49 protein-coding genes (1 of these 49 running past the window's edge) are annotated in these 55991 nt (G+C 71.4%); 26 read left to right on the top strand and 23 right to left on the bottom strand.

Features of this window, described 5'->3' with window-relative positions; all coding sequences use genetic code 11:
- Positions 1-1140, bottom strand: the 5' portion of a protein-coding gene (locus FOF48_RS28220) for a formate--tetrahydrofolate ligase (protein WP_143906504.1). 513 nt of this gene lie to the left of the window's left edge; only the first 1140 of its 1653 coding nucleotides appear in the window; its start codon is at positions 1138-1140; its stop codon lies off the left edge, out of view.
- A gap of 177 nt (positions 1141-1317) precedes the next feature.
- On the opposite strand from FOF48_RS28220, the gene FOF48_RS28215 reads away from it, so the two are divergent.
- Complete coding sequence (locus FOF48_RS28215) at positions 1318-2109, top strand: hypothetical protein (protein WP_186002100.1); 792 nt, start codon at positions 1318-1320, stop codon at positions 2107-2109.
- A 3-nt stretch (positions 2110-2112) separates the two neighbouring features.
- On the opposite strand, the gene FOF48_RS28210 is transcribed toward FOF48_RS28215, so the two are convergent.
- The 4 genes from FOF48_RS28210 to FOF48_RS28195 all read right to left on the bottom strand — a co-directional run bounded on the left by FOF48_RS28210 (position 2113) and on the right by FOF48_RS28195 (position 7477).
- Complete coding sequence (locus FOF48_RS28210) at positions 2113-2868, bottom strand: hypothetical protein (protein WP_143906502.1); 756 nt, start codon at positions 2866-2868, stop codon at positions 2113-2115.
- 95 nt (positions 2869-2963) lie between these two features.
- Positions 2964-5678, bottom strand: coding sequence for an AsmA family protein (locus FOF48_RS28205; RefSeq protein ID WP_143906500.1), 2715 nt, complete (start codon positions 5676-5678; stop codon positions 2964-2966).
- 251 nt (positions 5679-5929) lie between these two features.
- Entirely contained in the window at positions 5930-6400 is a 471-nt protein-coding gene (locus tag FOF48_RS28200; protein WP_143906498.1) for a fibril protein, read from the bottom strand.
- 159 nt (positions 6401-6559) lie between these two features.
- Complete coding sequence (locus FOF48_RS28195; RefSeq protein ID WP_143906496.1) at positions 6560-7477, bottom strand: iron-containing redox enzyme family protein; 918 nt, start codon at positions 7475-7477, stop codon at positions 6560-6562.
- 62 nt (positions 7478-7539) lie between these two features.
- Here FOF48_RS28195 and FOF48_RS28190 point away from each other — a divergent pair, with 62 nt between their 5' ends.
- Complete coding sequence (locus FOF48_RS28190; RefSeq protein ID WP_143906494.1) at positions 7540-8478, top strand: dimethylarginine dimethylaminohydrolase family protein; 939 nt, start codon at positions 7540-7542, stop codon at positions 8476-8478.
- A gap of 68 nt (positions 8479-8546) precedes the next feature.
- On the opposite strand, the gene FOF48_RS28185 is transcribed toward FOF48_RS28190, so the two are convergent.
- Entirely contained in the window at positions 8547-9296 is a 750-nt protein-coding gene (locus tag FOF48_RS28185; RefSeq protein WP_143906632.1) for a sterol desaturase family protein, read from the bottom strand.
- Positions 9297-9670: 374 nt separating this feature from the next.
- Here FOF48_RS28185 and FOF48_RS37295 point away from each other — a divergent pair, with 374 nt between their 5' ends.
- Positions 9671-10009, top strand: coding sequence for a hypothetical protein (locus FOF48_RS37295; RefSeq protein WP_255442758.1), 339 nt, complete (start codon positions 9671-9673; stop codon positions 10007-10009).
- A gap of 124 nt (positions 10010-10133) precedes the next feature.
- On the opposite strand, the gene FOF48_RS28175 is transcribed toward FOF48_RS37295, so the two are convergent.
- From FOF48_RS28175 to FOF48_RS28165, 3 genes are all read right to left on the bottom strand, one after another.
- Positions 10134-11237 (bottom strand): hypothetical protein, encoded by a 1104-nt coding sequence (locus FOF48_RS28175; RefSeq protein ID WP_143906492.1) that lies wholly within the window; start codon positions 11235-11237, stop codon positions 10134-10136.
- A 28-nt stretch (positions 11238-11265) separates the two neighbouring features.
- Positions 11266-12801 carry a VWA domain-containing protein gene (locus tag FOF48_RS28170; RefSeq protein WP_143906490.1) on the bottom strand — a complete coding sequence of 512 codons (1536 nt, stop codon included), beginning with the start codon at positions 12799-12801 and terminating at the stop codon, positions 11266-11268.
- Between the two features lie 134 nt (positions 12802-12935).
- Entirely contained in the window at positions 12936-15782 is a 2847-nt protein-coding gene (locus FOF48_RS28165; protein WP_143906482.1) for a PAS domain S-box protein, read from the bottom strand.
- 277 nt (positions 15783-16059) lie between these two features.
- On the opposite strand from FOF48_RS28165, the gene FOF48_RS28160 reads away from it, so the two are divergent.
- A complete protein-coding gene (locus tag FOF48_RS28160; protein WP_235685560.1) occupies positions 16060-17775 on the top strand; it encodes a GAF domain-containing sensor histidine kinase in 1716 nt (571 codons plus the stop codon).
- A 9-nt stretch (positions 17776-17784) separates the two neighbouring features.
- Here the strand turns inward: FOF48_RS28160 and FOF48_RS28155 are convergent, their stop codons facing one another.
- Positions 17785-18300, bottom strand: a complete 516-nt coding sequence (locus FOF48_RS28155) for a GreA/GreB family elongation factor (protein ID WP_143906478.1) — start codon at positions 18298-18300, stop codon at positions 17785-17787.
- A gap of 88 nt (positions 18301-18388) precedes the next feature.
- Between FOF48_RS28155 and FOF48_RS28150 the strand changes: the two genes are divergently transcribed.
- Positions 18389-18670, top strand: a complete 282-nt coding sequence (locus tag FOF48_RS28150; protein ID WP_143906476.1) for a rhodanese-like domain-containing protein — start codon at positions 18389-18391, stop codon at positions 18668-18670.
- A gap of 68 nt (positions 18671-18738) precedes the next feature.
- A complete protein-coding gene (locus FOF48_RS28145; RefSeq protein WP_143906474.1) occupies positions 18739-19632 on the top strand; it encodes a DMT family transporter in 894 nt (297 codons plus the stop codon).
- A gap of 31 nt (positions 19633-19663) precedes the next feature.
- Here the strand turns inward: FOF48_RS28145 and FOF48_RS28140 are convergent, their stop codons facing one another.
- The 3 genes from FOF48_RS28140 to FOF48_RS28130 all read right to left on the bottom strand — a co-directional run bounded on the left by FOF48_RS28140 (position 19664) and on the right by FOF48_RS28130 (position 22163).
- Complete coding sequence (locus tag FOF48_RS28140) at positions 19664-20596, bottom strand: alpha/beta fold hydrolase (RefSeq protein ID WP_143906472.1); 933 nt, start codon at positions 20594-20596, stop codon at positions 19664-19666.
- A gap of 145 nt (positions 20597-20741) precedes the next feature.
- Entirely contained in the window at positions 20742-21314 is a 573-nt protein-coding gene (locus FOF48_RS28135; protein WP_255442757.1) for a class I SAM-dependent methyltransferase, read from the bottom strand.
- Between the two features lie 45 nt (positions 21315-21359).
- A complete protein-coding gene (locus FOF48_RS28130; RefSeq protein ID WP_143906471.1) occupies positions 21360-22163 on the bottom strand; it encodes a prolipoprotein diacylglyceryl transferase in 804 nt (267 codons plus the stop codon).
- A gap of 535 nt (positions 22164-22698) precedes the next feature.
- Between FOF48_RS28130 and FOF48_RS28125 the strand changes: the two genes are divergently transcribed.
- Positions 22699-24108 (top strand): S8 family serine peptidase, encoded by a 1410-nt coding sequence (locus FOF48_RS28125; RefSeq protein WP_143906469.1) that lies wholly within the window; start codon positions 22699-22701, stop codon positions 24106-24108.
- A gap of 110 nt (positions 24109-24218) precedes the next feature.
- Positions 24219-24599 carry a hypothetical protein gene (locus FOF48_RS28120; RefSeq protein WP_235685561.1) on the top strand — a complete coding sequence of 127 codons (381 nt, stop codon included), beginning with the start codon at positions 24219-24221 and terminating at the stop codon, positions 24597-24599.
- Between the two features lie 320 nt (positions 24600-24919).
- Here FOF48_RS28120 and FOF48_RS28115 read toward each other — a convergent pair whose 3' ends face one another.
- Positions 24920-25522, bottom strand: a complete 603-nt coding sequence (locus FOF48_RS28115; RefSeq protein ID WP_143906465.1) for a malonic semialdehyde reductase — start codon at positions 25520-25522, stop codon at positions 24920-24922.
- Positions 25523-25661: 139 nt separating this feature from the next.
- On the opposite strand from FOF48_RS28115, the gene FOF48_RS28110 reads away from it, so the two are divergent.
- Positions 25662-26051 carry a helix-turn-helix domain-containing protein gene (locus tag FOF48_RS28110; RefSeq protein WP_143906463.1) on the top strand — a complete coding sequence of 130 codons (390 nt, stop codon included), beginning with the start codon at positions 25662-25664 and terminating at the stop codon, positions 26049-26051.
- Between the two features lie 28 nt (positions 26052-26079).
- On the opposite strand, the gene FOF48_RS28105 is transcribed toward FOF48_RS28110, so the two are convergent.
- The 3 genes from FOF48_RS28105 to FOF48_RS28095 form a co-directional block, all read right to left on the bottom strand.
- Positions 26080-26826, bottom strand: a complete 747-nt coding sequence (locus tag FOF48_RS28105; RefSeq protein WP_143906461.1) for an SDR family oxidoreductase — start codon at positions 26824-26826, stop codon at positions 26080-26082.
- Between the two features lie 167 nt (positions 26827-26993).
- Entirely contained in the window at positions 26994-28211 is a 1218-nt protein-coding gene (locus FOF48_RS28100; RefSeq protein WP_143906459.1) for a PLP-dependent aminotransferase family protein, read from the bottom strand.
- A 2-nt stretch (positions 28212-28213) separates the two neighbouring features.
- Positions 28214-28684 carry an Lrp/AsnC family transcriptional regulator gene (locus FOF48_RS28095; RefSeq protein ID WP_143906457.1) on the bottom strand — a complete coding sequence of 157 codons (471 nt, stop codon included), beginning with the start codon at positions 28682-28684 and terminating at the stop codon, positions 28214-28216.
- Positions 28685-29070: 386 nt separating this feature from the next.
- Here FOF48_RS28095 and FOF48_RS28090 point away from each other — a divergent pair, with 386 nt between their 5' ends.
- The 12 genes from FOF48_RS28090 to FOF48_RS28035 all read left to right on the top strand — a co-directional run bounded on the left by FOF48_RS28090 (position 29071) and on the right by FOF48_RS28035 (position 44426).
- A complete protein-coding gene (locus FOF48_RS28090) occupies positions 29071-29799 on the top strand; it encodes a TetR/AcrR family transcriptional regulator (protein WP_143906455.1) in 729 nt (242 codons plus the stop codon).
- A gap of 9 nt (positions 29800-29808) precedes the next feature.
- A complete protein-coding gene (locus tag FOF48_RS28085) occupies positions 29809-30804 on the top strand; it encodes a 3-oxoacyl-ACP synthase III family protein (RefSeq protein ID WP_143906454.1) in 996 nt (331 codons plus the stop codon).
- Positions 30805-30841: 37 nt separating this feature from the next.
- Positions 30842-32398, top strand: coding sequence for a long-chain fatty acid--CoA ligase (locus FOF48_RS28080; protein WP_143906452.1), 1557 nt, complete (start codon positions 30842-30844; stop codon positions 32396-32398).
- A gap of 45 nt (positions 32399-32443) precedes the next feature.
- On the top strand, positions 32444-33499 hold the full coding sequence (locus FOF48_RS28075; RefSeq protein ID WP_143906450.1) for an alpha/beta hydrolase: 1056 nt from the start codon (positions 32444-32446) through the stop codon (positions 33497-33499).
- 132 nt (positions 33500-33631) lie between these two features.
- A complete protein-coding gene (locus FOF48_RS28070) occupies positions 33632-35617 on the top strand; it encodes a triacylglycerol lipase (RefSeq protein ID WP_143906448.1) in 1986 nt (661 codons plus the stop codon).
- A gap of 17 nt (positions 35618-35634) precedes the next feature.
- Positions 35635-37146: a long-chain fatty acid--CoA ligase gene (locus FOF48_RS28065; protein ID WP_143906446.1), complete on the top strand. Its 1512-nt coding sequence runs from the start codon at positions 35635-35637 to the stop codon at positions 37144-37146.
- Between the two features lie 233 nt (positions 37147-37379).
- Positions 37380-38117, top strand: coding sequence for a response regulator transcription factor (locus tag FOF48_RS28060; RefSeq protein ID WP_143906444.1), 738 nt, complete (start codon positions 37380-37382; stop codon positions 38115-38117).
- Positions 38114-39559 carry a HAMP domain-containing sensor histidine kinase gene (locus FOF48_RS28055; protein ID WP_255442753.1) on the top strand — a complete coding sequence of 482 codons (1446 nt, stop codon included), beginning with the start codon at positions 38114-38116 and terminating at the stop codon, positions 39557-39559. Before FOF48_RS28060 ends, FOF48_RS28055 begins: the two co-directional genes overlap by 4 nt.
- 45 nt (positions 39560-39604) lie before the next feature.
- Positions 39605-40939, top strand: coding sequence for an efflux RND transporter periplasmic adaptor subunit (locus tag FOF48_RS28050; protein WP_143906442.1), 1335 nt, complete (start codon positions 39605-39607; stop codon positions 40937-40939).
- A gap of 54 nt (positions 40940-40993) precedes the next feature.
- Entirely contained in the window at positions 40994-41740 is a 747-nt protein-coding gene (locus FOF48_RS28045; protein ID WP_143906439.1) for an ABC transporter ATP-binding protein, read from the top strand.
- Complete coding sequence (locus FOF48_RS28040; protein WP_143906437.1) at positions 41737-42969, top strand: ABC transporter permease; 1233 nt, start codon at positions 41737-41739, stop codon at positions 42967-42969. The genes FOF48_RS28045 and FOF48_RS28040 overlap by 4 nt, the downstream gene beginning before the upstream one ends.
- Positions 42969-44426, top strand: a complete 1458-nt coding sequence (locus FOF48_RS28035) for a TolC family protein (RefSeq protein ID WP_143906435.1) — start codon at positions 42969-42971, stop codon at positions 44424-44426. Before FOF48_RS28040 ends, FOF48_RS28035 begins: the two co-directional genes overlap by 1 nt.
- A 45-nt stretch (positions 44427-44471) precedes the next feature.
- On the opposite strand, the gene FOF48_RS28030 is transcribed toward FOF48_RS28035, so the two are convergent.
- Positions 44472-45077: a DUF2378 family protein gene (locus FOF48_RS28030; RefSeq protein ID WP_143906433.1), complete on the bottom strand. Its 606-nt coding sequence runs from the start codon at positions 45075-45077 to the stop codon at positions 44472-44474.
- Positions 45078-45257: 180 nt separating this feature from the next.
- Here FOF48_RS28030 and FOF48_RS28025 point away from each other — a divergent pair, with 180 nt between their 5' ends.
- Both FOF48_RS28025 and FOF48_RS28020 read left to right on the top strand, forming a co-directional pair.
- On the top strand, positions 45258-45677 hold the full coding sequence (locus FOF48_RS28025; RefSeq protein ID WP_143906430.1) for a hypothetical protein: 420 nt from the start codon (positions 45258-45260) through the stop codon (positions 45675-45677).
- 296 nt (positions 45678-45973) lie between these two features.
- Positions 45974-46339 carry a helix-turn-helix transcriptional regulator gene (locus FOF48_RS28020; RefSeq protein WP_143906428.1) on the top strand — a complete coding sequence of 122 codons (366 nt, stop codon included), beginning with the start codon at positions 45974-45976 and terminating at the stop codon, positions 46337-46339.
- A gap of 36 nt (positions 46340-46375) precedes the next feature.
- On the opposite strand, the gene FOF48_RS28015 is transcribed toward FOF48_RS28020, so the two are convergent.
- Genes FOF48_RS28015 through FOF48_RS37290 form a run of 4 tightly spaced genes read right to left on the bottom strand, consistent with a single transcriptional unit; the run spans position 46376 to position 51314 of the window.
- Positions 46376-47908, bottom strand: a complete 1533-nt coding sequence (locus FOF48_RS28015; RefSeq protein ID WP_143906426.1) for a response regulator — start codon at positions 47906-47908, stop codon at positions 46376-46378.
- Entirely contained in the window at positions 47901-49949 is a 2049-nt protein-coding gene (locus tag FOF48_RS28010; RefSeq protein ID WP_143906424.1) for a hybrid sensor histidine kinase/response regulator, read from the bottom strand. The genes FOF48_RS28015 and FOF48_RS28010 overlap by 8 nt, the downstream gene beginning before the upstream one ends.
- Positions 49946-50650, bottom strand: a complete 705-nt coding sequence (locus FOF48_RS28005) for a hypothetical protein (RefSeq protein ID WP_143906422.1) — start codon at positions 50648-50650, stop codon at positions 49946-49948. Before FOF48_RS28005 ends, FOF48_RS28010 begins: the two co-directional genes overlap by 4 nt.
- A 4-nt stretch (positions 50651-50654) precedes the next feature.
- Entirely contained in the window at positions 50655-51314 is a 660-nt protein-coding gene (locus FOF48_RS37290) for a B12-binding domain-containing protein (RefSeq protein ID WP_143906420.1), read from the bottom strand.
- A 294-nt stretch (positions 51315-51608) separates the two neighbouring features.
- On the opposite strand from FOF48_RS37290, the gene FOF48_RS27995 reads away from it, so the two are divergent.
- From FOF48_RS27995 to FOF48_RS27985, 3 genes are read left to right on the top strand one after another with little or no spacing between them, the layout of a single operon-like run.
- Positions 51609-52088, top strand: coding sequence for an RNA polymerase sigma factor (locus tag FOF48_RS27995; protein WP_143906418.1), 480 nt, complete (start codon positions 51609-51611; stop codon positions 52086-52088).
- A complete protein-coding gene (locus FOF48_RS27990) occupies positions 52085-52930 on the top strand; it encodes an ActD-like protein (RefSeq protein WP_143906416.1) in 846 nt (281 codons plus the stop codon). Before FOF48_RS27995 ends, FOF48_RS27990 begins: the two co-directional genes overlap by 4 nt.
- Entirely contained in the window at positions 52927-55188 is a 2262-nt protein-coding gene (locus tag FOF48_RS27985; RefSeq protein ID WP_143906414.1) for a caspase family protein, read from the top strand. The genes FOF48_RS27990 and FOF48_RS27985 overlap by 4 nt, the downstream gene beginning before the upstream one ends.
- A gap of 43 nt (positions 55189-55231) precedes the next feature.
- Here the strand turns inward: FOF48_RS27985 and FOF48_RS27980 are convergent, their stop codons facing one another.
- On the bottom strand, positions 55232-55732 hold the full coding sequence (locus FOF48_RS27980) for a DUF6748 domain-containing protein (RefSeq protein ID WP_143906412.1): 501 nt from the start codon (positions 55730-55732) through the stop codon (positions 55232-55234).
- Positions 55733-55991: the final 259 nt, after the last annotated feature.

The raw sequence follows: 55991 nt of genomic DNA, 5'->3' as shown, positions 1-55991 counted from the left end.
CAGCTCTTCCAGCTCCGACTCCGTGTCCTGCGGGAACTTGTTCACGCACAGCACCGCCGGCAGGCCGAACGCCGCCACCGACTCCAGGTGCTTCTCCAGGTGGTCGAAGCCCTTCAGCAGCGCCTCGCGGTTCGGATCCGCGACCTGCGCGGGACTCGCGCCGCCGTGGTGCTTGAGCGCTCGCAGCGTCACCACCAGCATCACGCCCCGGGGCCACACGCCCGCGCTCCGGCACTTGATGTCCAGGAACTTCTCCGCGCCCAGGTCGAAGCCGAAGCCCGCCTCCGTCACCACCTCGTCCGCGTACGCCAGCGCCAGCCGCGTGCCCATCACCGACGAGCACCCGTGCGCGATGTTGCCGAACGGCCCCGCGTGCACGATGGCCGGGCCCCCCTCGCGCGTCTGCGCCAGGTTGGGCATCAGCGCGTCCTTGAGCAGCGCCACCATGGACGCCGCCGCGTTCACGTCGTTCGCGCGCACCGGCGAGCCGTCCGGCGCCTGCCCCACCACGATGCGCCCCAGCCGCGCCTCCAGGTCCTGGAGGCTCTCCGCGAGCGCGAGGATGGCCATCACCTCGCTGGCGGCCGTGATGTCGAAGGACGTCTCGCGCGGAACGCCGTGCGCCTTGCCGCCCAGCCCCACGATGACGTTGCGCAGGAACCGGTCGTTCATGTCCAGCGCGCGTCGCCACCGCACCCGCGTGCCCTCCAGCGCCACCGGGTGGCCGTAGTACAGGGCGTTGTCCACCAGCGCCGCCAGCAGGTTGTGCGCGCTGGTGATGGCGTGCAGGTCCCCCGTGAAGTGCAGGTTGATGTCCGCCGCCGGCTCCAGGCTGGCCTGCCCGCCCCCCGTGCCGCCGCCCTTCACCCCGAAGACGGGCCCCAGGGACGGCTCGCGCAGCGCCGCCACCGCCTTGCGGCCCCGCTTGCGCAGGCCCATGGCCAGCGCCACCGACATGGTCGTCTTGCCCTCTCCCGGCGGCGTGGGGTTGATGGCCGAGACCAACACCATGCGGCCCTGGCCCGAGCGGCGGCCCAGGGCGTCCAGCGACACCTTGGCGCGGTCGCGGCCCCAGGGGAGGACATCTTCCGGCGCGAGGCCCAGCTCGGCGCCGACTTCTGCGATGGGACGGAGCGTCATGGCGGGGGACTCTCGGTGTCCCGACCGGAGAGGTCAACGCTCACGGCACGGGGAGCGGGCAGGCTCGCGCGCCAGGCCGTTTCCCCGTGAGGCGGGCGGGTGGGAGGATGCCGGCGCTGGACGAACCCCGGGGACGCGATGGAATAGGCGGCGGGGAGTTCCGTCAGGGAGAGCATCATGAATCGGATTCTCGGCATCGCATCGGTGGGGTTGGCTTCGCTGGCGCTCGGGGTGTCCCTGTGGGGGCCGGGGAAGTCGGAGGCTCCCGTGACGCAGGAGTCGCCCCGCGTGCAGGACTCGGCGGCGGACGTCCGGGCGCTCCAGACGCGCATGAAGGCCCTGGAGGAGACGGTGCAGCTCCTGTCCCGGCGGCTGATGGCCTTCGAGCAGCAGGGCGGCACGGTCGCGACCGGCACCGGCACGGGCCCCGCGCCCGCGGGCCTGGAGGCCGAGGTGGCGAGGCTCCGCGAGGAGGTGCGCGGCGTGATGGTGGGCGAAGCGCTGAACACCGACAGCGGGCGGCAGTCGCTGAAGGACATGATGCGCTCGGTGCAGGAGGAGCAGCGCAACGAGCAGCGCCAGCAGTGGCAGCAGCAGATCGACCAGATGCGGACGCAGGCGGTGGCCGAGCAGGCCGAGCGCGTCAAGGCGTTCGTCACCGACGCCCGGCTCAGCTACAGCCAGGAGCAGGAGCTGACGAAGCGCCTCCAGGCGGAGGAGGCGAAGCGCCAGGAGCTGATGGCGGGCCTGGCGGGCGCGGGCAACGGCCGGCCGGGGCGCGAGGTCCAGCGCGAGATGCGCGACCTGCGCGCGCAGAACGACCAGGAGATGCAGAAGGTCCTCAGCGCGGATCAGCAGGCCAAGTACCAGGAGATGCGCCGCCAGGAGATGAGCCCGCGAGGCGGCGGTCTCCGGGGCGGTCCGGTGGGCGCGGGCGGCTGGGAAGCGCGCGGTGGGCCCGGGCAGTAGCGCTCAGGGGGCGCCGGACTCCTTCCGGTCCAGCAGCGGCCGGAAGGAGGAGGTGCCGTCGGAGGTGCTCACGCGCAGGACGTCCTCGGGGTCGAAGGCGTCCGCCAGGGCCACCGACGGGGTGCACAGCAGCACGGGGACCCGTGAGGACGCCGCGCGAGCGGACTGGCTCCGGTCCCAGACGGCGTTCCCGGGCAGGGCTTCGTCGGGTTCCTCCAGGACGAGGAACGACACTCCCTCCACGTCGAAGCCGCTGGCGGGCTGGGCGCGGAAGCCACGCAGGAACCCGTTCGTGTCCCGCGACACCCGGTCCGCGACTTCTCCCAGCCACTCCGCCTCGCCTCCGCCCTCGCTGCTGGGGGTGGGCCCGGGTGGGAAGGTGGAGAGCCGGGCCTCCTCGCACGGGGGATGGGAAGGGGGCTCGACGAAGGGGAGCGACATTCCCGCGAGCAGGTGCAGCTCCTCGCGGAAGATGCGCCAGCCCTCCGGGAGGTGTCGCAGCTCCACCTGGTAGTCATCGTGGTGGACGCCAAGCCCCAGCTTCACGGGGCCGCGCAGGCCGGCCATCACGGCCGGCTGCGACAGGTGCTGCTGGAGCCGTCCGTGCGCCAGCTCCCGCAGCAGCGTGAAGAAGGCCACCAGGTCCCGGGTGGCCTCTCCGCGTGGATCCAGGACGACCTGCAACGGGCGGGGACGCAGCTCGACCTCGCGCAGGGAGCGGAAGCCGGCGGCCTCGATGCGCGTGAGCCGGAGGAGCATGGGCGGCGAGCCTATGCCACTCCGTGGAAGCGCGAACGCCGCGAGGCTCCCTGGGAACCCCGCGGCGCGCGCGTCACTCCCGGACCTTCGGGCGGCTACTTCCCGCCGAAGAGGCCCTTGAGCTTCTTCTTCGCTTCCTCGGACGCGCGCTGCTTCGCCTTCTCCTGCTCCGCGCGGGCCTGCTCCTCCAGCTTCTTGCGCTCCTCGTTGGCGCGCGCCTCCAGCTCCTGGCGCTTCGCCTCCGCTTCGGCCTTGGCCTTGTCCTGGCCGCCCGTGATGACGTCCTGGACGATCTTCCCCTTCTCACCCAGCAGGCTGCCCGCGAGCGCCGCGCCCGCCAGCTTCGCGAGGGTCGTCGCCGCCGGCTTCACGTCCACGCCCGTCACGTCCGGGCTCCACGCCTTGCCCGCGAGCTTCAGGCCCACCGGGATGGCCTCCGTCGTCGTCACCTTGCCCAGCGTCAGCGCGTGGATGGTCGCGGGCGTCAGCGACACGCCGCCCGTCAGGTCCAGCGTGCCGTCCAGCTTGATGCCGCCGTCGAAGCTCATCGCCGCTTCCGGCCGCGTCCAGGTGATGGGCTTGCTCAGCTGCGCCACGCCGTTCTTGATGGTCACGCTGAAGGGCAGGTCCCCGCCCAGGGACGTCACGTCGCCGCCCTTGAGCGCCTTCGACGCGAACGGCAGGGCCTTGGACAGCGGCCCCGTCACCGACGACACCAGGTCCTTGCCCAGGAACGTGCCCTCCAGCAGGTTGCCGCTGATGCCGCCCAGCAGCGTCTGCTGCAGCTTGTCCGGCGTGTAGCCCACGCCCTGCACGTCCACGTTGCCGTTGAACTTGCCCGTCAGCACCTGCTTCGGCGTGCGCGCCGCCAGGGCCTGCGCGACCTCCAGCCCCTGCACCTGCACCTTCGCGGAGAAGGGCCGCGCCTCCGGCACGGGGCCCAGGCGGATCGTCGTCCCGTCCGCAACCACCTTGCCGCCGTAGATGCCCGTCGAGAACTTCTCCACCGTGATGAGGTCGTCCACCATCTTCACCACGCCCGTCACGTTGGACAGGTCCATCGCCGTGTAGCGCAGCGACGCGATGGCGAACTGGATGTCACCCCGGTAGCCGTTGAAGCGCGCGGCGTCCACCGGCGGCTCCGGCGGCGGCTTGCCGCCCGTGCGCGCCAGCACCTGCTCCTCGCTCATCAACAACTTCTCCGCGTCCAGCCGGGCGCTCTTCACGTTCGCCTTGAACGTGGTCGTCGCCTTCTTGCCCGTGCCGGCCAGGGCCACCGTGGCGGTGCCCGTCATCGTGTCCTCCAGCGCGTTCAGGGTCATGCTGGTGACGTTCACCGTCATCCCGCTGCCCGTCTTCGCCGGCGCGTACGTGCCCGCCGCCGCGACCTCCAGCCGCTGCCCCGGCGCCTTGTTCACCAGCAGGCCCGGCCGCAGGTCCACGCCGTCCAGGTCCGCCTTCGCGTCGAAGCGCAGCGCGCCGCCGCTCGCCGCCGCGCCCGTCAGCTTCGCGTGCAGCTTCATCGCGCCGCCCGCGTCCTTCGTCAGCTGCTCCGGCACCCGCAGCCGCACCGGCGTCAGGTCCACCGCGATGTTCAGCGCCTGCTCCGCCTGCGTCCCGCTGCCGCGCACGTCCAGGCCAATGGGGCCGGCCACCATGCCGTTGAGCTGCTTGCGCAGGGGCGGGTAGTACTCGGCGAGCACCGCGGGATCCAGGTTGCGCCCCACCAACTCGAAGCCCTCCACCGCGGGCTTGTCCGTGAGCAGCCCCTTCACCTTGCCCTTGCCGGAGAGGGTCGCGGGGCCCAGGTCCAGCTTCAGCTTGTCCAGCGCCAGGTCGCCCGTGGCCAGGTCGCCCGTCACGTCCGTGTCGAGCACCACGTCCAGCGCCTTGCCGCCCTCCGAACCCGCGAACTTCATCCCCAGCGCCTTGATGACGCCCACGAGCTTCGTGGGGCCCTTGCCGCCGGGCACCGCGCCGCCCAGGTCCGCCTTCCAGTCCGCGTCCAGCGTGCCCGCCTGCAGACCCACGTCCGGCGGCAGGAACGGCCCCAGCGGGGACAGGTCGATGTGCTCCGCCTTCAGCGTCACCTGCTCCGGCGTGGGCACCAGCGTCGCCGGCAGCGGCGCCGCCTGGAGCGTCATCTTCAGGTTCTGCTTCTCCGCCAGCACCGCCGCCGCCAGGTCCACCTTCAGGGGCTGGCCCACGCGCAGGTCCTTCACCTCGATGTCCAGGTCGCGCACCGCCAGCTCGCGCGCCTGCTGCCCCGCCGCGCGGTCCACGAAGCGGATGGTGCCGTCGGTGAGCGCCGCGCGCTCCACGTGCACGCCCGACAGGTCCGTGGGCGGCGCCTCCTCCTCCGGCGCCTCCTCCTTCGGCTGCTGCTGGGCCAGCTTCTCCTGGAGGCGCTGCACGTTGGTGGTGCCATCCGCCAGCCGCAGGACGTTCACGGTGAGCCCGGACACCTCCGCGTTCTGGACCTGGATGTCCTTGCCCTTCGACGTGAGCAGCGGCATCGCCGCCACGCTCACGTCCACGGACTTCAGCTCCACGAGCGGCAGGTCCTCGCCCTCGGCGGCGCCGACGGTGACGTTCTCAATCTGCGCGCCCACGTGGGGGAAGAGCTTCGTGGAGATGTCGCCAATCTCGATGGGACGCCCGAGCTTCTGGGAGTACGTCGCCGCCTGGTCCCGCGCCGTCTTCAACAGGAGGGCGTCCAGGCGCGACAGCACCACCGCCACGATGGCGACCAGGAGGACGAGGACGCCTCCCACCACATAGGGCCAACGCTTCTTCTTCACAGCCGCCACGGTTCCTCCTCCGTCGGAGAGCGGTCGAACGCTTAGCGCAGCGCCGAGAGTGCCGCACCTCCCTTGGAGACAGGGAGGTTGCCAGCGTGACGCTCAACAGCCGGAGGAAGGTCATACTCCCGCGAGCTTCCGCGGCCATGCACGGCCGCCCTCCCACGGAAGGGGCGGCGCATGGGTCCTGAAAACCCATGGATTCTTGGAATTCAACCGGGCCTGGGCGGGGTTGGGCGGAGGCGAGGCCCTGGGAGCGCCTACAGGTCGATGACCTCCGGCTCCGTCCCTGTCGGGGGCGGCGCGTCCCCCTGGCCGTCCAGCAGGAAGCCCCAGGGCGCGTACACGCTGCCTCCGGTGAAGGCGTCCACGTAGAGGACCACCGGCGTATCCAGGCCTTCGTAGGTCACCTCGAAGATGGTCAGGCGGCCCTGCTCATGGGCCTGACCATCCACCTGGGTGAACTCGCAGCAGTCCCCCATGCGGCGCCACGCCACGGCCTGGCCCTGGGGCCCGCGCAGCAGCTTGAAGTACGCCATCACGCCCTTGTCCCCCCAGCCCACCCGCACCGGGTTCTCCGGCCGGGTGCCGTAGGTCAGCGGATCCGGCCGCGCCGGCGTCGGCAGCTGGGGCTTCGTGCGGCGCATCACGTCCTCGAAGGACGTGCCCGGGGAAGCGCACGCCGCCGTGAGGAGCAGCACCGCGGGACAGGTGAATCGGAACAGGGACATCGGGCCTCCAGCTTCTGCCTGGGAAAACCCCCCAAGCTGGCGTCCGCTCCGTTCCCGGCGCATCCCCTCCACCCGGAGGCACCGTCGTGCGGTAGACGCACCCCGGGGCCAGCGCACACGCGCAAGGGCCCAGGGGGAAGGACGGCCAGGCATGCGCTGTCAGCGGAGCGACTTCAGCTCCAGGCCCAGCTCCCGGCGGTAGCGCTCGAAGCACCGCGCCCCCGCGTCCAGCCGCAGCAGCGCGCCCTCCGCCAGGGGCCGCGCGCAGGCGGGGTTCGCGGCCACCAGCGGGTGGAGCACCTCCCGGTTCCACGTCGCGGAGTGCTTCACGTCCAGCGTCGAGTGCACCGCGTAGTAGCGCCGCACCCGCATGTCGAACCCCAGACGCTTCAGGCCCTCGTTGACGCAGGCCGTGCGGCCCGGCGCCGTCTCCTCCACGATGCCCAGCGCGCCCACCGCGTGGAACGCGTAGCGGCGGTTGAAGGCGAAGGCGCAGAGCAGGTTCGCCTGCGCGTGCGCTTCCCACACGGTGTCCGCGTCGGTGGGCTTCAGCCCCAGCCTCGCGGCCATCTCCGCGAGCATGGGCCCGTGCATCGCGTCCTCGCGCCCGCGGCCCATCTCGTCCCAGTAGTTGCGCGCCAGCTCCAGCTTCGCCCGCGTGGGGAGCTGAAGCTGGGTCAGCGCCACCAGGTCGTCGAAGCCCGCCTCGCCCGCGAGCTCCTGCGTGAGGAACCAGCGCAGCTGCTCCAGCGACGCCTGCGTCGCCAGCCAGGGGAACAGCGGATCCCTCTGGCCGGGTCCTGACACCCTCAGGTCCTCGAACCAGGCGAGGAACCCGTCCGCGTCCTCCGGCGCCTCGGCGGCCCAGGCGGCCACGCGCTGCCGCTCGGCCTCCACGTAGCCGCCTTCCAGCAGGCGCAGGCGCGCCTCCGCTTGCACGGTCACCTGCCAGCCGTCGGTGGGAAACCCCGGCGCCAGTCGGGACTGGTTGAAGCGCAAGAGGGCCCGGTGAAGGCGCTCAGACAGGCGTGCGTCCTCCGTCTCCGCGCCCTCCGCCACCTCGCCAAGCCCGCTCATGGTGCGCACCCTCTCCCCACGTCTTCGGAAGGCGGGAGTGCCTTCCGACCACATGTATGGGGATGACCTTGCACACAGGCCACATCGCTCCCGCCACCTTCGCCGTCAGTCAGGTGCGCTGCGAGAAAGACCATGTCCGCTCTCGCGACTGCGCGTATCAGGTCGCCTGGAACATCAACCCGCACATGAAGCCCGGCGCGGTCGCGTGGCGGCGCGCCTGCCGCCAGCACCGGGCCTTCCTGCGCGCGCTGCGCGACGCGGGGGCGGGCTTCTTCGAGCTGCCCTTCGTGCACGGCGCGTTCGACTCCGTCTTCGCCAAGGACAACGCGGTGCTCGTGTCGCAGGAAGGCGAGCTGCGCGCGCTGCTGGCCACCATGCGCCACGGACAGCGCCGGAGCGAGCAGTGCGCCCGCGCCCGGTGGCTGTCCGCGCGCGGCTTCGACGTCATCGAGCCGCCGCGCGCGCACATCGAAGGCGGGGACGTGGCCATGCTGCCCGCGGGCCGGGGCGCCCTGCTGGGCTTCGGCCCGCGCTCCACGCAGCGGGCCGCGGGCGTGCTGGAGGCCTTCCTCGCCGTGCCCGTCACGCCGCTGGAGCTGTGCGACCCGTACCTCTTCCACCTGGACACCGCGCTCACCGTCCTGTCCGACGGCACCGCGCTCGTGTGCCTCGAGGCCTTCACCCCCGAGGCGCTGCGCACGCTGTCGCGCACGGAGGGCATCCAGCAGCTGGTGCCCGTCCGCCGCGAGGACGCGCTCGCGTTCGGGCTCAACCTGGTGGAGGTGGGAGACACCGTCATCATCGGCGCGCGCTCGCCCCGCGTGGAGGCGCTGCTGCGCGGCCTGGGCCGCTGGCCCGTCTGCGTGCGGTTGGATCAATTCCACCTGGCCGGGGGCAGCGCGGCGTGTCTCGCGGCGCGCGTGCACCCCCTGCCGCCCCTGTCCGCCAGGCTCTTGCGCGAGGGGCGCGAGCGCGACCGGACCGGGTCGCTCTCCGCCTGACGCTGGACAAACGAAGACCTCCCCGGCGGCGGGCGCGCGGGGAGGTCCGGGTGAAGCGGGGCGGGGCGCTACGGCTGTTCGCCGGAGGCGTCCGGCGCGCTCAGCCCTTCGGCCTGCCAGAAGCGGCGCGGGTGTCCGTCCCCGCGGGTGCCGCCGGAGAGCTTGTCCACCCAGGGGTACTTCTGGGCCTCCTCGGCGGTGTAGCCCAGGTTGAAGACGGTGGCGCTCTTGGGCTTGTCCGCCGCCTTCTCGTACAGCGTGCCGAACACGCGGTCCCAGAAGTAGTTGGTGATGCCGTAGTTGCCCTGCTCGTTGTGGAAGTGGTGGGACATGTGCAGCCGCTTGATGTCCTTCAGCCACTTCTGCTGGGGCGCGTAGTTGAGGTGCTGGATGCAGTGGCAGAACTCATAGAAGCACGTCGTCACCATGCCCCAGCCCAGCGCCGCCGCCGCGCCCGAGCGCCCGCCGATGAGGTAGCCAATCGGCGTGAGCACCAGCGCGATGGTGGGCAGGGTGGTGTGCAGCGCGCCGAAGAGCACGCGCAGGTCGTGCGGGTCCTGGTGGTGGTCGAAGTGGATGCGCTTCCACGTCACCGCCGTCGCCGCGGACTTGTAGAGGAACCGGCCGTGCAGGATGTACCGGTGGATGAGGTACCAGCCGAACGGGTACGCCACCGTGGCCACCGCCACCGCCGCCGCCATGCGCGCCGGGTGGTCGAACCACTTCACCGACAGCACGATGCAGGTGATGCCGATGAGGATGTAGGCAACGACGGCGTAGTAGGTGAAGAACGAATAGACCAGGTCGCGCAGCGACATCCGGTCGAGGTTGTGCTTCCGGTTCAGGAAAGAGACCGCCACGGGTATCCCCTCACGATGGCTCCGGCGCGAAATCCCATCCGCCGGAGGTGCACAGGGCACGAAGGCTCGCTCGCATCCCGGCCCTGGGGCGATGCGGCGGTTCCTGAGCTATCAGCCCGGAGGGCCCTTGGCTCAAGAACGGCGAGGCACCTCTTAGCGTCTTCCTGGAAGCATTGAGAAGCCCCACTGCTGACGCAACCGTACTTTGTCGGGCGGTTCGGGCGTCTGGCAGGCCGGACTCCCTCCGACCCGGGGCCAGACTTCCGTGCCGGGAGCCCACACCCCACCTTTCCGCTCACAGACGCGAGCGATCGCACGAGGGGGCGGGACAGATGGCGCGCAAGGCACAGGAGCATCCGGGCGGTGGGACCCAGGCGGCGGGGCGCCCGGCGCGGCGCAAGAGCGCCCCCAGGAAGACGGCGAGCGCCCCGGCCCCCAACGAGGGCCGCCGCGTCGTGCGCCCGGACATCGCCGAGTACCGCGCCGCCGCGGAGGCCCAGGCCGAAATCGTGCGCGAGCGCATCAACGCCGCGCTGGAGGTCAGCCGGCGCACGCGCGAGGACATCGAGCAGCGCATCGCCGACCAACTGCACACGCCCCACGTCGCGAGGAAGGCCGCCGTCCCAGCGCGCAAGCGCACGCGCGCCTCCCCGCGCCCTCCCGCGAAGTGACCGGCGGCGCACCCGGGGGCGGGAGCGAAACCAGAGGTCGCGATTCCTGGACGTCCGGTCGGTCGCCGGGGCCGAGTTTTCGGCCTCGGACGCCACCTGCCGAGCGAGAACCGTGAGCCGTCGTCTAGGCCCGGCTCGCGGGGACGCGCGGGGCGGCCTGCGGCACCCCCTCCGCGCCGGAGGACTCCAGGTCCAGGGCGGAGAGCTTGTCGGCCAGGGCCTGCGCTGTGTCGCCCGCGCCCGGCAGGGACGTGGCCCGGGCCCCGATGAAGCACACGCGGGCCCGCTCCAGCAGGGCCACCTGGGCATGCAGCTGGGCGAAGAGGCGCTCCTGCCGCCGCGACAGCGCGTCCAGGTGGTTGAGCTCCTCTCCCAGGGAGGCGGCGGCGCGCTCCAGCTGGCGCCGGGCCACGCCGTCCTGGGCGTCCTGGGCGCGCTTCTTCAGCTCCTGCACCTGCGAATCCACGCTGCCCTGGGCCGCGGCGGACAGCTGGGCTTCCAGTTCGGCGTGGGACTCCGCGAGCGTGAAGGCGCCCCGGGCCAGCTTCCTCAGCACGGCCTGGAGCTTCGCGCCGCCCGGACCCGTGGCCAGCTTGCGCGACTCCGCCAGGCTCTGGCGGTAGAGGGTGAGCGCGCGGGTCACCAGGCCGCGCACCTCGCCGGTGAGCGTGGCCTCCAGGCGCATGCCCCACGTGGCCACCGGGTCCAGGTCGATGGCCAGGTTCACCGGCAGCGTGCCGATGCTCCAGAAGAGCGCCACCACGGCGTAGTCCACGAGCAGCGGGAAGTAGCCCAGGTTCGGGAGGAAGCGCGCGTTGAGCACGTCCTGGACGTACAGCCCCAGCACCGTGGTGACGGCGGCGGCCCCGGCGCCGAGCGCGAGCTGGGCGGGGGTGCCCACGCCGTCGCGCCCGTGGCCGCGCCACGCGAGCAGGCCCGCGGCGATGGCGCCCGCCGCCGCGTGCCGCCAGGGCGACGGCGCGCCCAGCACGTAGGGCAGGGCCGGCAGCAGCACCACCGCCGCGCGCACCAGGAAGCTGTACGCCGCCTGGGGCCTCACGGCGGTGACGGCCGCCGCCATCAGCGCGAAGTAGCCGGGCTCCACCGGGACGCGCAGCACCTGCCGCGCGACGCCGGCCACCAGGGCCATGGCCCCGGCCCCCACGAGCGCGTACAGGCAGCGCGACTCGAAGTCCTCCCGCCGGATGAGTTGGATGGAGAGCGACATGGCGCACCGTTCCGTACGGCTGGAGTGACTAGTAGGTGTTGTTCTGTCCGAAGTTCTTCATCGTCTTCTTCTTGAGGCTGAAGACCTCGCGCCGGACGTCATCGTCGCTCTGGGCGTTGCGATAGGCTGCCTGGGTCTGGTCCAGGTCCGCAAGCTCCCCCGCGAGCGCGTCCGCCGAGCTGCCGAAGAGTCGACGCGCGCTGCCCAGCAGGTCGAGCGCTCCGCTGCGGTTTCCACTCTTCATCGCCTCCGCGGCCGCGTGCAGTTGCTGCGTGCCCAGCGCGCGGATGGCGTGCACCCGAACGTCCCGGTCCAGGTTGGCGTGCACCACCTGGTCGTCGTTCGTCACCTTCGCGCCCAGCGCCAGCTTCACCTGGGCGGGCAGGTCCGCCGTCACGTCCACGTACGACAGCGCCGCGTCCAGCACGGTCAGGTCGGTCGCGTCCGAGGGCGCGGCCAGCGTCACCTTGGCCACCACGCGCGCGGACTGGCCGCCCGTCAGGTCGTACAGGGGCACGTGCACGGTGTTGCCCGTGCGCGTAGAGGGCAGGCCCATCACCTCCAGGCCGCTCACGCCCGGCGGCAGGGTCAGCGTGAGGCTCACGTCGCGGGCGACGGTGCTGGCGGCCTGGTCCAGCTCGCGCGTGAAGATGGCGGCCAGCTCCGCCGAATCGTTGATGAAGCCGGAGAAGCCGCCGCCGCGCTCGGCCATGCCGCGCATCAGCACGTCGTCGAAGCCCGCGCCCACGCCCAGCGCGCTCACGGTGATGCCCGCCTCGCGCATCTTGCCCACCACGGAGAAGAGGCCCTCGCGGGAGGTCACGCCGTCGGTGGGCTGGCCGTCGCTCAGCAGGATGGTGCGCGTCACCCGGTACTGCTTCGCGTACGGACGCAGCGCCTCCGCCGCCGCCGTCAGGCCGCCGCTCATGTGGGTGGAGCCGTTCACCTGGATGGCGTCGATGGTCTTCAGCAGCGTGGCGCGCGTGGCGTCGTTGATCTCCACGCTGGGCGCCACCGTCACGTCGGAGCCGAAGTGCACCAGGGCCAGCCGGTCCCCCGTCTTGAGCTGCTTCACCAGCGCCTGGGAGGCGCGCTTCGCGTCGGCCAGCTTGCCACCCTCCATGGAGCCGGAGCGGTCCACCACCAGCGCCAGGTTCACCGGCACGCGCTGGGGGTTCTCCGGAGAGCGCGCCGACAGCTCGAACCACGCGAACGCCTCACCCGGCCCCGCCTTCACGTACGCGCCGGACAGCTTGCCCGTGAGCTCCACCGGGCCGGCCCTGCCGGACGCCGGCTGGCCCACGGTCACGGGCAGCACCAACTGGATGGGCGCCTCGCCCGGCTGCACCACCGTGTGGGTCTGGTCCACCGGGGAGGTGGCCGCCGCTGGCGCGGGGGTCGTATAGCGCCGGCGCAGGTGCCCGTTGGGGAGCCGGTCGAATTCGTATCCGGAGTCCGTGGGCTGGGTCGCCGGGGCCTGCCGGAAGGTGGAGAACGCGTCGAGCGCCAGCGCGCCCACGAACAGCAAGCCAGCGAGGGACAGCAGCAGTTTGGTGCGGTTCATGCGCGGCACGACCTTGTGATGGGAGCGGGCGGACGAGCACACGCTCGCAGAGCCCCTCCCCCAGCGCATCGGTCAGCGGGAGGACCCTCCTCCCGATGACCGATGGAGCGGATCCGCGCCGCTTCGCCTCCGCGTCAGGCCGCGTCCGGCGGGCCGTGGCGCACGAGCTCCTCCACGGCGCCGCGCACGCGGGCCTCGTCGAAGGGCTTCTCCAGGAGCGGGTTGGGGATGCGCTCCAGGAACTCGCGCGCGCCCGCGGTGAAGGCCCCGCCGGACACGAAGACGAAGCGGCGCTCCAGCCCCGGGTGGTCGCGCCGCACGGCCTCGTACACGTCCCGGCCGGCCAGGTCCGGCATCATCACGTCGCACAGCACCGCGTCGAAGTCCGGCGCCCGCGCCATGCGCTCCAGGGCCTGCCGGCCGCTGGTGGCCACCTCCACGTCGTGGCCGCGCAAGAGCCGCTGCAGCACGCGGCCCACCGCGGGCTCGTCATCCACCACCAGCACGCGGCCCCGGGGCACCGCGGGCGTGGCCGGCGCGGGGGCCTCCGGTGCCTGGGGCGCGGGGGTGGGCGGCGGCGCGGGCAGCACCACGCGGAAGGTGCTGCCCTGGCCCACGGTGCTGTCCACGGCGATCTCCCCGCCCAGCCCGCTGATGATGCCGTGGCAGATGGACAGCCCCAGGCCGGTGCCCACGCCCACGGGCTTGGTGGTGAAGAACGGATCGAAGATGCGGCCCAGCACCTCCGGCGCGATGCCGCTGCCCGTGTCGCGCACCTCCACCACCACGTGTCCGCCCTCCGCGCGCGTGGCGAGCACCACCTCGTGCGCGTGCGCGGAGCCCTCCGGGATGGCCTGCGCCGCGTTCACCACCAGGTTGAGGAACACCTGGCACAGCCGGCCCTCGTTGGCCATCACCTGGGGCACCGTGCCGTAGTCGCGCCGCAGCCGCGCGCGGTGGCGGATCTCATTGGCGGCCATCATCACCACCGAGTCCAGCACCGCGTGCACGTCCACCGGCGTCATGCGCTCTTCGTCCGGCCGCGAGAACGTCTTCAGCTGGCGGACGATCTGCCGCACGCGCTCGGCGCCCTCGCACGCCTCGCCCAGCACCTCCTGCCACTCCGTCACGTCCGGCGGGCGCACCCCGCGCGAGGACGGGTGGGGCGACAGGTGGTGGCGGAACTCATCCGACAGGAAGGCCAGGTTGGAGAGCACGAACGCCAGCGGGTTGTTGATTTCGTGCGCGATGCCCGCCGCCAGCGTGCCCACCGACGCCAGCCGGTCCGCCAGCGTCAGCCTCGCCTGCATCTGGCGCTGCTCCGTCACGTCGCGCGCGATGGACACCACCGCCGGCTGACCGTCGAAGCGCAGGGGCAGCGACGCCAGCTCCACCACGCGCGTGCGCCCGTCGCGCAGCACCAGCCGGCGCTCGCTGGTGAGCGTCGGCGTGTCGGTGGAGGGCGTGCCCGGGCCCGGCACGTCCGCCAGGAACTCCGACAGCCGGCGGCCCACCAGCTCCTCCGCGCGCTCGAAGCCCAGCGTGGTGACGAGCACCGCGTTGGCGTAGACGATGTGGCCGTCGCGCTCGATGGCCGCGGGGTCGGGGAAGCCCTCCATCAGCGCGCGCAGGCTGGCCTCGGAGCGCTTCAGGGCCTCCTCCACCTGGCGCCGCTCGGTGATGTCGCGCGCCAGGCCCTCCACCGCCACCACCCGGCCCGACGCGTCCGTCACCGGCGCCACCACGTGCTCCAGCCACAACAGGCGCCCGTCGGGCCTGAGGAAGCGCAGCTCCACCGTCGCGCCGTCCACCGTCTGGGGCGACTCCAGCAGCCGCTCCAGCGCGCCACGGTCCTCCGGGTGCACCTGGCGGTACCACAGCTCTGGATCCGCGTAGTGCGCCTCCGGGCCCAGGCCCAGCTTGGCGTGCGCCACGCGGCTGACGTACGCGAAGCCGCGCGGCGGCTCGCGGCGGTAGAGGTACAGCACGTCGGACGCGTTCTCCGCGAGCTGGCGGAAGCGGTGCTCGTGCTCGCGCAGCGCCCGCTCCGACGCGCGCCGCTCCAGCGACACGGAGATGGCGCCGCTGGCCGCGGACAGGAGGTCCACCTCCAGCCGGTCCCACTCGCGCGCCTCGAAGCAGTTGTCGAACCCCACGAAGCCCACCAGCCGGCCCTGCATGCGCAGGGGCAGCACCAGCAGCGACAGCACGCCCTGTGGATCCAACAGCGCCCGTTCGCTGGCGGGGAAGGTGGCCACGCGGCCGGTGACGACCTCGCCGCGCTCCAGGATGGGCACCCAGCGCTCCAGGTCCGGCTTCACCGGCAGCTCCTGGAGGAGCGGGTTGTCGATTTCGGGCGTCACGCCGGGCGCGCACCACTCCGCGCGCTGGCTGCACACGAGCGTGCCCTGCGCGTTGGTGTGCGTCTCGAAGACGTAGACGCGGCTCGCGCCCGCGGCCTGTCCCAGCGGCGCCAGCGCGGTGGCGTACAGGTCCCCGCCCCCGGGCACCGACAGCAGGCGCTGCTGCATGTCCACCAGCGCGGTGAGGTAGCGCTCACGCCGGGCCAGCGCGTCGTCCGTGCGCTTGCGCTCGGTGATGTCGTTGAGGGTGCCCGCCATGCCCCGCAGCGTGCCGTCGTCGTCCACCGTCACCCGCGCGAACACCTCCACCCAGCGGAAGCCCCCGTCGCGCGTGAGGTAGCGCACCTCGTGCTGGACGTACTCGCGCTCGCGCGTGAACAGGGCCTGGCACACCGCCAGGGCGCGCTCCCGGTCATCCGGGTGCACGAAGTCCAGCGCGGGCCGGCCCAGGCACTCCTCCACGGGGAAGCCCGTCACCTCCGTCCACGCGGGATTGAGGAAGGCCCAGGTCCGCTCCGCGTCCGTCTGGAAGACGACCTCCTGGAGCGTGTCGATGACCTGCCGGAAGCGGCGCTCGGTGGGAGTGGTGCCGTCAGGCCGGGTGAACGGCGTCTGCATGCGGAGGGCTCGCGGTGGAAGAACTTGGCCGTGCGGACGGAACGTCCCGGGACGCGGACGTGGACAGGCGAACGATTGAGGATCGCCGCCATGCAGGCAAGGGGCCTATGGGAAGAGCGTGAGGATGCAAAGCATTCCCTGTGATTGAAGGTGAAGCGGGCTTTGGGATCCGTCTTCCTTCCCGGGAGGCGGAGATGACACCATGATGCGTGCGGAGAGCCTCGGCATGTCTTCTGGCGCCACGTCCAAAGCCTCCCGCCCGGAGTCGGATCCCCGCATGACGGACGCGGACGCACCCACCCTGTCGGCGCGCGTCATGGACGGAGGGAGCCCCGGGGGCTCCGACGAAGGCTTCGTCCTCGTGGACCGCACGGGCCGCGTCATGGCCTTCAACGCGCAAGCCACGGTGCACTTCGGCATTCCGGCGCCCCCGCACCTGGACCAGGCCCGTCTGCCTGGGTGCGAATGGGTGCGGGATGACGGCACACCGCTGCCGCCGCACGAAGCGCCGCTGGCGCGGGCCCTGGCGGGTGAGGCGGTGGCCGCGGCGGTGTGGCGGGTGCGCCGCCCGGACGGGGCGCACGCCCTGCTGAAGGCCGAGGCGGTGCCGGTGATGGGGGGAGATGGACAAGCCGCCGCGGCGCTCCTGCGCACCCGCGCGGTGGAGGTGCTGCCCGCTCCGATGCGGGACGCCTCGCGCCTGCTGGCGGAGGCGGGCGCGCTCCTGGGCGCGTCGGTGGACGCGGAGGCGCCGTTGGAGCCGCTGCTCCAGCTGCTGGTGCCCGCGCTGGGCGATGGTGCCGTGTTCATCCTGAGGGCTCCGGGCGCCACCCCGCTGGAGGAGGGCCTGCGCGTGGCGGCGTCGCTGCACCGGGACTCGGGCCGGCACGGGCTCTTGCGCGAGCTGCTCGGCCGCCATCTGCCGGATCCCTCCGTGTCGGGCGACCTGCCCGCGGTCTTCTCCTCCGGGGCGGTGGGGCGCCTGCCCATCCTCTCCGAGGAGCACGTGGCCGCCGCCGCGCGGGACGCGGAGCACGCGCGGCTGATGCGCGAGGTGGGCCCGCACGGATGCCTGAGCGTTCCTTTGGGCGCGCGCGGCGGCGTGCTGGGCGCGCTGCTGGTGCTGCGCTCGGACGTGCGGCATGCCTTCGGCGCGGACGAGGAGTCCTTCCTGGTGGAGCTGGCCCACCGCACCGCGCTCTTCCTGGAGAACGCGCGGCTGTTGCGCGAGGCGCGCGAGGCGGTGCGCCAGCGCGACGAGTTCCTGGGCATCGCGAGCCACGAACTCAAGACGCCGCTCACGCCGTTGAGCCTCAAGGTGCAGCTGCTCCAGAAGCAGGTGGTGGTGCTGGCGCGCGAGGGCAGGGAGGTGCCCACCGAGCGCGTCGCGGAGGCCCTGGACGTGGTGCAGCGTCAGGTGCGCCGGCTGTCGGGGCTGGTGGACAGCCTGCTGGACGTGTCGCGCATCACCGCGGGCCGGCTGCGGCTGGAGCTGGAGGAGCTGGACCTGGCGAGCGTGGCGGCGGAGATCCTCTACCGCTTCTCCGCCGCGGCGGCGCAGAGCGGTACGGAGCTGGGCCTGGAGGCGCCGGTGCCGGTGGTGGGCCGGTGGGACCGGCTGCGGCTGGAGCAGGTGGTGACGAACCTGGTGTCCAACGCGCTCAAGTACGGCGCGGGCCAGCCGGTGGTGGTGGGCGTGGAGGCGCGGGGCACGCTGGCGCGGCTCACCGTGAAGGACCACGGCATCGGCATCGCGCCGGACGACCTGACGCGCATCTTCGAGCGCTTCGAGCGCGCGGTGAGCGACCGGCACTACGGCGGTTTGGGGCTGGGGCTCTACATCACCCGCCAGATTGTCGAGGCGTTCGGCGGCACGGTGCGCGCCGCCAGCGCTCCCGGCGAGGGCTCCACGTTCACCCTGGAGCTGCCCCGGGGCGACATCCCGGAGGAGTGGCTCACCGCGCAGGCGGCGCCGGGGCCCACCGGGGAGTAGCGGGCGCCTTCAGGCGACCTCCAGCACGGTCCATTCGCGCACCTCTCCCGCGAGCGTCACCTCCACGGTGTCGCCCGCGCGGCGGCCCAGCAGGGCGCGGCCCACGGGAGAGCTGGGGGTGATGACGGAGAGGAAGCCGTCGCCGCCGGGGCCGGTGAGCTCCGTGCCCGCGCCGGCGGGGAGGACGAAGAAGGTGCGCTCGGCGAAGCCGTCCTCGTCCTCGGTGCTGACGTCCACCAGCGCGCCCAGGCCCACGGGTCCCTGGCGCGGGAAGCGGGGCAGCTCCTTCTGGCCGAAGGCGGTGAGCGCCTGAAGCTCCTCCTGGAGGCGGCGGGCGCGCTGGGCCTGCCCCGTGGCCAGGCTGCCGTACTCGATGGCGGCGCGGCCGTCCTCCTTCTTCTCGGACTCGGTGGCGAGGCTGCGCGCGGCCTCGCGGGCGTCGGCTTCCGCGCGGTGGGCCAGCCGGTCGCTCTGCTGAAGCCGGTCGGCCAGTTGGTGGAGCAGGGTGTGCTTGTCGAGTCGCATGGGTGTCGTTACAGGACTGTAGCGTCCAGGGAAGGGGGCTCCAGTTTTCGGCCCGGCCGGGCCGGGGGCTTGGGGTTACGATGAAGGCATGACGCCTCAGGAACGCTCGCAGAAGGCCCACGAACTGGTCGCCCACGGCGCCGTGCTGCTGGACGTGCGCACCCCGGAGGAGTTCCAGCAGGGACACCCGGACGCCGCCCGCAACATCCCCGTGCAGGTGCTGGCCCAGCGCCTGTCGGAGGTGGGCCCGGTGGGCACGCCCGTGGTGGTGTACTGCGCGGCGGGCGGCCGCAGCGCGGTGGCCGCGGAGCTCCTGCGCAAGGGCGGCTTCCCGGACGTGTTCGACCTCCAATCCGTGAAGAACTGGTAGCCAAGGGCCCTCGGCCGGGGCCCGCGTGACAGCGGGCCCGGTCTGGGTCAGCGTGCGCCCCGCGCGCCATGCAGACCCGCACCACTGGCTTCCTCCTCGTCGCTCTCTCCGGCGCCTCCTTTGGCGCGCTGGGGCTGTTCGCGCGGCTCGCCTACGCGGCGGGCGCGGACATGCCCACGCTGCTGTTCCTGCGCTTCACGCTGGCGGGCCTGGTGCTCGCCGGGGTGATGTTCGCCAGGGGCGGGCGCTGGCCCCGGGGCCGGGTGCTGGGCGGCCTGGTGCTGCTGGGCGCGCTGGGCTACTTCGCGGAAGGCAGCGCCTACTTCATCGCGCTCCAGCACGCGTCCGCGGGGCTGGTGGCGCTGCTGCTGTACCTGTTCCCCGCGCTGGTGGCGGTGCTCCAGGTGGCCCTGGGCCGCGAACACCTGAGCCGTCCGCGCTGGCTGGCGGTGGGGCTGGCCCTGTGCGGCACGGCGCTCACGGTGGATCCCGGCCCGGACGCGGAGCCGCTGGGCATCGCCCTGGGCGTGCTGTCGGCGGTCATCTACGCGCTCTACGTCCTGTCCAGCGCGCGCGTGGTGGGCCCGGCGGGGCCGCTCGCGGCGAGCACCGTCGTCCCGCTGTCGGCGGGGCTCGCGTTCGGCCTGCTGATGCTGGTGAAGGGCCCGTCCTTCCCCCGGACGCCCGGGGGATGGGGCGCGGTGATGGGCCTGTCGCTGCTGTCCACGGTGGTGGCCATGCTCACCTTCTTCGCGGGCCTCAAGCGCATCGGGCCGGTGAACACGTCGCTGCTCTCCACGCTGGAGCCGGTGATGGCCGTGGTGCTGGGCGCGCTCTTCCTGGGCGAGCGCCTGTCGCTCCGTCAGGGCCTGGGCGGCCTGCTCATCCTCGTGGCGGTGGCGGTGCTGGCCCGGTCCGACCCGGGCCCGCAGACCTCCGCGTCACAGGCAGCCGGGGCCTGAGCGCGGGGGTCGCCCTCCCGTCAGGCCGCGGCTACAGGCGCTCCAGGAAGTGGCGCACGTCGTCCACGAAGCGCCGCGGGCGCTCGGCGTGCGGGGCGTGGCCGGTGTCCGGATAGAGCAGGTACTTCGAGCCACGGATGGCGCGGGCCAGGGCGCGCTGCTCGTCCACGGAGAAGAAGCCGTCGTGGTCGCCGCTGATGATGAGCGTGGGCACGCGCAGGCGTCCCAGGCGCGCGGCGTGGTCCTCCGCGATGAGGCCGTCCAGCGCGTCCTGCCACACGCGCGCGGGCAGCTTGGAGCTCTCCGCCACCAGCGTGTCCAGGTAGGACGCCGGTACCGGCGCGTGGAAGGTGCTGGCCTGGAAGTCGCGGATGAACGCCGGGTCCACGGGGTCCGTCAGCGTGTCGACGAACTCCTTCAACCCCAGCGCCACTTCGTTGCCCGCCACCGTGGGCGCGGAGCCCACGAGCACCAGCGCCTTCACGCGGCCCGGGGAGTCCAGCGCCACCTGCTGCGCGATGAAGCTGCCCATGGAGTGGCCCACCAGCACGGCGCGCGAGAGGCGCTTCGCGTCCAGGAAGGCCACCACGTCCTTCGCGAACGCCTGCTGCGTGTAGCAACACGCCGGGCGGGACGAATCGCCGTGGCCCCGCTGGTCCAGCGCGTAGACGTGCACGTCGCGCGGGAAGTGGGGCAGGTCCAGGTCCCAGGTGTGGTGTGAATCCGTGTAGCCGTGCAGGAAGACGACGGCGGGCCCGTCGCCGCGGCCCTGCTCCACGTAGCGGAGCGTGACGCCGGTGGGCAGCCGCACGGAGCCCTCGCGCGGGGTGGTGCCTCCCTGGCGGTCGGAGTCCTCCAGGGCCTCGGAGGCTCTCGCGAGTCCAGGCTCGGCGCCCGGGGCCGCGTCGGGTCCACAGCCGGCGAGCAGCAGCAGTGCGAGGAGTGAGGGAAGGGTGCGCGTCATGCGTCAGGGCCTCGGGGATGGGACGCGGTGGGTCGGTCCACCGCGACGCACGCCATCCTAAAGTGACCTCTGACATCGCTTCCGGAAACCTGCCCTGGCAGGTCACTTCCGACCTGTCAGGACGGGTCGGTTCCACCCAGGGGCTTCAGGGCCGGCGCGCGAAGATGAACTCGCCCACGCCGCCCAGGCGCTGCTCGCGCTTGAGGATGCGGAAGCCCGCGCTCTCCACCAGCCGGAAGGTGTCGCGGTTGAGGCGGCAGCCGCCGGACAGCTTCCGCCACGCGGGCGTCAGCAGGTCCTGCGCGGTGGCCAGGGCCCCTTGGGGCGCGCGCACGTGCTCCAGCAGGCGCAGCTCGCCGCCCGGCCGCAGCACCCGCATCACCTCCGCGAGCGCGGTGGCCGGCGCGTCCACGCAACAGAACACCAGGCTGGACACCACCGCGTCGAAGGACGCCTCCGTGAACGGCAGCGCCTGCGCATCCGCCTGGAGCAGCGCGACGCCGCTCCTGCGCGCCCGCGCCCGCGCCAGCGCCCCCAGGTCCACGTCCACCGCCGTCACCGACGCCACCGTGGCCGGGTAGCCCGGGAGGGCCAGGCCCGTGCCCGCGCCCACCTCCAGCACCTTGCCGGCAAGCCCCTCCACCAGGTGCCGCCGGGCGGCGTTGAGCCCCACCCACCCCAGCGGCGCCATCAGCGCGTCGTACGCCAGTGCCTTCACGTGGAAACCCCCTCCGTCACGAAGCCAAACGCCAGACGCCCGGACCTAGCGCGCGGTCTCCACCCGTCCCTGCGGCGCCGGCGGCTTGTGCGAAGGCGCGCTCGCGGTCTGCTTGCGCAGCAGCCCCCACACGCCGTACGCCACCAGCAGCAGGCTGCCGTACTGCGCGGGCGTCAGGCCGAAGTAGCGCGCGTCCACGTACGACAGGTCCGTGGCCCGGAGGAAGTCCAGGCAGAAGCGGGACACCGCGTACAGCAGCGCCAGGAGCGGCAGCAGCCGCCCCTTCATCCGAGGCATGTCGCGCACCGCGTAGAGGATGCCGGTGAGGGTGAACAGCACGATGGCGTCGTAGAAGCCCAGGTCGTGCCGGTTTCCGTTGGGGAACTGCACGGCCAGGAAGAAGTCCGTCAGCTTGCCCGGATGGTCGTGCACCGCGAAGCACCCCAGCCGCGCCACCGCCCACCCCGGCGCCACGCCCAGCGCGAAGCTGTCCGCGTAGTCGCCGAAGCGCAGCTTCTTCATCCGGAAGAACACCACCGCCGCCAGGATGCCGCCCAACAGGCCGCCAAAGGACGACAGGCCATCCCAGAACTTCAGAATCTGGAACGGGCTCTTGGACAGCTCCTCCGGGTGGTAGAAGAACAGGTGCACCCAGTGGCCGAAGAGCATTCCGGCCGCCACCCCCCACATCGCGAAGTCCGCCAGCGGGTTGGGATCCAACCCCTCGCGCTCCGCCTGCTTCGTCAGCAGCTTCGCGGCCAGCAGGATGCCCGCCGCCACGAAGACGTTGAAGGGGTTCAGCTCCAGGGGCCCCAGCTTGAACGAGGGGGCATGCCAATAGGGAATCAAGGGGGCTCCAGAAAGGCCAGGGACCCGCCCGGGCAAAGGCCCGGAGGATGGAACGCGAACAATCGGCGCATCCCGGGCTTCCCTCCACCTCTTTTTCCACCCCACGCCCGCTGGATTCGCAAGCCCCACGCGAACGCCCCCTCGCGCCCACGCCCCTCCTGCCTGCCCCTTCCCCACATCCGCTGGCGGACAGACCCCCTGTGCGACCCCAGGCATTGCCCTCGTTCCACGGGGGGAATCCGTTGTCTTTCCGGAGGTTCAGGGAAGCCGAGTGAGGACCGAGACACCAGACAAGAGGTGTCTATTACGGAAATCCCGTGATTTTTTGTCAGGGGGCCGCGGTCAAATCACACGGTTGGGCCCCGCGAGCGGGGAGAGGGGAGGGCAGGCGATGACATGGCTCCGGGCGACGCCCGCGAGCCCAACCCACCGGAACCCGAAGGGGCTTGTCAGGGTCCCCAGGTGGGCGCGGTCTTCACGCGGGTGCTCCCCCTTCGGGGCCCTGCGCGGATTGGTGGTTCAAGGAGCACACCTCATGAAGTCTTTCTTGTTGGTACCCAAGGAGTCCATCGAGACGCAGGCCCGGGCCGGAGTGCGTGGCACGGCACGGGGCGAGCGCGTCCTCAGCCGCAGCACCGCGCTGCGCTTCAGCTCCGCCGAGAAGGCCCCCGAAGCCCTCACCGCCCTCGGTTTGAGGTCGGCCACGTTGCCGGGCGAGAAGCCCGCCAGCGGCGGCAAGGAGGCCCGCGGCCGCAAGCGCGCGAGCAGCAAGGTCGCGCGCGACGTCGACGCCACGCCCATGCCGGGCGCGCCCGTGACGGAGCCGACCGGCGCGGAAGCCGGCAGCTATCGCTTCATGCCGCTCATCGGCGCCACCATGGCGCACTTCTACTCCCAGGACGCGGAAGCGGCGGCCCGGGGAGAGCTGGCGAAGGAGTTCGAGTTCATCCCGGACGTGGTACCCCTGTCCTTCCCGGGCCCGGTGTCGGCCGGACAGACGGGGCCGCGCAACCGCGGCATGAGCTCGCTCGCGCAGCGCGAATGGCCCGACGAGTCCGGAGTCCCCCTGGCGCACGCCCAGGGCATCCGGGGCGCCGGCGTGATGCTGGGCATCCTGGACACCGGCGTGGACGCGGACCACCCGGAGCACGCGAGCAAGACCATCCAGTTCCGCTACGTCTCGCTCTTCCCCAACTCGCCGCACAACCCGGCGCGCGACGTGCGCGGGTTCGATCCGGACGGCCACGGCACCCACGTGTGCGGCATCGCCGCGGGCGTGCACCACGGCGTCGCCCCGGAAGTGGACCTGTACGCCGCGTCCGTCATCGAATCGGAGACCATCCGCACCAGCCTGGGCCGCGTGGCCGCCGGCATGGAGTGGCTGCTGCACCAGTTCAGCCGTCCGGAGAACGCCTCGCGTCCCGCCGTGGTCAACCTCTCGCTGGGGTTCCCCCTCCAGCCGCCGCCGGGCATCTCCGAAGCGGACTACCTGCTGAATCAACGCGCGCTGCAGGCCATGCTGCGTCGGCTGTTGGACAGCAACATCCTGCCCATTGTCGCCGCGGGCAACAGTGGACCCGACACGGTTGGTTACCCAGCGGCCTTTCCCGAGGCACTGGCTGTAGGGGCAGTCGACTTCGAGCGCAACGTGGCCACTTTCTCCGCGAGCGGCGCCGTGGGGCGGCGCGTCGTGCCTGACGTCATGGGCTACGGGGTGAATGTGTATTCGTCTACTGAACGCCGCTGCAACAATCAGGCGTTCTATGAACGAATGAGTGGCACAAGCATGGCGGCGCCGTATGTCGCAGGTATCGCCGCGCTGTATCGTTGCCGTGCCCCTGACTTGACGGCGTTGGAAGTGAAGGATTTGATTCTGGGCAATGCCATCAAGCTTCCTCGCTCGGCCAACCACCGGACGGGGAAGGGCTTGGCTGTGTTCAGGTGACGCGGTAGTTGCCAGGGCCGGTGCCAGGTGAGCACCGGACCTGGGGGAGGATGTAGGCCATGCGCAGGAAGAATGGCGTGCCGGGCGGATCTCAAGACTTATCGGCCCGGATGTCCTCCGTCGCCGTCGTGCGCGCGCTGCCGGGCTCCGGTGCCCAGGAGCGCGACGCACAGCCAGGGGGCGACATCGACGTCACGGTGATGCCCCGGGAAACGGCCGCGCCGAAGCGTGGCTCCGCGTCCTCGCGGGCTCCCTTGCGTTCGCGCGCGGAGGTCTATCAGGCGGGCCTCGCCGAAAACGCCCGCTTCCGCGAGAGCTTCATGCTCTGGCTGGAGGCTCACCAACTCGTGGGCTCCGTGCGCGCCATGAGCGAGCCGGGCGGTTCCCTGCCCATGCTGCACCTGAGATGCGCCCCGCGCGTCCTGGACCAGCTGCGCCGCGCGCCGGAGTTCGAGGCAGGCACCATGATGCCGCTCGAACGGCAGTACTAGCGTCATTCCACCGCAAACAACCTCCCGTCACAGGCCCCGCGCCCACCCTGGGCACGGCTGGCGTGCCTCCGTCAGCCTCCGGGCCCCGCTTTCCTTGTCAACGGAAGGCGGCCCCCGGCGGTCTAAACCACCCGTCGGAAGGAGCGCCCTCGTTGGGGGGCGCTCTGGCTTCCGAACCCGGGAGAACCGCCCTCACCGAGGTCCACCGGTGGAACCGACGGGGGAGGCCGCTTCTTCCTGATTAACCTAGAAACTCGGGATTGCTGAGCCCGAAAGCCACTGCACGGGGGACCCATTCATCTGTCTGGGATTGAACACGTTCAGTCCACCCGGCAGGCGTCCTCGAAAGCCAGACGAGGGTTGCGCGGGAAGAGCTTCGCCGGGTCGCCGTAGCCCAGGTTGATGAGGAAGTTCGACTTCCAGCCGGTGCCCTGGAGGAAGGCCTCGTCCACCTTCGCCTTGTCGAAGCCGCCCATGGGGCCGCAGTCGAGCCCCAGGGAGCGCGCGGCGAGGATGACGTAGGCGCCCTGCAGGGAGCCGTTCATCAGCGCGAGCTGCTCGCGGGCCTCCTGCGTCATCGCCGTGAAGACGCCCTTCATGTCGCGCGCGGGGAAGAGCTTCGGCATCTGTTCGTGGAACGCGGTGTCGTACGCCACGATGGCCGTCACCGGCGCCTGCATCGTCTTGTCCACGTTGCCGGGGTTGAGCGCGGGCTTGAGCCGCTCCTTGGCCTCGCGGCTCTTCACGAACACCAGGCGCACCGGCTGGGTGTTGACCGCGGTGGGCGCCATGCGCGCCAGCTCGTAGACGCGGCGCAGGGTCTCGTCCGTCACCGGCCGGTCCTGCCAGCCGTTGTGCGTGCGGGCCGAGGTGAAGAGCTGCTCCAGCGCGCCCGCGTCCAGGGCCGTGTTCGTCGGTGCCATCCGTGTCCTCCTGTCGTCGTGACACCGCATGGGTACCGGTGAAGCTTTTATTTTGCAAGTTACTTACTAAAAGTAAGCAAGTGGCCTCATCCCTGACGTGGGAGAGGGGCGGCGCTATACTCAGGTGGGAGGCCACGTGATGCATGACGACCTGAAGCCGATGTGCGCGCGGTTCCTGGCGGCGTCCGAGCTGCTGGGCCGGCGGTGGACGGGCGTCATCCTGCGCATCCTGCTGGACGGGCCGTGCCGCTTCGGGGAGCTGACGGAGCGCATCGGCACCATCAGCGAGCGCGTCCTGTCGGAGCGGCTCAAGGAGCTGGAGGCCGAAGGGGTCATCGAGCGCCACGTCGACCCGGGCCCGCCCATCCGCTCCGAGTACCGCCTGACGGAGAAGGGTCAGGCGTTCTGGAAGGTCATCGACGAGCTGGGCAAGTGGGCGCAGCGCTGGGCGGACGTGAAGCCCTCCGCGCCCAGGGCCGTGGCGGCGAAGGCCCCTCGGGCCGCGACCCGGAAGCGCAAGGCGGGCTAAGCGCTTCCGGACGTCCTGCTTCGCGGGACTAGAAGTTGAGGCCGCCGTCCACGTCGATGGTGCGGCCGTTGAAGTAGTCGCACTCGATGACGAACTTCACGGCCACCCAGATGTCCTCCGGCAGGCCGATGCGGGCCACCGGGATGGAGGCCACCAGCGCGTCGCGGGCCTTCTGGTTCATCCCCTGCGTCATGGGCGTTTCAATCATGCCCGGGGCGATGGCGCCCACGCGGATGCCGAACGGGGCGAACTCGCGCGACCAGGTGACGGTGTTGGCGGCGAGCGCGGCCTTGGCGGACACGTAGTTGGACTGGCCGCGGTTGCCGTGCCGCGCGATGGACGACATGTTGACGATGACGCCGGGGCGCTGGTCCGTCTCCACCATCTTCGTCACCACCTCGCGCACCATCAGCGTGGCGCCGGTGAGGTTGACGCCGATGACGGCGTTCCAGTCCGCGGTGGACAGCTTCTTCACCTGGCCGGTGGTGCGGTCCTTCTTCACGAGCAGCGCGTCGCGCAGGATGCCCGCGTTGTTGATGAGGCCGTTGAGGCCGCCCATGGCGCCGTGGGCCCACTGCACGAAGTCCGTGACGTCCTGCTCGTTGGACACGTCCAGCTTGCGCCGGTGGATGCCCGCCGGCAGCTCCGCCAGCCGCTCCTCGTTGACGTCGCCGACGGCCACCTGCCCGCCCGCCTCGTGGATGCGCTGGGCGAAGTGCGCGCCCATGCCCTGCGCGCCACCCGTCACGATGATCTTCAGGTCCTTCAGCTGCATGTGCCTCTCCTTGGGCGTGTCCGAAAAAACGCGCGCAGGGTACGCACACCGCCCCGGCCCTGGCCAGCGCCGTGGAGCCTGAAACCTGAATCGCCCTTCAACTTTTTCGGGACCCGACCCCCGACGCGGTGCGTTGGGGGCGGGGAGAGGCGGCCGCGGCGCGTCGGCTACAGCGCGTCGGAGATGACGGCGCCCAGCCGGCGCATGCCCTCGGCGATGAGGTCCGGCGGGCGGTTGGAGTAGTTCAGGCGCATGAACTGGGGCTGCTGCGCGTTGGCGAAGAAGGGCGCGCCGGGCACGAAGGCGACCTTCTGGTCGATGGCGCGGGGCAGCAGCGTGGCGGCGTCCAGGCCCTTGGGCAGCTCCACCCAGAGGAACATGCCGCCGTCCGGCCGGGTCCACTGGGTGTCCTGGGGCATGTGGGCCTCCAGGGCGGCGAGCATCGCGTTGGCGCGCTCGGCGTAGATGGGCATCAGCGCCGCGATGTGGCCCGCGTAGTCGAAGGTCGACAGCAGCCGCGCGGTGGCGCGCTGGGCGAGCGTGGCGGTGTGCAGGTCGGTGGCCTGCTTGGCGATGGTGAGCGACTTGAGCAGCGCGCGCGGCCCCGTCACCCAGCCCAGGCGCAGGCCGGGGGCCAGCGTCTTGGAGAAGGTGGACAGCGACAGCACGACGCCCTGGTCATCCAGCGACGCCAGCGACGGCAGGTGCTCGCCGCGGAAGCGCAGCTCGCCGTACGGGTCGTCCTCCAGGATGAGGAAGCGGTGCTCCTGCGCCAGCCGCACCAGCGCCTTGCGGCGCTCCAGGGACAGGGTGGTGCCCTTGGGGTTCTGGAAGTTGGGGATGACGTAGAGCAGCTTCGGCTGGCGCTTCTTCACCAGGGCCGCCAGGTCGTCCGTGTCCATGCCCGCGTCGTCGCTGCGCACGGTGGCGAAGTCCACCTCGTAGCCGCCGAAGGTCTGGAGCGCCGCCAGGTAGCTGGGGTCCTCCACCACCACGAGGTCGCCGGGGTCGAGCAGCACCTTGCCCACCAGGTCCAGGCCCTGCTGCGACCCGCTGGTGATGAGCACCTGGTCGCTGGCGGTGTGCTGACCCTTGCGCGCCAGGTGCGCGCTGATCCACTCGCGCAGCGGGCCGAAGCCCTCCGTGGTGCTGTACTGGAGCGCCGGGCGGCCCTCCGTGGCGAAGGTGTCCTCGAACGCCTTCGCGATGGCGTCCAGCGGGAAGAGCTCCGGGGCGGGCAGGCCGCCCGCGAAGGACAGGATGTCGGGGCGCTCCGCGACCTTGAGGATCTCACGCACCGCGGACGTCTTCATCCGGGACATGCGCTGGGACAGCCGGTAGGCCGGAGGAGGGGGCAGGGGTGCACTCATAGCGTCCGCGCTCATGTTCATTCTCCGTTCAGCAGCTCATCGGGGACACGCACATGCGTGTCTTCCTTCAGGGTCGACAGGACGATGGTGGTGCTCGTGCGCGTCACGCCCGGGATGGTGCGCAGCGTCTCCACCAGCAAGGTGTCCAGCGTCCGCGTATTGGCCGTCTTCACCTTCAGGACGTACGAGTCCTGTCCGGCGACGCGGTGGGCCTCCAGCACGTCCGGCAGCTCCGCCACCTTCCGAGCGAAGCCCTCGAAGTGCTTCGGGTGTTCGATGCTCACCCCGATGAAGGCGGTGATGTCCTTGCCCAGCTGCGTCGCGTCCACCCGCGCCGTGTAGCCGGTGATGACGCCCTTCTCCTCCAGCTTGCGGATCCGCTCCGCGACCGCTGGCTGGGACAACTTCACCCCGCGTGACAGCTCCAGCTGCGTGGCCCGGCCATCGCGCTGAAGCATGTCCACGATTCGATAATCCAGGGCGTCCATGGGGCGCTGAACCTTATTTTTATAGGCAGTTCTGGCGAACGACGGTGAAGTTATATGCAATCGCCAGGGAGTGCAAGGCCGTTTGTACGCAAAATTGTCGAAGGTGGCGAACGGTTTTCTTCCTGACCGTTCACGTCCCCTGAAAGGGCCTTCATGGGTGCCTGCCCGCCAGGTCTCCGGGGCCGGAGCGCCCCGGCGGAAGGTGGCATCGCGCAAGCGCCATGGCAGTCCCCCCGTGGGGAGGGGTGGCCCGGGTGGACACTTCGCGAGAGGGGGCGCGCGTGGTCCGGAGTGTTGACGCCCCGCGTTCATGTCTGTCGTTGACGCAGGGAGCCATCCGTCCGCTTTTGACAGGGCGGTCTTACGGGTGTTACCCGTCCTGAAAGATGAATCGCCCTTCAACTTCAGAACGCGTTCCGGTCACCCCTCGCGGCCAGCGGACGCGGCAGAAGCTGTTGAAGGCCGCGGAGGCGGTGTTCGGGGACAAGGGCTACGAGCGCGCGTCCATCGCGGACCTTACGCGCAAGGCCAGCGTCGCGCTGGGCACCTTCTACGTGTACTTCCCGGACAAGCAGTCCATCTTCGTGGAGGTGGTGGACGAGCTGGGCGCGCGCCTGCGCCGCCTCATCGCGGAGTCCACGGTGTCGTGCACCACGCGGCTGGAGGTGGAGCGCGAGGGCCTGCGCGCCTTCTTCCAGTTCGTGCGCCAGCACCCCAACCTCTACCGCGTGGTGCGGCAGGCGGAGTTCGTGGACGCGGACTGCTACCGCCGCTACTACGACCGCTTCGCCAAGGGCTACGTGCGCGGCCTCACCCAGGCCATGGACGCCGGCGAGGTGCGCCGCATGGACCCGGAGGCGCTGGCCTACTGCCTGATGGGCATTGGCGACTTCCTGGGCATGCGCTGGGTGCTCTGGGAGGAGGACCCGGGCCTGGAGCGCGTGCTGGACACGGCGATGACGCTCCTGTCCCACGGCCTGCCCCCGGACGCCTCCGCCGCGCGGCCCCACCTGCACGCCGTGCGCGCCCCGAAGCCGGCGTCGAAGTCTCCGAAGTCCCCGAAGCCCACCCCCCCGAAGTCGTCCCGCCGTCCGTCACGCGGTCCCCGGAGCTGAAACACCGTCATGCGTTACGCGAACATCCTGTCCACCGGCCGCTACGTCCCCGAGAAGCTGCTCACCAACGCCGACGTGGAGAACATCCTGGGCGAGAAGGTGGACGAGTGGCTCCAGCAGAACGTGGGCATCAAGCAGCGCCACGTGATGGCGGACGACCAGGCCACCAGTGACCTGGCCGTGGCCGCCGCGAAGGAGGCGCTCGCCCGCGCGAAGGTGGATCCGAAGGAGCTGGACCTGGTGCTGGTGGCCAGCGATACGCCGGACTACCTGAGCCCCGGCACGTCGTCCGTGGTGCAGGCGAAGCTGGGCGCGGTCAACGCGGGCACCTACGACATCAACGCGGCGTGCGCGGGCTGGGTGACGGCGCTGGACGTGGCGTCGAAGACGATCTCCTCGGACGACAGCTACCAGCGCATCCTGGTGGTGGGCGCCTACGGGATGACCCGGTACGTGAACTGGAAGGACAAGAAGACCTGCACCCTGTTCGCGGACGGCGCGGGCGCGGTGGTGCTGGGCGCGTCCGACAAGCCGGGCTTCCTGGGCGCGAAGCTGCTCGCCAACGGCGAGTACCACGACGCGCTGGGCATCTACACGGGCGGCACGAACCGGCCCGCCACGGCGGAGACGCTGAAGCTCACCGACGGCAAGCCCGCGGTGCAGTTCGTGCGCAAGTTCCCCTCCACGTTCAACACCGAGCGCTGGCCCATCCTGCTGGACACGCTGCTCAAGCGCGCGGACCAGACGCTGGACGACGTGAAGCTGTTCGTCTTCACGCAGCTGAACCTGCGCACCATCGAGGCGACGATGAAGGCGCTCAACCAGCCCATGGAGAAGGCGCACTACACGATGGACAAGTGGGGCTACACGGGCTCCGCCTGCATCCCGATGACGCTCGATGACGCGGTGATGCAGGGCAAGGTGAAGAGGGGCGACCTCGTGGCCTTCTGCGCCAGCGGCGGTGGCCTCGCGATGGCGTCCGCCCTCTACCGCTGGACGGCCTAGGCGGTTCCACCCCACGGGTCCGCCAGGAGGTACGCAGATGTTCATCGGTGACTGGATGGGCCGGGGTGCCCTCTACTGGCCGGACCAGGTGGCCGTGGTGGACGTGGCCCGCAAGGACGCGGGCCGCTTCACCTACCGGCAGATGGACGCGCGCGCCACGGCGCTCGCGGGCTGGCTGCGGGACGTGGCCGGCGTGCGGCGTGGCGACCGGGTGGCCATCGTCGCGCACAACGGCGTGGAGTACCTGGACACGCTGTTCGCGTGCGGGAAGCTGGGCGCCGTCTTCGTGCCCTACAACTGGCGGCTGCACGCGGCGGAGCTCGCGGACGGCGTGCGCGCCATCCGCCCGCGCGTGCTGCTCTTCGGGGACGACTTCAAGGACGCGGTGGCCCAGGTGCGCGAGCACGTGGGCGAGGGCCTGCGCCTGGTGTCGCTGGAGGAGCAGGGCCTGCCGGGCGCGGAGGCGTACGCGGCGGCCATGGCGCACGTGCCCTCATCGCCCGTCACCAACGACGCGGTCAGCGAGGAGGACATCCTCTGCCTGCTCTTCACCGGCGGCACCACCGGCCGGTCCAAGGGCGCGAAGGTGTCGTACCGCATGGTGGCGTGGAACACGCTCAACACGCTGGTGCATGAAATCCGCCAGGGCGACGTGACGGTGACGCACACGCCGCTGTTCCACACCGGCGGCCTGCTCGTCTACACGCTGCCGCTGCTCACCGTGGGCGGCACCGTGGTGCTGATGCGGCGGTGGGACCCGGAGGAGATGCTGGGGCTGGTCGCGAAGGAGAAGGTGACGCTCTTCTTCGCCGTGCCCACGCAGTACCAGCAGCTGATGGACTCGCCGCGCTGGCGCGGGACGGACTTCTCCTCCGTGCGCTTCGTCACCAGCGGCGGGGCGCCGCTGCCGGTGACGCTGCTCCAGGCGTGGCAGGCGGTGCACCCGGTGCCCTTCAAGCAGGGCTTCGGGATGACGGAGTTCGGCCCGGGCATCTTCAGCATGGGGCCGGAGTTCGCGGTGTCCAAGGCGGGCTCCATCGGCCGGCCCAACTACTTCATCGACGCGAAGCTGGTGGATGACGCCGGCCAGCCGGTGCCGCCGGGCGGGGTGGGGGAGCTGGTGCTGAAGGGGCCCTCCATGTGCTCCGGCTACTTCGAGGACGAGGCCGGCACGCGCGAGGCCATCGACGCGGACGGCTGGTTCCACACCGGGGACCTGGCGCGCGTGGACGCGGACGGGTTCTTCACCATCGCGGGCCGCAAGAAGGACATGTTCATCTCCGGCGGGGAGAACGTGTACCCGCTGGAGCTGGAGTCGGTCCTCTACGAACACCCGGCCGTGCACCAGTGCGCGGTGGTGGGCGTGCCGGACGCGAAGTGGGGCGAGGCGGGCCGGGCCTTCGTGGTGCTCAAGCCGGGCGCCGAGGCCTCGGCGGACGCGCTGCTGGAGCACCTGCGAGGCCGGGTGGCCCGCTTCAAGGTGCCCAAGCGGGTGGAGCTGGTGAAGGCCCTGCCGGTGTCCGCGGCCGGCAAGATTCTCAAGCGGGACCTGCGCGAGGCGGCCATCGCCGCGGACGCGCGGGCCGCTTCGTGACGCACGGTTTTTCTCTTTCCCTCAACGCAACCAGGAGCGGCGCACATGGCTGACACTTCCAGGAAGGTCGAGATCCGGGACATCCCCACGACGCGGCTCCGGGTGCGTGCGCGGCTCGTGGGCGAGGAGGGATTTCCGGTCATCTTCGTGCACGGCAACTGTTCCTCGTCCGCGTTCTTCGAGTCGCTGATGAAGACGCTGCCCCAGGGCTTCCGCGGCATCGCGCCGGACATGCGCGGCTATGGCCACACGGAGGCGAAGGCCATCGACGCGACGCGCGGCATGCGCGACTTCAGCGACGACCTGGTGTCGCTGATGGACGCGCTGTCGCTGAAGCGGGCGGTGTTCGTGGCGCACTCGGCGGGCGCGGGCATGGTGATGCAGCTGTCCATCGAGCACCCGGAGCGCGTGGCGGGGCTGGTGGTGGAGGCCCCCCTGTCTCCGTATGGCTTTGGCGGCACGCGCGACACGGACGGCACGCCGTGCTGGGCGGACTTCGCGGGCTCCGGCGGCGGCACGGCCAACCCGGACTTCGTGCAGCGGCTGAAGACGAAGGACCGCTCCACGGAGTCGCAGACGTCGCCGCGCAACGTGATGAACGGCTGCTACGTGAAGCCGCCGTTCCGCCACCCGGACGAGGAGATGCTCCTGGACTCCGTGCTGGACACGCACGTGTCGGACGAGCTCTACCCGGGCAACTTCGCGAAGTCGGCCAACTGGCCGGGCGTGGCGCCGGGCACCACGGGCATGAACAACGCCATGGCGCCCAGCTACTACAACACCTCCTCCTTCGCGGCGCTGAGGAACGGGCCGGACGTGCTGTGGATCCGCGGCGCGGACGACGCCATCGTCTCCGACACGTCGCTGTTCGACTTCGGCTTCCTGGGCAAGCTGGGCGCGGTGCCGGGCTGGCCCGGCGATGAGAAGTACCCGCCGCAGCCCATGGTGTCGCAGATGCGCGCCGTGATGGAGCGCTACGCCGCCAACGGGGGCCGCTACCGCGAGGTCGTCCTGCCGGAGACGGGCCACAGCCCGCACCTGGAGAAGACGGCGGAGTTCCACGGGCTGCTCGTCCCGTTCATCCAGGAGCACGCCCGCTAGCGGTTCCTGACGCACGGTGAGTGAGGGAGGGCCCCGCCGGGACGCCCCGGGGGCCCTTCGTGTGTCCCGTGCCTGCCCTGTCGTTGTCGCACGTCTGCTGTCGCCGCACCCCTTCACCCATCGGAGGTAAGCATGCGAAGCACCTGGACGTTGTCGCTCACGGCCGCATTGCTCATGGCAGGTTGCGGGGCTGAACCGCCCGCGGAGGCGCCTCCGGCAGCGGAGGCCGTCGGGACGGCGGAGGCCCCGCTGGACGCGGACCTGGCGCCGTACTTCGACGCGGTCACCACGCCCACGAACAGCTACCGCGTGGTGGGCACGCTGACGCCGCCCTCGTGGTCCTGGGGGCAGATTGAGCTGCTGGAGGGCTACCAGCGCTTCCGCAGTGAGTACTACAACCCGCGCACGCTGAAGCTGCGCTCGCAGGACACGTACCAGTCCAGCGACTACCCGGTGGCGACGTACTTCGGTTCGCTCAACCAGCAGCTGGTGGACGGCTTCAACCTCTACTACGGGAACAGCTGTGCCACGGCGGCCGGGTCCACCTGTCCCACGCCCGGTCCCACCAAGCCGGAGGCGCGCTTCGTCCTGCTCCACAAGGGCCGGGCCACCGCGGCGCGCACCTGCAACGTGAACCTGACGCCGACGCTGCTGGTGCACGGCGCCATCCAGGACGCGAACGTGTGGCTGTTCCCCAACGGCAACAACGGCTCGGGCGGCACCTACGGCGGCGCGGCGCAGCTGACGGGCCTGGTGCAGGACCTGGAGTCGAAGGGCCGCTGCGTGTACGCGGTGACGTTCGGCTCGTTCCACGGCGACAACTTCAACCACGCCATCCACGTGGCCAACGCGGTGAAGCGCGTCAAGGCGCTGCACCCGGGCGTGGCGCGGGTGGACATCGTGGCGTGGAGCAAGGGCGTGCTGGCGGTGGACCCGTGGATGGAGAACGCGGCGACGTGGGGCGGCTTCAGCGCCACGCGGTTCTTCGAGCGGCTGGCGAAGGAGCAGGCGTCGCAGGTGCCGGCGTATGACGACTCCGTGCGCGTGTACGTGCCGCTGTCCGGGCCGCACAAGGGCATCGACCTGAACTTCCGCCACCCCATCCACACGCTGACCATCGCGAGCACTGCCTCCAACGCGCCGGTGGGCCGTGGCCCGATGCCGTGGACGTACTTCTCCGCGTTCCAGTGCGTGACGTTCGGGTATGACGTGCCCTGGTTCAAGAACCCCTACGCGGAGAGCGTGTGCGCGGGGTCCGGCGGCACGTGGCCGGACTACTTCCGCCGCATCTACCTGTCGAACATCACGGGCCTGTCCAGCACGGGCACGCCGGTGTCCGCGAGCACGCTGCAGACGCTGAACACGAACCAGGGCCTGTCCGCGTCGTCGTTCAACTTCGACGATTACAACATGAGCCTCTTCGGCGCCGTGAACAACAGCGGCAAGTACGTGACGGCGTACGCGGGCCAGCTCCAGGCGGCGTATGACCTGCGCGCCACGTACCCCATTCCGGACCGCAGCGCGACCGCGTGGGACAACATCGACCCCGACGAGAACCGCTACTTCCCCTGGATGGACACCAAGCTCATCTACAACCCGCTCAACCCGTTCATCGCCGCGGGCTACATGGCCGCGAGCGACCACCGCGTGTGCCGCACGACGGCGTTCGACCCCACGGGTTCGCCGTGCTTCGCGTACCACGCGTACAACACGAACCAGAACCGGGAGGCGTACGACTCGCTGGGCTACGGGAAGTACCGCATCATGGACGGCCTGGGCATGGCCGCGGCGATGGAGATGGGCGGCAAGTTCATCACCCGTCTGGCGGAGCACGGCCTGGATTCGCGCCTGCCGTCGCTCTACGTGCTGTACGGCACGACGGGCGGCTCGCAGCCCTTCGAGACGGACGGCATGACGTCCACCACGTCCGCGCTGCGCGGTGACGGCGTGCTCTTCGAGGCGAGCATCGCGGCGATGACCCAGCTCACCCAGGGCTGGACGACCGCGAAGAAGACCGCCGACGCGAAGCAGGAGGGCATGGCCTACGACCACCTGAGCATGGGCATCACGCCCGCGGTGTGGAACAAGATCTCCGCGCACTTCGTGTCGCGGGATTGATGAAGGAGCCGCCGGGCATGCCCATCGTCCACGACTGGCTGGCCCGGCGGGCTTCGCTCGCCCCGGAGCGCACGGCGCTCATCGACTCGCTCCGGGGCGGGCGGTGCATCTCATGGCATGAGTGGAACACGGCGGCGCACCAGACCGCGCTGCTGCTGCGGGACCTGGGCGTGGGCCTGGGGGACCGCGTCGCGGTCCTGGCCTTCAACGGCGTGGAGACGCTGGACCTGGTGTTCGCCTGCGCCAAGCTGGGCGCGGTGCTCCAGCCCCTCAACTGGCGCCTGGGCACCGAGGAGCTGCACGGCCTGCTCTCCGACGTCGCCCCCCGCGTCGTCTGCTTCGGGCCGGAGTTCCGCGAGCAGGTAGGCGTGCTGCGCCCCCGGCTCCCGGCGCTGGCGCACTGGGTCCCCTTCGCGGATCCGCTCCCGCATGAGCGCCCCTTCTTCTCCCGCGAGGTCCTGTCCGGAGCGCTGCCCTCCCTCGAACTGGAGCCGGACGCGCCCTGGGTGCTGTGCTCAACCGGTGGCAGCACCGGCCTTCCGAAGTCCGCCGTGCTCACGCATGGCTCCCTGACCGCCAACGCCGTGAACACCGTCGTGAGCTGGGGCCTGTCCCAGGACGACATCGCGCTGCTCAACGCGCCCCTGTTCCACACCGGCGGCCTCAACGTCTTCACCCTGCCCCTGGTGTACGTGGGCGGCGCCTCCGTCGTGTGCCGCGGCTTCGACGTGGAGCAGTGCTTTGACTTCATCCACTCGGGCGCGGTCAACGCCGTGTTCGGCGTGCCCACCATGTTCATCGAGATGCAGCGGCACCCCCGCTTCGACTCCGTGGACTTCTCCCGCATCAAGCTGCTCATCAGCGGCGGCGCGCCCTGTCCCGCGCCCGTCTTCGAGCGCTTCTTCGCCCGGGGCATCCCGTTCCGCACCGGCTACGGCCTCACCGAGGCCGGCCCCAACAACTTCTTCCTCCCCGTCTCCGCCATGCACTCGCACGCCGGCTTCGTCGGCGTGCCCTTGTTCCAGGTCGAAGCGCGCGTCGACGGTGAGCAGCGCCCCGGCGACGTGGGCGAGCTGCTCCTGCGCGGCCCGCACCTGTGCGCCGGCTACTGGGGCCGCCCGGAGGAGACCGCCCGCGTCTTCGTGGACGGCTGGCTGCGCACCGGCGACCTGGCCTCGCGCGACGCCCAGGGCTACTTCCGCATCGAGGGCCGCAGCAAGGACCTGATCATCTCCGGGGGAGAGAACATCCACCCCTCCGAAGTGGAGAGCGTCTTCGCCGGCCACCCCGACGTCGCCGAGGTCGCCGTCATCGGCGTGCCGGACCCGAAGTGGGGGGAGACGCCCCGCGCCCTCGTCGTTCCCCGGCCCGGGGCGGCGCCCACGCTCGAGGCGCTGGTGGAGTTCTGCTCGGGACGGCTCGCCCGCTACAAGCTGCCCCGCACCCTGCGGCTGCTCACGGCCCTGCCCCGCACCCCTGCGGGCAAGGTGGACCGGCTGGCGCTCGCCCAGTTGCACGGCGACGCCTGAATTTCCAAGCGTTGCGGCCGTCCCCCTGGAGCGGACAAGACACCGCTGGGAGGCTGTCTGGGTGTCCGGCCGGACATGGATTCGTAATATTTCGTCATGAGCCCGAAGCCCGATGGAAATGTGGGGGTGACAGGGTGCAGGTCGCGGCCGGAGGCGGACCGCGGGTCCCCGGCTTGGGAGAGAAGCCTGGGCCCCTCTCGCCGCCGGTCCGCGTTCCGAGCGGAGACCCGACCATGGAGATGACCCCCCGCCCCACGACCTCCGAGGAAGCCACCATCCAGGTGCTGCTCGTCGAGGACGACGAACGCCTGGCCCGGCTCACCGCCCGCTACCTCCAGGAGCACGGCATCATCGTCACGGTGTCCGCGTCCGGCACCGACGCGCTGCTTCAGACGTCCCGCCACACCTTCGACGTCATCCTGCTGGACCTGATGCTCCCCGGCCGGGACGGCCTGGATGTCTGCCGCGAGCTGAGGACGCGCACGGACGTGCCCATCATCATGCTCACCGCGCGCGGCGAGGAGGCGGACCGCGTCCTGGGCCTGGAGTCCGGCGCGGATGACTACCTGCCCAAGCCCTACTCGTCGCGCGAGCTGCTGGCCCGCATCCGCGCCCAGGTGCGCCGCGCGCGGGGCAAGGTGGGCCCCACCAGCCACCCCGTGCACGCGGGCCGCCTGGTGCTGGACCCGCGCAGCCTGAGCGCGTCCCTGGACGGCAAGCCGCTGTCCCTCACGACCTATGAGTTCAGCCTGCTGCGCGTGCTCGCGGAGCGGGCCGGCCGCGTGCTCAGCCGCGAGCAGCTCCTGGACCTGGTGAAGGGCAGCGCGGACGAGGTGTTCGACCGCTCGGTGGACGTGCACATCTTCCGCCTGCGCCAGAAGCTGGAGCTGGACCCCCGCAACCCGCGCCTGCTCAAGACGGTCCGCGGAGCCGGCTACATGCTGGCCACCGAGACCGAGGCGGACGCGTGAAGGGGGGCCGCCGCTTCTTCCGCCTGCCCATGGGCCTGCTCCCCCGCATCTACCTGGTGGGGGTCATCCAGATCGTCCTGGTGGGCGTCGCGCTCACGCTGGCGCGGGACCTGCTTCGCAACGAGTCCTGGCGCAACCGCTTCGACGACGAGCTGTCCTACTTCGTGGATGAGTGGGCCAACCTGCGCGACGACCCCGCGGCGCTCCATGCGTCGCTCGACCGCGCGCAGCAGCGCATGGGCATGCGCGTCACCCTGCGCGCCGTGGACGGGACGCTGCTGGCCAACACCCGCCCGGATCCCGCGCCCGCGCTGAGCCCCGACGAGCTGCACGTCAGCGCGCGCGTCACCCGCCGCGGCCCCCCGGGCCCCTTCCCCGGCCCCGGCGGCCCGGGGCGCCTCCTGGTGGTGAGCCCCTACCCGGGCCCCATCCAGGTCTACGCCTCCGTGTCCCTGCCCCCGCCGCCCCCGCCCCCGGACGGCGACCGCCAGACGGCCATCATCGTGGGGCTGGTGCTGGCGTGCACCGCCATCACCTCCGTCGCCTTCGCGCGCACGCTCGCGGGGCCGCTGGAGAAGCTGGCCTCCGCGGCGCGGGCCTTCGGCGCGGGGCGGCTGGACGTGCGCGCGGGCCTGCGGCGCAAGGACGAGCTGGGCCTCGTGTCGGAGGCCTTCGACGAGATGGCGGGCCGCATCACCCAGCTCTTGCGCTCGCAGAAGGAGCTGCTGGCCAACGTGTCGCACGAGCTGCGCACGCCCCTGTCGCGCATCCGCGTGGCGCTGGACCTGGCCGCGGAGGGCGACGCGCAGACGGCGCGCGAGCTGCTGCCGGACATCACCGAGGACCTGTCGGAGCTGGAGCGCCTGGTGGAGGACGTGCTCACCACGTCCCGCCTGGAGCTGGTGACGGAGGGGGCGAGCGGCGGCGTGCCGCCCCTGCGCCTGGAGCGCGTGGACCCGAACGCGCTGGTGGACAAGGCCGCCGCCCGCTTCCGCACCGCCCGGCCGAAGCACCGGCTGGAGGTCCAGGTGGACGGCGCGCTGCCGTCGCTGGAGGCGGACCCCATGCTGTTGCGGCGCGTGTTGGACAACCTGCTCGACAACGCGGGGAAATATTCGGAGGTCGGCACCACCGTACGGCTGCATGCCCGGGCCCAGGGGGGCAGCCTCCAGGTGGAGATCCGCGACGAGGGCATCGGCATCGAAGCGGACGACCTGGCGCGCGTGGGCACGCCCTTCTTCCGCACCGACCGCAGCCGCGCCCGCACCACCGGTGGAGTAGGGCTGGGACTGGCGCTGGTGCGCCGCATCCTGGACGCGCACCACGGCCGCCTGACCCTGGAGAGCCAGCCCGGGCAGGGCACCACGGCGAGCGTCGTGCTCCCCGGAGCGGGGGCGGTGGAAACACCGGACGGCCGCCTCGCCGCCGGTCATCTTTCGTAATAGAGACGAGATTCGCCGAAACATTCCGGAACATACAAAAGGGGCATGAAGGCCTTGAGCGAGATGCCGCGAGAAGCGCCGGCCCTGGCGCCGGTGGAGCTGGACGAGGACGAGGGTCGCAAGCGCGGTGTGCCGCGTTGGGCCTGGGTGGTGGGCCTGCTGGTGGTGGCCGGGCTGGTCGCGTTCTGGCGGGTGCGCGCCAGCAACCAGGCCGACGCCATCACCTACGAGACGACGCCCGCGGAGGCGCGGAAGCTCACGGCCAAGGTGACGGCCACGGGCACCGTGGCGGCGCTGGTGACGGTGCAGGTGGGCAGCCAGGTCTCCGGGCGCATCCAGGAGTTGATGGTCGACTACAACTCCCAGGTGAAGAAGGGGCAGGTCATCGCCCGCATCGACCCGCAGCTGGTGCAGGCGGCGCTGGACCGGGCGAAGGCGAACATGACGGCCTCGCGCGCGAACCTCCAGAAGGCGCGCGTCAACGCGGACGTGGCGAAGAAGCAGGCCGAGCGTTCGCGCGAGCTGCGCGCCCAGCAGTTCATCTCGCAGTCGGAGCTGGAGACCGCGGAGTCCGCCGCCTCCAGCGGGCAGGCGGAGGTGACGGCCGCGGAGGGCTCCGTGGCCCAGGCGCAGGCCGCGCTGAACGAGGCGGAGGTGAACCTCAAGTACACGACCATCGTGTCGCCCACCGACGGCATCGTCATCTCGCGCAGCGTGGACGTGGGCCAGACGGTGGCCGCGTCGCTCCAGGCGCCGGTGCTCTTCACCATCGCGGAGGACCTGCGGAAGATGCAGGTCAACACCAGCATCGCGGAAGCGGACGTGGGCAAGCTCCAGCCCGGGATGAAGGCGACGTTCACCGTGGACGCCTTCCCGGGGGAGACGTTCGAGGGCGTCATCCGGCAGATCCGCAACGAGGCCATCACGGTGCAGAACGTGGTGACGTACCTGGCCGTCATCGACGTGCCGAACCCGGACCTGAAGCTGAAGCCGGGCATGACGGCGAACGTCACCATCGTCACGCAGCAGAAGGACCAGGCGCTCTCCGTGCCCAACACGGCGCTGCGCTACCGTCCCGCGCCCGCGCCGGGGGCTCCCGCGCAGGCCATGGCGCCGGCCACCAACGGCATGCGCACCCTCTACGTGCTGCGCCGTCAGCCGGAGCAGAAGCCGCAGCCCGTGGCCGTGAGCGTGCGCACCGGGATGACGGACGGCACGTACACGGAGGTGGTGGAGGGGGAGCTGAAGGCCGGCGACCGCGTCATCACCGCCGCGAACTCCGCGGCCGGCGCGACGACGTCCGGGCCTCCGGCGGGCGGCCCTGGCCCTGGCGGTGGTGGCCGGGGAATGGGCGGCGGCATGCGCCGCGGCCCGTTCTAGGCACCCGTTCCAATCACTTTCATCGAGGGCAGGGGAAGGGAGAGAGGCAGAAAGATGGACGCGGAAACCAAGCAGGCGCCCCCCGTCGTACAGCTGCGGAACGTGTCGAAGGTGTACCGCACCGGCGACGTGGAGGTGCGGGCCCTTCGCGGCGTGGACTTCTCGGTGGAGCCGGGCGAGTTCGTCTCCATCATGGGCTCCAGCGGTTCGGGCAAGTCCACGCTGATGAACATCCTGGGCTGCCTGGACCGGCCTTCGTCGGGTGAGTACCTGCTGAACGGCCGCGAGGTGGCGCGGCTGGACCGGGACGGCCTGGCGCGCGTGCGCAACCGCACCCTGGGCTTCGTCTTCCAGAGCTTCAACCTGCTGGCGCGCACCACGGCGCTGGAGAACGTGGAGCTGCCCATGCTGTACGCGGGCGTGCCGTCCAAGGAGCGGCGCGCGCGCGCGAAGGAGGCGCTGGAGCGCGTGGGGCTGGGGGCCCGGTTGGATCACCACCCCAAGCAGCTCTCCGGCGGCCAGCAGCAGCGCGTGGCCATCGCCCGGGCGCTGGTGGGGCGGCCGCGCGTCATCCTCGCGGACGAGCCCACGGGCAACCTGGACTCGCGCACCACGGTGGAGGTGATGGCGTTGTTCCAGCAGTTGCAGAAGGAGGGCCTGACGCTGGTGCTGGTGACGCACGAGCCGGACGTGGCCGAGTACACCCAGCGCGTGGTGGTGGTGAAGGACGGGCGCATCGTGAACGACAGACGCCAGACGCCGCACCCGGCGGTGGTGCCCGCCGAGGAGGTGGGGTCATGAACCTGCTGGAGACGGTCGTCCTGGCGCTGCGGGCGCTGCTGCGCTCCAAGACGCGCTCGGTGCTCACCGCGCTGGGCATCATCATCGGCGTGGGCGCGGTCATCGCCATGGTGGCCATTGGCGACGGCGCGAAGGCCAGCGTGCAGAAGGTCTTCGACGCCATGGGCACCAACATGCTCATCATCCTGCCGGGCTCGTCGAAGTCCGGTGGCGCGCGCGGCGGCTTCGGCAGTCAGCCTACCATCACCTGGGATGACCTGGAGGCGGTGCGCACGCAGCTGGCCACGGTGCGCGGCGCCGCGCCGGAGATGCGCTCCAACGCGCAGGTGTTCTCCGAGGACCAGAACTGGAACACCAGCATCATCGGCACGACGACGGACTACTTCATCGTGCGCAGCTGGACCATGGCGCAGGGCGCGCGCTTCACGGACGCGGACAACGAGGCGGGCGCGAAGGTGGCCGTGCTGGGCCAGACGGTGGTGGACAACCTCTACGGCAAGGGCTTCAACCCGGTGGGGCAGGTCATCCGCATCAACAAGACGCCCTTCACCGTGGTGGGCGTGACGGCGCCCAAGGGCCAGTCGCCCGTGGGGCAGGACTTCGACAACACGGTGTTCGTGCCGGCCACCACGTTCCGCCGGCAGGTGCAGGCGCAGAGCCTGGGCACGTTCATCACCGGCGCGGTGTTCGTGCAGGCGGCGAGCGCGGACCTCACCGCGAAGGCGCAGGCGGACGTGACGCAGCTGCTGCGCGAGCGCCACCGCCTGGGTGAGAACGACGCGGACGACTTCGACGTGCGCAACCTGGCGGAGGTGGCCAGCGGCCAGCAGCAGAGCACGGAGACGTTGAGCCTGCTGCTCGCGGCCATCGCGGCGGTGTCGCTGGTGGTGGGCGGCATCGGCATCATGAACATCATGCTGGTGAGCGTCACCGAGAGGACGCGTGAGATTGGCGTGCGCGTGGCGGTGGGCGCCCGGCCGCGCGACATCCTGGCGCAGTTCCTCATCGAGGCGCTGACGCTGGCGGTGCTGGGCGGCATCATCGGCGCGGCCGTGGGCCTGGGCGTGGCGAAGCTGCTGGCCGCGCAGTTCGGCTGGCCCATGCTGGTGCGCCCGGACGTGGCGGTGCTGGCCATCGTGTTCAGCGGTTTGGTTGGAGTCGTCTTCGGGCTGTACCCGGCGCGCAAGGCGAGCCTGTTGGATCCCATCGATGCACTGAGGTACGAGTGATGCGCGCGCTTCCCTTGACGCTTTCGTTGTGTGTCCTGCCCGTGGTCACGGGGGCCCAGGGGGCCTCGGCCCCGCGAGCGCAGGCGCCAGCGGGCGCGCAGCCGACGGCCCCACAGCTCCAGCCGAAGCAGCCGGAGTCGACGCCGGCGACGCCCCCCGCGGTGAAGGAGTCCCTGTCGCTGTCCACCTCCGCCGAGGGGCCCGTCATCTCGCTGGCGGACGCGGAGGCCGCGACGCGCGAGCACCTGCCGCTCCTGCGCTCGGCGCAGGCGACCACCGACGCGGCGCGGGCCCGCGTGGATCAGGCCTTCTCCAGCTTCCTGCCGCAGGTGAGCGCCAGCGCCAGCTACACGCTGGGCACCAGCAACCGCGACGTCATCCAGTCGGTGCCGGGCGGAGGCATTGGCGTGGTGTCCAACACCACGCGGCGCTTCAGCGGCGGCCTCTCCGCCAGCCAGCTCATCTACGACTTCGGCCGGACGTCCGGCCGCTACGACGCGTCCAAGCAGAGCGCGGGGGCGCAGGAGGACTCGCAGCAGCAGGTGCTCCAGGACGCGCTTCGCAACGTGCGCGCCGCGTACTTCACCGTCCTCACGCAGAAGGCCCTGCTGGGCGTGGCGCGCGAGACGCTCCAGAGCGAGGAGGCGCGGCTGGGCCAGGTGAACGCGTCCGTGCAGGTGGGCACGCGGCCGGAGATCGACCTGCTCCAGCAGCGCACCGCGAAGGCCAACGCGCAGGTGCAGCTCATCCGCGCGCAGAACGCCTACGCCAGCGCGAAGGCGCAGCTCAACCAGACGATGGGCGTGGAGACGTCCACGGCCTACACCGTGCAGGACGTGACGGTGGTGGCCGTGGCGGGTGAGGACGAGGCGCTGGACGCGCTGGTGACGCGCGCGCTGGAGTCCCGCCCGGATGTCGCGGCGCGGGAGCGGCAGATCCTGGCGCAGGAGTCCCAGGTGAGGGTGGCCAAGAGCGGCCACTGGCCGACCCTGAGCGCCACGGGCAACCTGTCCGACGTGGGGGAGAACCCGTTCAACGGCGCCACGCTGAGCGCGCAGGGAGGTCTGTCGCTGAGCTGGGCGCTGTTCCAGGGCGGGCTGGTCAACGCGCAGACGCGCGAGGCCAACGCCAACCTGCGGGACCTGCAGGCGCAGAAGGACACGCTCCGGCAGCAGGTGCGGCTCCAGGTGGAGCAGGCCCGGTTGAACGTGGTGGCCACGCGCGAGGCGCTCTCCGCCGCGGACGAGGCCCAGGTCAACGCCCGGGAGCGGCTGCGGCTGGCGGAAGGGCGCTACCGCGCGGGCGTGGGCAACATCATCGAGGTCAGCGACGCGCAGGTGGCCTACACCAACGCCTCCGCCCAGCAGGTGCAGGCGACGTATGACCTGGCCACCTCCCGCGCGGAGCTGGCGCGGGCGCTGGGCTCGCTGGAGCTGAACACCGTGGCGTCGCGGTAGCCGCGGGCGCCCCCCGCACGCTGCGTCGTGCGGAGGGGCGAGCCGCTACAGCGTCACCAGGAAGCGCGTGGCGGCGTTCACCGGGTCGTGGTCCAGCACGTCCACCCTGGCGTGCACGGCCCCCGCGTCCTGGAACGCGAACGTGAGCAGTCCCTGCGCGAAGCGGGGCGGCTCCGCGGACAGCCAGGCGCTGCCCACGAACTCCGCGCGCGGTCGGATGACCAGCTCCCACGCCTCCCCTCCCGGGCGCGGCACCACCGTGGCGTCCAGGAAGGTGTGCCCCCACTGGACGTTGTGGGCCATGCGCTGGAGCATCCGCTCCGCCCCCACCACGCGCGCGAAGTCATGCAGCGACGCGCCCATGCGGGACACCTTCACGCTGGCGCCGTAGCGCTCGCCCAGCAGGTAGAGCGCTCGCGCCTCCCCCAGGCCCGGGTTCAGCACGCGCGCCATCCCATGGACGAGCCGGGGCCACAGCCGCGCGGGGTAGGCCGCCTGTGACGGCGCTCCCTCCGGCAACCCCAGGGACCGCAGCAGCTCTGGGAGCCCGGGCGTCCCCACGTCCGCGCAAGCAAGCATCGCCTCCACCGCCTGCCCCAGCACGAGCGGCACCGGTGTCTCCTCGGGGAACGTCGTCCAATCCATTCCCATGGCGATAACGCCCCTCCGCGTTTCGCTGCATCACCCTTGCGTGAAGACCTGTTTCGGCCGCGCTTGGACGGCGCTCGCTCCGTGCGTATTTCGCCCGTTCATCCACCAGAACCCCTCGGTCATCGCCCGTTCATCTTCGGCCGCTATTCCCAGGGCTCCACGGTCGTCACCGGAGCGGACATGGACGCGAACACGGCAACCGACAGGGAATCCGACGCGCGGGTCCGCAAGGGACTCCTGGCGTTCCTGGTGCTGATGGGAGGCCTGTGCGGGGGCTGCCCCGAACCGCCGCTGTCGGGCGCGCCGGACGCGCGCTTCAGCACCCCCATGTTCGCGGAGCAGGTGGCGCCGGACGGCGGGTGCGACCTCGACGGTGACGGCCATGGAGAGACGGTCACCGTGGACGCGCCGGTGCCCGTGACGGTGCGCTGCCTGGGGGACTGGGATGGTGACGGCTACGCGGACGTGGCCGTGCTCCCGCGCGACGACACGCGCGCCGTGTATCTCTTCCGCGGGGGGCCCACGCGCACCGGAGCCCTGTCGCTGGACGCACCCGACGCGGTGTATCTGGGCGGCACCGACAACATGAACCAACCCTGAAGGGTGGCAGCGGCGGCAGGACGCCGGGATACCGTAGGAAATCGTGGCTCCAACCCGCTGAGTCACCTCCGGACAAGCCGGAAAATGAGCGGGGATGCATTCCACGGAGGTCATTTTCAGAGGGCGTTCCGTCTCAGAAGTGGCCTGGGTGTCGGGGTTGCCCGGACTCCGAAAGTCCACCTTCCGCGCAGCGACCCTATGGGTGAACAATGGGAGACTGACCCGGCAAGTTCTGTCTGTCTGCCTCTATACGTCCTATGCCGTCGGCCAAACGTTTCGGGTCGGCAAGCAAAGGCATGGACAAGAAACTCGCAACCACCATCGGCGCATCAGCAAGGGTCGCCCGGGGTCGCATGGAGCTTACGCAGGCCGACGTGGCCGAGCGAATCGACGTGGCCACGGAAGTGTACGGCCGCCTGGAGCGAGGCGGCATGCTCCCCAGCGTCCAGACCCTGATGAAGCTTTGCCACGAGCTGCACGTCTCCGCGGACGAGTTGCTGGGACTCGCCGCGCAAGGCGTCACCCCGTCGCGCTCCAGTGAAGCCCCACCGCCCACGCCAGAGCGTCCGGAAGTGCGTCGGCTGCTGCGAAGCGTGCGGCAGTTGGATCCGGCCCAGGTGAAGCTGCTGGGATTGGTGGCCAACGCGCTGACGCGGCGGTGACGGGGCGCTCATCCACCGGGGCTCCCCGCCCCCCTTTCACAGGTCCGACAGGACACGCTCCAGGTCGGTGGGCCGCACCGGCCGGGTGAGGTGCAGGTCGAAGCCGGCCTTCAGCGCCCGCAGGTAGTCATCCGCGTCGCCGTCACCGCTGAGCGCCACGAGGCGCAGGTCCTGTCCCATCCGGGTGCGCAGGGCCCGCGCCACCTGGTAGCCGTCCAGCCCCGGCAGGCCCAGCTCCACGAGCACCAGCTCTGGCGACTGCTCCATCGCCAGCGCCACGCCTTGCGCGCCGTCCGGGGCCACCGTCACCTGGTGCCCCCACAGCTCCAGCAGGTCGCGCAGCGACTGGCGCGCGTCCGGGTGGCCCTCCATCAGGAGGATGCGCCGCGCGCGGCGCGCGTCCGCGTCGCCCACTCCGTCCAGCCGGCGGAGGCGGTCCTCGCGCAAGAGGGGCAGCCTCACCACGAACTCGCTGCCCTGCCCCAGCCCTCCGCTGGTGGCCTCCACGCTGCCGCCGTGCATCCGCACCAGGGTGCGCACCAGCGTGAGCCCGATGCCCAGGCCCCCGCGGGAGCGCTCCAGGGACGTGTCCGCCTGCGCGAACAGGTCGAACATCGCGGGCAGCTTCTCCTGCGGGATGCCGATGCCGGTGTCCTTCACCCGCAGCACCGCCTGCGCGGAGCCGTCCACGCCCTCCTGGAACAGCTCCACCGTGATGGTGCCCTGGTCGGTGTACTTGGCCGCGTTGTCCAGCAGGTTGGTGAAGATCTGCTCCAGCCGGGTGGCGTCCCCCTGGAGCCACAGCGGCGCGGACGGCAGGTGGGCCTCCAGCTTCAGCCCGCGCTCCTCCACGCGGGGGCGCAGGATGGAGAGCACCTGCTGGAAGCTGTCCGTGAGGTTCACCGGCTCCTGACGCAGCTCCACCTTGCCCCGGGTGATGCGGCTGACGTCCAGCAGGTCATCCACCAGCCGCGCCAGGTGGTGCGTCTGGCGGTGGATGATGCCGTGCATCCGCGCTTCCTTGTCGTCCGTGGAGCCCCTGCGCTCCAGGATGCCAATGGCCGTCATGATGGCGGCCAGCGGGTTGCGCAGCTCGTGGCCCAGCATGGCCAGGAACTCGTCCTTGCGCCGGTCCATCTCGATGAGCTGGTCCGTGCGCAGCCGGGCCTGCTGCTCCGCGTGGCGCAGGCGCAGGAGCGAGCGCACCGTGGCGACGAGCTCCGACGGCTCATAGGGCTGGGTGAGGTACGCGTCCGCGCCGCCCTCCAGGCCCTGCACCTTCTTGTCCGGCGTGACGAACGTCGCGGACGTGTGCATCACCGCGATGGAGGCCGTGGCCGCGTTGGCGCGCAGGCGGGCGCAGACTTCATAGCCGCTGATGTCCGGCAGCTTCACGTCCAGGACGATGACGTCCGGGCGGTGCTGCTCCGCCAGCAGGATGGCCGCCATGCCGGTGGCGGCCTCCAGCACGTGGTAGCCGGACATCCTGAGGACGCGGTTGACGAGGTAGCGGTTGGCCTCATCGTCGTTGACGTTGAGGACCGTGGCCAGGCGGGGTTCTTCAGCCACGGGGGTTCACCTCCCGCAGGTCCCGGTGCCCCAGGCCCGCCTTGGTCAGCGCGTCGCGGATGCGCGTGATGGCCACCTCCCGGCTGAGCGTGTGCTTGGCGAGGATGGCGGAGGTCTCGCGCGCGAGCCGCGCCCGCTCCGGCTCCTGGAGCTGGTGGGAGGTGTGCAGGATGATGGGGATGTCGCGCGTGCGTGGATCCGCCTTCAGTTCGTCCAGCACGTCGAAGGCGGTGATGTCTGGCAGCACGAAGTCCAGGAAGACGAGGTGCGGGGCGCTCTCGCGGGCGATGCGCACGCCCTCGCGGCCGCCGGAGGCCTCCAGCAGTTGGTAGGACGTGTCCTTGAGCAGCTGCTTGAGCAGGTAGCGGTGCACGTCGTCGTCGTCGATGATGAGCAGCCGCTCCACCGGCCCGGTGCGCGCGAGCGACGTCAGCTTCTTCTGCAGGCGCAGCTCGTCCACGGGCTTGAGCCAGAACTCGTCGGCGCCCAGGGCGCGGGCCTTCTGCTCGCGGTCCGTCACGGTGACGACGAGGATGGGGATGTCGCGCGTCTGTTCGCCGTTCTTCATCTCCGCGAGGAAGCTCCAGCTCGTCTCGCCCTCCAGCATCACGTCCAGCACCATGGCGGCGGGCCGCACGCGCTGCATCACCTTGCGCGCGTCCTCCACGGTGCGCACCGGCAGCACCTGGAAGCCGGAGCGCGCCAGGTACTTCTCGTAGAGGAACAGCGTCTGGCGGTCGTCCTCCAGCACCAGCACCGGCGAGCGCCCGGGGTCCAGCGCCTGGCTGCGCTGGGTGAGGCCCGTCATCTCCGACACCTCCGGGTGGACGCGCGGCAGGGTGATGACGAAGGTGGAGCCCTCGCCCAGGGTGCTCCGCACGGTGAGCGCGCCGCCCAGGAGCTCCGTCAGCTTGCGCGCCAGCGTCAGGCCCAGGCCGGTGCCCTTCACGCGCCGCTGCAGGTGGCTGTCCACCTGGATGAACTCCTCGAAGACGCGCTCGTGGTTCTCCGGGGCGATGCCGATGCCCGTGTCCTTCACGGTGAACACCACCGTGTCCCTGGGCCCGGGGGCCACGGACACCGTGATGGCGCCGGACTCGGTGAACTTCACCGCGTTGGAGACCAGGTTGCGCACCACCTGGCTGAGCTTGGCTTCGTCCGTCTCCAGCTCCAGCGGCTCGGCGGGGCCCTCGAAGTCGAGCGCCACCTGGGACTCCGGTGGCAGGAGCGGCCGCGTCATGCCGCGCAGCGCGCTCATGAAGTCGGACACGACGAAGCGGCTGTGGCGCAGCGCCGTCTTGCCGGACTCCACCTTGGACAGGTCCAGCAGGTCGTTGACCAGCTCGAAGAGGGCCTCCGCGGAGCCGCGGATGAACTGGACCTGCTTCTCCTGCTCCGGCGCGAGGCTGCCGTTGAGCGGATTGAGCAGCACCTTGGACAGCCCGAGGATGGAGTGCAACGGCGTGCGGAACTCGTGGCTCACGTTGGCCACCACGCGGCTCTTGATTTCAGACGCGCGCTGAAGGCTCTCCGCCTTCTCGTCCAGGGCGGCGTGCAGGCTCCGGACGCCCCGGTTGGACTCCTCCAGCTCCCGGTTGAGGCGGGCGAGCTCCTCCGCGCGGCGCTTGAGCTCGTGCTGCTGACGCTCCGTCTCGCGGTGGAGCGCGGCCAGCTCTCCCAAGGTGGTGCCCACCTGGATGAGCGCGGTGCCGTAGTCCTCCGGCACCAGGCTGCCGACCAGGACGACGCCCCCCTCATGGGGCCGGGCGCGGAAGGCGAAGGTGGTGGGCTTGTGGTCGCGCTGGAGGATGAGCTCCCAGCCGTCCACGGCTTCGTCGCGCGCCTGCACGAGCAGCTTCTCCACCTTGCCCTCGCTGCCGGCGCTGGCCAGGCTCCGCAGCGACTGACCCGGCGTGATGCCCAGCAGGCGGGCGGCGCGCTCGTCGCGCCAGACGACGGTCCCATGCGCGTCGCAGGCCAGGGCCAGCTCGCGGCTGAGCGCGTCGACCATCCCAGAGGCGCGGTCATCCAAGGGCGTCATGAGTGCGTCTCCTCCCCAGCGTCGGGGATCCGCGCGAACACCGTCCGCGCTTCCGGGTGGCCTGTCCCCAGCCCTGCCCGCAGCGCCTCCAGGAGGTGCGGGAAGGTCAGGGGGGAGAGCCCCCGGCGGGGCCAGAAGCTTGAGTACCACTGGATGTGCGCGTCCCACAGGTCGGCGCGGTCCAGGGCGAGCGCATCCGACAGATAGGACAGGTGGAGGCGCGCCTCTTGTTCCAGGCGGAGGGGATTTCCCGGAGGGAGTGTCCGCTCCAAGGCAGGAATGACGGCGGCGATGAGCGCGGGTGTGTGCGCCTCCAGGAGGTGGGCGGGCCCTTCGGTGTAGCGCAGGGCCCCTCGGGCGGCCTGGACGTAGATGAAGGGGAGGGTGTCCGGGCCGAAGCCCTCCGCCTGGAGGGCGTGGGCGAGCCCATCGAAGTTCTGGTCCAGGTGCAGGGAGCACATGCCGCGCGTGACGAGCAGGGTGCGCAGCCAGCGCGCGTAGGTCTCCAGCAGGGCGGGGTGGGCCGCGTCGAGCGCCTGGACCAGATAGCGGACATGGTGGACGGCGTCCTCGTCACCGAAACGGCGGGCGCGCTGGGGCCCGTAGCGGGCGTCCCAGAACGGATCCGCGTACATCGGCTGGACGGAGGCGGAGGCGAGGGACGCGGCTCGGGCCTCTACCTCGCGGCTGACGGTGGGCATGGCGTCACACTCCCAGGGTTCGACAGGTGGAGGCGACCAGTTCCCGGGCGCTCTTGCCGAAGAAAGACACTTTCAGCTCCTCCTCGATGACGGGCGTCCAGTCGAAGGCGAGTCCCCCCACGGCGATGGGGAGCGCCGGGGCGACTTCGCGCACCTTGCGCACGGACTCGCGCACCTGGGGCAGGTGGAAGGGCATGGTGACGGAGAGGGCCAGCAGGTCCGGCGGCGCTTCGCGCACCATGCGGGCCAGGTGATCCGCGGGCACGTTGGCGCCGATGAAGCGCACGTCGAAACCGGCCATCTCCAGGAAGTCGCTGGCCATGCGCGCGCCCACCTCGTGCAGTTCGCCCTCCACGCACGCCATCATCACGACCTTGCCGTTGGACGGGTCGCGGGGCAGGTGGCGGTACAGGTGGGCCAGGACGAACTGGGAGATGGCGGTGGCCATGTGCTCCTGGGCCACGGAGATGTGGTTCTCCTGCCAGAGCCGGCCAATCTCGTACTGGGCGGCCTGGATGATGCTCAGGTGCAGGTCCTGGAGCGGCACGCCGCACAGCAGCCCTTCATCCACGAGCAGGCGCAGGGCCTCCTGGCGGTTTCCGGAGAGCTGCGCGGTGAGGTACCGCGTCCGCAGCGATTCGATGACGGAGGGAGATGGGTGCAAGGGAGCCGTACGAAGGGCGGAGGGGGCAGGGTAGGGAGGTTTCGGTGGGGGATAAACCCTGGAGACGAGGCTCGCATCCGGGAGTGAACATTCACCGGGCAGGCCGCCGCGGCGGCTGCTTTTCCGCTTGCAGGGCAGGCGGGCGGTGGGGAAGGGCGCACCGGCGCCGATTTGGGCGGGGGTCCGGGGTGGCCGGGCCGGTGGGAAACAGGGTAGGCACGCCACTTCGGAAAGCAGCCGGTGACAGATTTCCAGGGCACGGGTGTTCCCTGCTCCAACCGGGAGGCGCGTGCGGTGTCCGTCGATGTGGAGGCCTATTACCGGCGCTATGGCCCCCAGGTGCTCCGGCGCTGTCGCTTCCTGCTGCGCGACGAGGAACAGGCCGTGGACGCCATGCATGACGTGTTCGTGCAGCTGCTGCGCTACCAGTCCGCCCTGAAGGACGCGGGGCCCTCCAGCCTGCTGCATCAGATCGCCACCCGCGTGTGTCTCAACCGCCTGCGCGGCGCGAAGCGACGCCCGGAGGACCGGGAGGATGAGCTGGTGTTGCGCATCGCCGCGTCCGGCGACGTCGAGGCCCGCACCGCCGCTCGGGGCCTGCTGGACCGCCTCTTCGGGCGCGTGCCCGCGTCCAGCCGCGACATCGCCGTGCTCCACCTGGTGGATGGCATGACGCTGGAGGAAACGGCCCGCGAGGTGGGCCTGTCCGTGTCCGGAGTGCGCAAGCGCCTCCGGGCCCTGTCCGCTGTCCTGCAGGAGCTGGAGGCCGCATGATGTCCCCCCACCGCACCCCGGATTGGCTGCTGGAGCGCATCGCGCTGGGAGAGCTGCCCCCGGACGAGCTCGCCGCCGCCCGCGACCGCCTGGCCCACGAACCGGACGGCCCCGCGCGCCTCGCCGCCCTGGAGGCCGACTCACGCGCCACCCTGGAGGCCCTGCCCCCCGACCGCGTCGCCCGCGAGGTGAAGGCCCGCGCCGCCCGCAAGCTCCAGCTCGTGCCCCCCCACGCGGAGGCGCCGCCGTCGCGCCCTTCGTGGCGCTTCCTGCCCGCCCTGGTGCCGGTGCTCGCCGCCGCCGCCGTGGTCGTCCTCGCGAGGCCGGGCTCCTCGCCGGAGGGACAGGAGGCGCCGCACTCGCCCTGGCCGGGCACCGAGGCCCCCCCGGGTGTCCTGGAGGCCACGCGCAGCAAGGGGCTCCAGCCTCGGCTCGACGTGCACCGCCAGGTCGCCTCCCGCACCGAGCGCCTCACCGACGGCGCCCCCGCCCAGGCCGGTGACGTGGTGCAGCTGTCGTACACCGCCGCCGGCAGGGTCCAGGGCGTCATCGTCTCCGTGGACGGCCGGGGCGCCGTCACCGCGCACCTGCCGGATCAGGGCGACACGTCCGTGCCGCTGGCGCGCTCCGGCACGCACCTGCTGCCCCGCGCCTATGAGCTGGATGACGCCCCCGGCTTCGAGCGCTTCTTCCTCATCACCGCCGACGCCCCCTTCGACCGGGAGGACGTGATGGCCGCCGCGCGCGTGCTCGCCGCATCCCCCGACGCCCGCACCGCGCCGCTGGCCCTGCCCTCGGGCCTGGGCCAGACATCCTTCCTGCTGGAGAAGCCCTCGCGATGAGAGTGCTCGTCATCCTCCTCTTCGCGCTGGGCCCCGCGACGTCCGCGCGCGCCGCGGAGCCGTCCGCCGTGCGCCGGCTGGCCCTGCTCGTGGGCGTCAACGACGGCGGCCCGGAGCGCGTGAAGCTGCGCTACGCGGACACCGACGCGAAGGCCTTCTCCCAGGTGCTGTCGGAGCTGGGCGGCGTGCTGCCCCAGGACCGCGTGCTCCTCACGGACGTGGACCGCGCGGGCGTCCTCGCGGGCTTCGACCGGCTGCGCCACCTGGCCGAAGGCGCCCGCGCCACCGGGGCCCGCCGCGTGGAGGTGCTGCTGTACTACTCCGGCCACTCGGATGACGAGGGCCTGCTCCTCAAGGGCCAGCGCCTGGACTACGGCGAGCTGCGCCGCGCGCTGGAGGGCCTGCCCGCGGACGTGCGCATCGCGGTGCTGGACTCCTGCGCGTCCGGCGCGTTCGCGCGGCGCAAGGGCGGCGTCGCGCGGCCCGCGTTCCTCGTGGACTCCGGCATCCAGGTGAAGGGCCACGCCATCCTCACCTCGTCCAGCGCGGACGAGGCGTCGCAGGAGTCGGACCGGCTGGGCGGCTCGTTCTTCACCCACCACCTGGTCTCCGGCCTGCGCGGCGCGGCGGACGTCACCCACGACGGCCGCGTCACCCTCACGGAGGCCTACCAGTTCGCCTTCCACGAAACGCTCGCGCGCACGGAGCGCACGCAGGGCGGCGCGCAGCACCCCAACTACGACATCGAGCTCGCGGGCACCGGCGACCTGGTGATGACGGACCTGCGCGCCACCACCGCGGGCCTGGTCCTCGCCGAGCCGCTGGAGGGCCGCCTGTACGTGCGCGACGCGGTGGGCACGCTGGTCGTGGAGGTGCAGAAGCTGTCCGGCCGCGCCACCGAGCTGGGGCTCGCCCCCGGCGCCTACCGGGCGCGGCGCGAGCTGGACGGCGGCGTGTCCGAGGCGACCTTCACGCTGAAGGAGGGCGTGCGCACGTCGCTGGCCCCCGGGGACTTCCTGGGCGTGGGCCACGAGGCCACGGTGATGCGCGGCGGTGGCGCGCTCACGGGCGCCTCGCAGGAGCGGCGGATGTTCCCGGTGAACCTGAGCCTGGTGCCCGGCGTGAGCACCAACACGCTCCGCGCGGGCCGCGCGCCGGTGGAGAACCGGTTCGCGCTGGGCGTCGTCAACGGCGGCACGGCGTTGGGGGGCGGGCTGGCGTTGGGGCTCGTGGGCAACGTGTACGACGCGGAGGTGGTGGGCGCGGCGATGGCGCTGGGCTTCAACACGGCGGGCCGGGAGGTGTCCGGCGTGCAGCTGTCGCTCGTGACCAACGTGGCGGGCGGCGCGGTGAGCGGCGCCCAGGCGTCGCTGGGGCTCAATGTCGCCAACGGGGACGTGGACGGCGTGGGGCAGCTGGCCCTGGGCGCCAACGTCGCGCGCGGCGCGCTGGGCGGTGTGCAGGCCGCGCTGGGCGCCAACATCACCACCTCGGATGCCACCGGCATGCAGCTGTCCCTGGGCGTCAACCACGCCAACGGGACGATGCGCGGCGTGCAGCTGTCGGTGGGCGTCAACTCCGTGGCCACGGAGGCGCGAGGCATCCAGGGGTCGGTGCTGCTCAACCGCGCCCCCTCCCTCACCGGCATGCAGCTGGGGTTGATCAACGTGGGCGGCGACGTCACCGGCATGCAGCTGGGGTTGCTCAACGTCGCGGGCGTGGTGCACGGCATGCAGCTGGGGCTCGTCAACGTCTCCGAGGAGGTGCACGGCGCGCCGGTGGGCCTGGTCACCTACGAGAAGAAGGGCCAGCTGCACCTGGAGGTGTTCGGCAGCGACGTGCAGCTCACGAACGTGGCGCTGAAGTTCGGCGGCAAGTTCTTCTACACCACGCTGCTGGCCGGCCTGGGGCCGGACGACCGCTTCGAGCGCTTCAGCCTGGGCCTGGGCCTGGGCGGTCACATCCCGCTGGGCTCGCGCTTCTGGGTGGACGTGGACGTCGCGAGCAGCCAGGTGCTGTCCACGCGCAAGCCCTTCTCCGGCGACACCGGGAACCTGCTGGGGCAGCTGCGCGCCATGCTGGGCTTCCAGGTGATGCCGCGGCTGGCCGTGTTCGGCGGCCCCACCTACAACGCCTGGATAACCTGGGACGAGCCGCGGTTCGCGAAGCTGTCCACGCTGTCCGTGCGCACGCACGACATCAACGCCACCACGCGGGTGCAGCACTGGCCGGGCTTCCAGCTGGGCGTGCGGCTCTGAGGCGCCGGGACCGCCCGCGAGGCGGTCCCGGGAGCGGCGGGACTCAGCCGACGACGCGGGTGGCGCGCAGCACGGTGGCGTCGCCACCGGGGCCCGCCTTGAGCTTCTTGTCCAGCGAGCCCTCCAGCTTGAGGCCGCCGGGGGCGAAGGCCCGCTGCATCAGCTCGCCCGCCTTCGCGTCGTCCCCGCCGGTGACGGCGCTCAGGTCGATTTCATGGAAGGACTGGAGCTTCTTGTCCGGCGCGTCCGCGCTGAACAGGTCGTAGTGGTCGCAGGGCGGCGCGAAGCAGCGCTTTCCGTTGTCCTTGACGATGTAGACGGTGTTGGCGGTCATGGTGGCGTCTCCGGGTGAAGGGGTGGGGGCGGCCGTGCCCGGCTCGTTGGCGGCGCCAGCGGGCGGGTCCACTTCGGTCCGCTTCAGGTCGGCGGGGGCCGCCGCGCCGGACTCGTCGCTGGACGGCTGAGCGGTGGGGGAAGGCGGCTTGCTGCACGCCACCGGGCCCAGCACGAGCACGGCGGACAGGAGCAGGGAGCGGGCGTTCATGGCGACTCCGGAAGGGGGCGGGTGTCCTCCTTCAACGCGGGAGGGGCGCGGCCGGGTCCACTCTGCCCGGCCGTGCGCCCGCCGGCCAGGGTGACGCGGGCGATTTTTCCCGGTGTCCCACCTGGACGCCCGGGCAGTCCGCTCCCAGGGCCTCCGAAGGGGTCCGCAAGAGGGAACATGGGCGATTCCCTTCGTTGACGCTCCTGCATGCGCAGGCTACATCCGCCCCGTCGCACCGGCTTTCAGGGCCGTGACCTGT

The sequence above is a fragment of the Corallococcus sp. Z5C101001 genome, from assembly GCF_007352635.1.
Lineage (GTDB): Bacteria > Myxococcota > Myxococcia > Myxococcales > Myxococcaceae > Corallococcus > Corallococcus silvisoli.
The sequence above is the reverse complement of the archived record's forward strand: the minus strand, read 5'-3'. Positions and strand labels throughout refer to the sequence as shown.

What these genes read in the sequence shown, in the direction of transcription:
- FOF48_RS28215 (WP_186002100.1), top strand. Translation starts at nt 1,318, where the DNA reads ATGAATCGGATTCTCGGCATCGCATCGGTGGGGTTGGCTTCGCTGGCG.
- FOF48_RS28210 (WP_143906502.1), bottom strand. Translation starts at nt 2,868, where the DNA reads ATGCTCCTCCGGCTCACGCGCATCGAGGCCGCCGGCTTCCGCTCCCTG.
- FOF48_RS28200 (WP_143906498.1), bottom strand. Translation starts at nt 6,400, where the DNA reads ATGTCCCTGTTCCGATTCACCTGTCCCGCGGTGCTGCTCCTCACGGCG.
- FOF48_RS28195 (WP_143906496.1), bottom strand. Translation starts at nt 7,477, where the DNA reads ATGAGCGGGCTTGGCGAGGTGGCGGAGGGCGCGGAGACGGAGGACGCA.
- FOF48_RS28190 (WP_143906494.1), top strand. Translation starts at nt 7,540, where the DNA reads ATGACCTTGCACACAGGCCACATCGCTCCCGCCACCTTCGCCGTCAGT.
- FOF48_RS28185 (WP_143906632.1), bottom strand. Translation starts at nt 9,296, where the DNA reads ATGTCGCTGCGCGACCTGGTCTATTCGTTCTTCACCTACTACGCCGTC.
- FOF48_RS37295 (WP_255442758.1), top strand. Translation starts at nt 9,671, where the DNA reads ATGGCGCGCAAGGCACAGGAGCATCCGGGCGGTGGGACCCAGGCGGCG.
- FOF48_RS28175 (WP_143906492.1), bottom strand. Translation starts at nt 11,237, where the DNA reads ATGTCGCTCTCCATCCAACTCATCCGGCGGGAGGACTTCGAGTCGCGC.
- FOF48_RS28170 (WP_143906490.1), bottom strand. Translation starts at nt 12,801, where the DNA reads ATGAACCGCACCAAACTGCTGCTGTCCCTCGCTGGCTTGCTGTTCGTG.
- FOF48_RS28165 (WP_143906482.1), bottom strand. Translation starts at nt 15,782, where the DNA reads ATGCAGACGCCGTTCACCCGGCCTGACGGCACCACTCCCACCGAGCGC.
- FOF48_RS28160 (WP_235685560.1), top strand. Translation starts at nt 16,060, where the DNA reads ATGACGGACGCGGACGCACCCACCCTGTCGGCGCGCGTCATGGACGGA.
- FOF48_RS28155 (WP_143906478.1), bottom strand. Translation starts at nt 18,300, where the DNA reads ATGCGACTCGACAAGCACACCCTGCTCCACCAACTGGCCGACCGGCTT.
- FOF48_RS28150 (WP_143906476.1), top strand. Translation starts at nt 18,389, where the DNA reads ATGACGCCTCAGGAACGCTCGCAGAAGGCCCACGAACTGGTCGCCCAC.
- FOF48_RS28145 (WP_143906474.1), top strand. Translation starts at nt 18,739, where the DNA reads ATGCAGACCCGCACCACTGGCTTCCTCCTCGTCGCTCTCTCCGGCGCC.
- FOF48_RS28140 (WP_143906472.1), bottom strand. Translation starts at nt 20,596, where the DNA reads ATGACGCGCACCCTTCCCTCACTCCTCGCACTGCTGCTGCTCGCCGGC.
- FOF48_RS28125 (WP_143906469.1), top strand. Translation starts at nt 22,699, where the DNA reads ATGAAGTCTTTCTTGTTGGTACCCAAGGAGTCCATCGAGACGCAGGCC.
- FOF48_RS28120 (WP_235685561.1), top strand. Translation starts at nt 24,219, where the DNA reads ATGTCCTCCGTCGCCGTCGTGCGCGCGCTGCCGGGCTCCGGTGCCCAG.
- FOF48_RS28115 (WP_143906465.1), bottom strand. Translation starts at nt 25,522, where the DNA reads ATGGCACCGACGAACACGGCCCTGGACGCGGGCGCGCTGGAGCAGCTC.
- FOF48_RS28110 (WP_143906463.1), top strand. Translation starts at nt 25,662, where the DNA reads ATGCATGACGACCTGAAGCCGATGTGCGCGCGGTTCCTGGCGGCGTCC.
- FOF48_RS28105 (WP_143906461.1), bottom strand. Translation starts at nt 26,826, where the DNA reads ATGCAGCTGAAGGACCTGAAGATCATCGTGACGGGTGGCGCGCAGGGC.
- FOF48_RS28100 (WP_143906459.1), bottom strand. Translation starts at nt 28,211, where the DNA reads ATGAGCGCGGACGCTATGAGTGCACCCCTGCCCCCTCCTCCGGCCTAC.
- FOF48_RS28095 (WP_143906457.1), bottom strand. Translation starts at nt 28,684, where the DNA reads ATGGACGCCCTGGATTATCGAATCGTGGACATGCTTCAGCGCGATGGC.
- FOF48_RS28090 (WP_143906455.1), top strand. Translation starts at nt 29,071, where the DNA reads ATGAATCGCCCTTCAACTTCAGAACGCGTTCCGGTCACCCCTCGCGGC.
- FOF48_RS28085 (WP_143906454.1), top strand. Translation starts at nt 29,809, where the DNA reads ATGCGTTACGCGAACATCCTGTCCACCGGCCGCTACGTCCCCGAGAAG.
- FOF48_RS28080 (WP_143906452.1), top strand. Translation starts at nt 30,842, where the DNA reads ATGTTCATCGGTGACTGGATGGGCCGGGGTGCCCTCTACTGGCCGGAC.
- FOF48_RS28075 (WP_143906450.1), top strand. Translation starts at nt 32,444, where the DNA reads ATGGCTGACACTTCCAGGAAGGTCGAGATCCGGGACATCCCCACGACG.
- FOF48_RS28070 (WP_143906448.1), top strand. Translation starts at nt 33,632, where the DNA reads ATGCGAAGCACCTGGACGTTGTCGCTCACGGCCGCATTGCTCATGGCA.
- FOF48_RS28065 (WP_143906446.1), top strand. Translation starts at nt 35,635, where the DNA reads ATGCCCATCGTCCACGACTGGCTGGCCCGGCGGGCTTCGCTCGCCCCG.
- FOF48_RS28060 (WP_143906444.1), top strand. Translation starts at nt 37,380, where the DNA reads ATGGAGATGACCCCCCGCCCCACGACCTCCGAGGAAGCCACCATCCAG.
- FOF48_RS28050 (WP_143906442.1), top strand. Translation starts at nt 39,605, where the DNA reads ATGAAGGCCTTGAGCGAGATGCCGCGAGAAGCGCCGGCCCTGGCGCCG.
- FOF48_RS28045 (WP_143906439.1), top strand. Translation starts at nt 40,994, where the DNA reads ATGGACGCGGAAACCAAGCAGGCGCCCCCCGTCGTACAGCTGCGGAAC.
- FOF48_RS28040 (WP_143906437.1), top strand. Translation starts at nt 41,737, where the DNA reads ATGAACCTGCTGGAGACGGTCGTCCTGGCGCTGCGGGCGCTGCTGCGC.
- FOF48_RS28035 (WP_143906435.1), top strand. Translation starts at nt 42,969, where the DNA reads ATGCGCGCGCTTCCCTTGACGCTTTCGTTGTGTGTCCTGCCCGTGGTC.
- FOF48_RS28030 (WP_143906433.1), bottom strand. Translation starts at nt 45,077, where the DNA reads ATGGGAATGGATTGGACGACGTTCCCCGAGGAGACACCGGTGCCGCTC.
- FOF48_RS28025 (WP_143906430.1), top strand. Translation starts at nt 45,258, where the DNA reads ATGGACGCGAACACGGCAACCGACAGGGAATCCGACGCGCGGGTCCGC.
- FOF48_RS28020 (WP_143906428.1), top strand. Translation starts at nt 45,974, where the DNA reads ATGGACAAGAAACTCGCAACCACCATCGGCGCATCAGCAAGGGTCGCC.
- FOF48_RS28010 (WP_143906424.1), bottom strand. Translation starts at nt 49,949, where the DNA reads ATGACGCCCTTGGATGACCGCGCCTCTGGGATGGTCGACGCGCTCAGC.
- FOF48_RS28005 (WP_143906422.1), bottom strand. Translation starts at nt 50,650, where the DNA reads ATGCCCACCGTCAGCCGCGAGGTAGAGGCCCGAGCCGCGTCCCTCGCC.
- FOF48_RS27990 (WP_143906416.1), top strand. Translation starts at nt 52,085, where the DNA reads ATGATGTCCCCCCACCGCACCCCGGATTGGCTGCTGGAGCGCATCGCG.
- FOF48_RS27985 (WP_143906414.1), top strand. Translation starts at nt 52,927, where the DNA reads ATGAGAGTGCTCGTCATCCTCCTCTTCGCGCTGGGCCCCGCGACGTCC.
- FOF48_RS27980 (WP_143906412.1), bottom strand. Translation starts at nt 55,732, where the DNA reads ATGAACGCCCGCTCCCTGCTCCTGTCCGCCGTGCTCGTGCTGGGCCCG.